General features: G+C 70.7%; 52 protein-coding genes and 3 pseudogenes (2 of these 55 running past the window's edge). 27 read left to right on the forward strand and 28 right to left on the reverse strand.

Annotated features, from left to right (window positions below; translation table 11 throughout):
• A protein-coding gene (locus N4G66_RS17460) for an MFS transporter (protein WP_261705041.1) crosses the window boundary here: on the reverse strand, nt 1-458 show its beginning. It extends 1,933 nt beyond the left edge of the window; 458 of the gene's 2,391 nt are visible here — the first part of the coding sequence; its start codon is at nt 456-458; its stop codon lies beyond the left edge, outside the window.
• 287 nt (nt 459-745) lie between these two features.
• Nucleotides 746-1,189 carry an SRPBCC family protein gene (locus N4G66_RS17465; protein WP_261705042.1) on the reverse strand — a complete coding sequence of 148 codons (444 nt, stop codon included), beginning with the start codon at nt 1,187-1,189 and terminating at the stop codon, nt 746-748.
• 183 nt (nt 1,190-1,372) lie between these two features.
• On the opposite strand from N4G66_RS17465, the gene N4G66_RS17470 reads away from it, so the two are divergent.
• The 4 genes from N4G66_RS17470 (at nt 1,373) to N4G66_RS17485 (ending at nt 5,254) form a co-directional block, all read left to right on the forward strand.
• Entirely contained in the window at nt 1,373-2,431 is a 1,059-nt protein-coding gene (locus tag N4G66_RS17470) for an Rv2578c family radical SAM protein (protein WP_261705043.1), read from the forward strand.
• A 242-nt stretch (nt 2,432-2,673) separates the two neighbouring features.
• Nucleotides 2,674-4,263: an alpha/beta hydrolase gene (locus tag N4G66_RS17475; RefSeq protein ID WP_261705044.1), complete on the forward strand. Its 1,590-nt coding sequence runs from the start codon at nt 2,674-2,676 to the stop codon at nt 4,261-4,263.
• Nucleotides 4,264-4,322: 59 nt separating this feature from the next.
• Nucleotides 4,323-4,721 (forward strand): RidA family protein, encoded by a 399-nt coding sequence (locus tag N4G66_RS17480; protein ID WP_261705045.1) that lies wholly within the window; start codon nt 4,323-4,325, stop codon nt 4,719-4,721.
• A gap of 20 nt (nt 4,722-4,741) precedes the next feature.
• Complete coding sequence (locus tag N4G66_RS17485) at nt 4,742-5,254, forward strand: GNAT family N-acetyltransferase (protein ID WP_261705046.1); 513 nt, start codon at nt 4,742-4,744, stop codon at nt 5,252-5,254.
• Between the two features lie 155 nt (nt 5,255-5,409).
• On the opposite strand, the gene N4G66_RS17490 is transcribed toward N4G66_RS17485, so the two are convergent.
• The gene (locus tag N4G66_RS17490; protein ID WP_261705047.1) at nt 5,410-5,994 is read right to left on the reverse strand and encodes an adenylosuccinate lyase; all 585 of its coding nucleotides are present in this window, start codon (nt 5,992-5,994) and stop codon (nt 5,410-5,412) included.
• Nucleotides 5,995-6,364: 370 nt separating this feature from the next.
• On the opposite strand from N4G66_RS17490, the gene N4G66_RS17495 reads away from it, so the two are divergent.
• From N4G66_RS17495 to pssA, 9 genes are all read left to right on the forward strand, one after another.
• The gene (locus N4G66_RS17495; protein WP_261705048.1) at nt 6,365-8,170 is read left to right on the forward strand and encodes a 3-hydroxyacyl-CoA dehydrogenase family protein; all 1,806 of its coding nucleotides are present in this window, start codon (nt 6,365-6,367) and stop codon (nt 8,168-8,170) included.
• A 136-nt stretch (nt 8,171-8,306) separates the two neighbouring features.
• On the forward strand, nt 8,307-9,119 hold the full coding sequence (locus N4G66_RS17500; protein ID WP_261705049.1) for a TetR family transcriptional regulator: 813 nt from the start codon (nt 8,307-8,309) through the stop codon (nt 9,117-9,119).
• A 476-nt stretch (nt 9,120-9,595) separates the two neighbouring features.
• Nucleotides 9,596-10,933 (forward strand): crotonyl-CoA carboxylase/reductase, encoded by a 1,338-nt coding sequence (ccrA, locus tag N4G66_RS17505; protein ID WP_261705050.1) that lies wholly within the window; start codon nt 9,596-9,598, stop codon nt 10,931-10,933.
• 9 nt (nt 10,934-10,942) lie between these two features.
• Nucleotides 10,943-12,991 carry a protein meaA gene (locus N4G66_RS17510; protein WP_261705051.1) on the forward strand — a complete coding sequence of 683 codons (2,049 nt, stop codon included), beginning with the start codon at nt 10,943-10,945 and terminating at the stop codon, nt 12,989-12,991.
• Entirely contained in the window at nt 12,988-13,953 is a 966-nt protein-coding gene (locus tag N4G66_RS17515) for an HpcH/HpaI aldolase/citrate lyase family protein (protein ID WP_261705052.1), read from the forward strand. Before N4G66_RS17510 ends, N4G66_RS17515 begins: the two co-directional genes overlap by 4 nt.
• A gap of 5 nt (nt 13,954-13,958) precedes the next feature.
• Complete coding sequence (locus tag N4G66_RS17520) at nt 13,959-14,486, forward strand: MaoC family dehydratase (protein WP_261705053.1); 528 nt, start codon at nt 13,959-13,961, stop codon at nt 14,484-14,486.
• Between the two features lie 2 nt (nt 14,487-14,488).
• Entirely contained in the window at nt 14,489-15,694 is a 1,206-nt protein-coding gene (locus N4G66_RS17525) for an acyl-CoA dehydrogenase family protein (protein ID WP_261705054.1), read from the forward strand.
• Nucleotides 15,695-15,864: 170 nt separating this feature from the next.
• Complete coding sequence (locus N4G66_RS17530) at nt 15,865-16,512, forward strand: phosphatidylserine decarboxylase (protein WP_261705055.1); 648 nt, start codon at nt 15,865-15,867, stop codon at nt 16,510-16,512.
• Nucleotides 16,513-16,534: 22 nt separating this feature from the next.
• On the forward strand, nt 16,535-17,353 hold the full coding sequence (pssA, locus tag N4G66_RS17535; RefSeq protein ID WP_261705098.1) for a CDP-diacylglycerol--serine O-phosphatidyltransferase: 819 nt from the start codon (nt 16,535-16,537) through the stop codon (nt 17,351-17,353).
• 113 nt (nt 17,354-17,466) lie between these two features.
• Here the strand turns inward: pssA and N4G66_RS17540 are convergent, their stop codons facing one another.
• The 5 genes from N4G66_RS17540 to N4G66_RS17560 all read right to left on the reverse strand — a co-directional run bounded on the left by N4G66_RS17540 (nt 17,467) and on the right by N4G66_RS17560 (nt 22,451).
• Nucleotides 17,467-18,729, reverse strand: a complete 1,263-nt coding sequence (locus tag N4G66_RS17540) for an ABC transporter substrate-binding protein (RefSeq protein WP_261705056.1) — start codon at nt 18,727-18,729, stop codon at nt 17,467-17,469.
• Complete coding sequence (locus N4G66_RS17545; protein WP_391858829.1) at nt 18,726-19,859, reverse strand: branched-chain amino acid ABC transporter permease; 1,134 nt, start codon at nt 19,857-19,859, stop codon at nt 18,726-18,728. The genes N4G66_RS17540 and N4G66_RS17545 overlap by 4 nt, the downstream gene beginning before the upstream one ends.
• Complete coding sequence (locus N4G66_RS17550; protein ID WP_261705057.1) at nt 19,852-20,742, reverse strand: branched-chain amino acid ABC transporter permease; 891 nt, start codon at nt 20,740-20,742, stop codon at nt 19,852-19,854. The genes N4G66_RS17545 and N4G66_RS17550 overlap by 8 nt, the downstream gene beginning before the upstream one ends.
• Complete coding sequence (locus N4G66_RS17555; protein WP_261705100.1) at nt 20,739-21,524, reverse strand: ABC transporter ATP-binding protein; 786 nt, start codon at nt 21,522-21,524, stop codon at nt 20,739-20,741. The genes N4G66_RS17550 and N4G66_RS17555 overlap by 4 nt, the downstream gene beginning before the upstream one ends.
• Nucleotides 21,525-21,644: 120 nt before the next feature.
• Nucleotides 21,645-22,451: an ABC transporter ATP-binding protein gene (locus tag N4G66_RS17560; RefSeq protein WP_261705101.1), complete on the reverse strand. Its 807-nt coding sequence runs from the start codon at nt 22,449-22,451 to the stop codon at nt 21,645-21,647.
• Between the two features lie 180 nt (nt 22,452-22,631).
• Here N4G66_RS17560 and N4G66_RS17565 point away from each other — a divergent pair, with 180 nt between their 5' ends.
• Nucleotides 22,632-23,885, forward strand: a complete 1,254-nt coding sequence (locus tag N4G66_RS17565; protein WP_261705058.1) for a PucR family transcriptional regulator — start codon at nt 22,632-22,634, stop codon at nt 23,883-23,885.
• A gap of 118 nt (nt 23,886-24,003) precedes the next feature.
• Here N4G66_RS17565 and N4G66_RS17570 read toward each other — a convergent pair whose 3' ends face one another.
• Nucleotides 24,004-25,122, reverse strand: a complete 1,119-nt coding sequence (locus N4G66_RS17570) for a glycerate kinase (protein ID WP_261705102.1) — start codon at nt 25,120-25,122, stop codon at nt 24,004-24,006.
• 277 nt (nt 25,123-25,399) lie between these two features.
• Between N4G66_RS17570 and N4G66_RS17575 the strand changes: the two genes are divergently transcribed.
• Both N4G66_RS17575 and N4G66_RS17580 read left to right on the forward strand, forming a co-directional pair.
• Nucleotides 25,400-26,473: an ADP-ribosylglycohydrolase family protein gene (locus tag N4G66_RS17575; RefSeq protein ID WP_261705059.1), complete on the forward strand. Its 1,074-nt coding sequence runs from the start codon at nt 25,400-25,402 to the stop codon at nt 26,471-26,473.
• 256 nt (nt 26,474-26,729) lie between these two features.
• Nucleotides 26,730-27,221, forward strand: a complete 492-nt coding sequence (locus tag N4G66_RS17580; protein ID WP_261705060.1) for an NUDIX domain-containing protein — start codon at nt 26,730-26,732, stop codon at nt 27,219-27,221.
• Between the two features lie 193 nt (nt 27,222-27,414).
• Here the strand turns inward: N4G66_RS17580 and N4G66_RS17585 are convergent, their stop codons facing one another.
• Nucleotides 27,415-27,690, reverse strand: coding sequence for an SHOCT domain-containing protein (locus N4G66_RS17585; protein ID WP_261705061.1), 276 nt, complete (start codon nt 27,688-27,690; stop codon nt 27,415-27,417).
• A 252-nt stretch (nt 27,691-27,942) separates the two neighbouring features.
• Here N4G66_RS17585 and N4G66_RS17590 point away from each other — a divergent pair, with 252 nt between their 5' ends.
• A complete protein-coding gene (locus N4G66_RS17590) occupies nt 27,943-28,371 on the forward strand; it encodes a DUF7144 family membrane protein (RefSeq protein WP_261705062.1) in 429 nt (142 codons plus the stop codon).
• Between the two features lie 276 nt (nt 28,372-28,647).
• Here N4G66_RS17590 and N4G66_RS17595 read toward each other — a convergent pair whose 3' ends face one another.
• Both N4G66_RS17595 and N4G66_RS17600 read right to left on the reverse strand, forming a co-directional pair.
• Nucleotides 28,648-29,067 carry a DUF6325 family protein gene (locus N4G66_RS17595; RefSeq protein ID WP_261705103.1) on the reverse strand — a complete coding sequence of 140 codons (420 nt, stop codon included), beginning with the start codon at nt 29,065-29,067 and terminating at the stop codon, nt 28,648-28,650.
• Nucleotides 29,068-29,252: 185 nt separating this feature from the next.
• Nucleotides 29,253-29,897 (reverse strand): GAP family protein, encoded by a 645-nt coding sequence (locus N4G66_RS17600; RefSeq protein ID WP_261705063.1) that lies wholly within the window; start codon nt 29,895-29,897, stop codon nt 29,253-29,255.
• A 238-nt stretch (nt 29,898-30,135) separates the two neighbouring features.
• On the opposite strand from N4G66_RS17600, the gene N4G66_RS17605 reads away from it, so the two are divergent.
• The 4 genes from N4G66_RS17605 to N4G66_RS17620 all read left to right on the forward strand — a co-directional run bounded on the left by N4G66_RS17605 (nt 30,136) and on the right by N4G66_RS17620 (nt 36,013).
• Nucleotides 30,136-31,029, forward strand: coding sequence for a YhjD/YihY/BrkB family envelope integrity protein (locus tag N4G66_RS17605; protein WP_261705064.1), 894 nt, complete (start codon nt 30,136-30,138; stop codon nt 31,027-31,029).
• Between the two features lie 100 nt (nt 31,030-31,129).
• On the forward strand, nt 31,130-32,758 hold the full coding sequence (locus N4G66_RS17610) for a GMC oxidoreductase (protein ID WP_261705065.1): 1,629 nt from the start codon (nt 31,130-31,132) through the stop codon (nt 32,756-32,758).
• Nucleotides 32,755-34,173 carry a DUF2252 domain-containing protein gene (locus tag N4G66_RS17615; RefSeq protein WP_261705066.1) on the forward strand — a complete coding sequence of 473 codons (1,419 nt, stop codon included), beginning with the start codon at nt 32,755-32,757 and terminating at the stop codon, nt 34,171-34,173. The genes N4G66_RS17610 and N4G66_RS17615 overlap by 4 nt, the downstream gene beginning before the upstream one ends.
• 22 nt (nt 34,174-34,195) lie before the next feature.
• Nucleotides 34,196-36,013, forward strand: a complete 1,818-nt coding sequence (locus tag N4G66_RS17620; RefSeq protein ID WP_261705067.1) for a glycoside hydrolase family 15 protein — start codon at nt 34,196-34,198, stop codon at nt 36,011-36,013.
• Here N4G66_RS17620 and N4G66_RS17625 read toward each other — a convergent pair.
• The 4 genes and pseudogenes from N4G66_RS17625 to N4G66_RS17640 form a co-directional block, all read right to left on the reverse strand.
• Nucleotides 35,964-37,268, reverse strand: a complete 1,305-nt coding sequence (locus N4G66_RS17625; protein ID WP_261705104.1) for a chloride channel protein — start codon at nt 37,266-37,268, stop codon at nt 35,964-35,966. The two genes, N4G66_RS17620 and N4G66_RS17625, sit on opposite strands and share 50 nt — an antisense overlap.
• Before the next feature lie 487 nt (nt 37,269-37,755).
• Nucleotides 37,756-38,340, reverse strand: a complete 585-nt coding sequence (locus N4G66_RS17630; RefSeq protein WP_261705068.1) for a hypothetical protein — start codon at nt 38,338-38,340, stop codon at nt 37,756-37,758.
• A 109-nt stretch (nt 38,341-38,449) separates the two neighbouring features.
• Nucleotides 38,450-38,665: pseudogene (locus tag N4G66_RS17635) on the reverse strand (RHS repeat-associated core domain-containing protein); the annotation flags it as partial.
• Nucleotides 38,666-38,700: 35 nt separating this feature from the next.
• Nucleotides 38,701-39,534 carry a DUF6193 family natural product biosynthesis protein gene (locus tag N4G66_RS17640; RefSeq protein WP_261705069.1) on the reverse strand — a complete coding sequence of 278 codons (834 nt, stop codon included), beginning with the start codon at nt 39,532-39,534 and terminating at the stop codon, nt 38,701-38,703.
• Between the two features lie 357 nt (nt 39,535-39,891).
• Between N4G66_RS17640 and N4G66_RS17645 the strand changes: the two genes are divergently transcribed.
• Nucleotides 39,892-40,119 (forward strand): hypothetical protein, encoded by a 228-nt coding sequence (locus N4G66_RS17645; protein WP_261705070.1) that lies wholly within the window; start codon nt 39,892-39,894, stop codon nt 40,117-40,119.
• A gap of 116 nt (nt 40,120-40,235) precedes the next feature.
• The gene (locus N4G66_RS17650) at nt 40,236-40,985 is read left to right on the forward strand and encodes an SIR2 family NAD-dependent protein deacylase (protein WP_261705071.1); all 750 of its coding nucleotides are present in this window, start codon (nt 40,236-40,238) and stop codon (nt 40,983-40,985) included.
• 418 nt (nt 40,986-41,403) lie between these two features.
• On the opposite strand, the pseudogene N4G66_RS17655 reads toward N4G66_RS17650, so the two are convergent.
• From N4G66_RS17655 to N4G66_RS17695, 9 genes and pseudogenes are all read right to left on the reverse strand, one after another.
• Nucleotides 41,404-41,598: pseudogene (locus tag N4G66_RS17655) on the reverse strand (FAD-dependent oxidoreductase); the annotation flags it as partial.
• A pseudogene (locus N4G66_RS17660) lies at nt 41,588-41,785 on the reverse strand (ferredoxin); the annotation flags it as partial. The pseudogenes N4G66_RS17655 and N4G66_RS17660, both read right to left, overlap by 11 nt.
• 189 nt (nt 41,786-41,974) lie before the next feature.
• Nucleotides 41,975-42,607: a hypothetical protein gene (locus N4G66_RS17665; RefSeq protein ID WP_261705074.1), complete on the reverse strand. Its 633-nt coding sequence runs from the start codon at nt 42,605-42,607 to the stop codon at nt 41,975-41,977.
• A 104-nt stretch (nt 42,608-42,711) separates the two neighbouring features.
• Nucleotides 42,712-43,527, reverse strand: a complete 816-nt coding sequence (locus N4G66_RS17670; RefSeq protein ID WP_261705075.1) for a hypothetical protein — start codon at nt 43,525-43,527, stop codon at nt 42,712-42,714.
• Nucleotides 43,524-44,786, reverse strand: coding sequence for a glycosyltransferase family 4 protein (locus N4G66_RS17675; RefSeq protein WP_261705076.1), 1,263 nt, complete (start codon nt 44,784-44,786; stop codon nt 43,524-43,526). The genes N4G66_RS17670 and N4G66_RS17675 overlap by 4 nt, the downstream gene beginning before the upstream one ends.
• A 137-nt stretch (nt 44,787-44,923) precedes the next feature.
• Complete coding sequence (locus N4G66_RS17680) at nt 44,924-45,409, reverse strand: methylated-DNA--[protein]-cysteine S-methyltransferase (RefSeq protein ID WP_261705077.1); 486 nt, start codon at nt 45,407-45,409, stop codon at nt 44,924-44,926.
• Nucleotides 45,406-47,049: an AlkA N-terminal domain-containing protein gene (locus N4G66_RS17685; protein WP_391858830.1), complete on the reverse strand. Its 1,644-nt coding sequence runs from the start codon at nt 47,047-47,049 to the stop codon at nt 45,406-45,408. The genes N4G66_RS17680 and N4G66_RS17685 overlap by 4 nt, the downstream gene beginning before the upstream one ends.
• A 385-nt stretch (nt 47,050-47,434) precedes the next feature.
• Nucleotides 47,435-48,364, reverse strand: coding sequence for a M48 family metalloprotease (locus tag N4G66_RS17690; protein ID WP_261705078.1), 930 nt, complete (start codon nt 48,362-48,364; stop codon nt 47,435-47,437).
• Entirely contained in the window at nt 48,361-48,756 is a 396-nt protein-coding gene (locus N4G66_RS17695) for a BlaI/MecI/CopY family transcriptional regulator (RefSeq protein WP_261705079.1), read from the reverse strand. Before N4G66_RS17695 ends, N4G66_RS17690 begins: the two co-directional genes overlap by 4 nt.
• Before the next feature lie 99 nt (nt 48,757-48,855).
• Between N4G66_RS17695 and N4G66_RS17700 the strand changes: the two genes are divergently transcribed.
• The 4 genes from N4G66_RS17700 (at nt 48,856) to N4G66_RS17715 (ending at nt 52,269) form a co-directional block, all read left to right on the forward strand.
• Nucleotides 48,856-49,545: a DedA family protein gene (locus N4G66_RS17700; RefSeq protein WP_261705080.1), complete on the forward strand. Its 690-nt coding sequence runs from the start codon at nt 48,856-48,858 to the stop codon at nt 49,543-49,545.
• Nucleotides 49,542-50,165, forward strand: a complete 624-nt coding sequence (locus tag N4G66_RS17705; protein WP_261705081.1) for a phosphatase PAP2 family protein — start codon at nt 49,542-49,544, stop codon at nt 50,163-50,165. Before N4G66_RS17700 ends, N4G66_RS17705 begins: the two co-directional genes overlap by 4 nt.
• A gap of 9 nt (nt 50,166-50,174) precedes the next feature.
• Nucleotides 50,175-50,837, forward strand: coding sequence for a response regulator transcription factor (locus tag N4G66_RS17710; protein WP_261705082.1), 663 nt, complete (start codon nt 50,175-50,177; stop codon nt 50,835-50,837).
• A gap of 64 nt (nt 50,838-50,901) precedes the next feature.
• A complete protein-coding gene (locus tag N4G66_RS17715; protein WP_261705083.1) occupies nt 50,902-52,269 on the forward strand; it encodes a sensor histidine kinase in 1,368 nt (455 codons plus the stop codon).
• A gap of 346 nt (nt 52,270-52,615) precedes the next feature.
• On the opposite strand, the gene N4G66_RS17720 is transcribed toward N4G66_RS17715, so the two are convergent.
• The 3 genes from N4G66_RS17720 to N4G66_RS17730 all read right to left on the reverse strand — a co-directional run.
• Nucleotides 52,616-53,464, reverse strand: a complete 849-nt coding sequence (locus N4G66_RS17720; RefSeq protein ID WP_261705084.1) for a COG4705 family protein — start codon at nt 53,462-53,464, stop codon at nt 52,616-52,618.
• Between the two features lie 70 nt (nt 53,465-53,534).
• A complete protein-coding gene (locus N4G66_RS17725; protein ID WP_391858831.1) occupies nt 53,535-54,461 on the reverse strand; it encodes a lysylphosphatidylglycerol synthase transmembrane domain-containing protein in 927 nt (308 codons plus the stop codon).
• Between the two features lie 296 nt (nt 54,462-54,757).
• Nucleotides 54,758-56,084: the 3' portion of a hypothetical protein gene (locus N4G66_RS17730; RefSeq protein WP_261705085.1), read on the reverse strand. The gene runs 179 nt beyond the window's last position; only the last 1,327 of its 1,506 coding nucleotides appear in the window; its start codon lies off the right edge, out of view; its stop codon occupies nt 54,758-54,760.

Raw genomic sequence — 56,084 nt, forward strand, 5'->3', positions numbered from 1 at the left:
GGCACGATGTCCGCCATGATCGCCTGCACGCCGATCATGAGGCCGCCGGCGCCGATGCCCTGGACCGCGCGGAAGGCGATCAACTGGTCCATGGTCCGCGCCCGTCCGGCGAGCGCCGAGCCGATGACGAAGACGGCGATGGCGAACTGGAAGACGCCCTTGCGGCCGTAGAGGTCACCGAGCTTGCCGTAGACCGGGAGCCCGACGGTGGAGGTGAGCAGATAGGCGGTGATCGCCCAGGACATCCGGTCGAGGCCGTGCAGCTCTCCGACGATCCTCGGGAGCGCGGTGGCCACGATCATCTGCTCAAGTGCGGCGAGGAGCAGGGCCGGGATCAGACCGCAGAAGATCAACCGCACCTGGCGCGGAGTCGGCCGGGCGGACTCCACGGCCACCGGAGCGGGCCCCCGCGCGAGGGCGACGGCCGGTTCGTCCTGCACCAGAGTGATCCCGCCCACGTACCGCTCCCCTCGTCGCACCGGCCACACAATTCCCGCTAAACGCGACAACTGCGAGCAAGCGTGACGAGTTACGGTGTACCGTCGCGCGAAAGGGAGATCCACCCGAAACGGTGAGGGCACAACACGCCCTCGGGCGCGGCCTCTTGGCGACCGCACCCGCCAAGTCGCCGCCCGGGGGCCGCGCCTCGCTCCCCGGGAGACAAGTACCTCCCGGTCCCCGAAATCACTTCTCGGTCCGCACAGTCACCACCCCGGTCCGCAAAGTCACTTCGCGGTCCGCGGACTCACTTCTCGGTCTGCGTCGCGAGGTTGGCGAGCAGGGCGCCGTAGATGCGACCCAGGCCCTTGGGCGCGAAGGTCCGCTCGAAGAAGCCGCCGACGCCGCCCGCGCCGTTCCAGACACTGGTGACCACGACACGCGACTTCCCCTCACCGGCCGGGGTGACCCGCCAGGTGGTGACCATGGAGGAGTTGCGGTCCTTCTCGACGAGCTCGCCGTCGGTGGGCTCGCTCACCTCGAGCAGGCAGTCACGGACCCGCTTGCTGGTGGCCTGGAGCTTCCAGTGGACGAGGGTGCCCTCGCCGTCGCCGCCCTCGCGCACCTCGTACTCGCTGAAGTGCTCGGGCAGCAGCTTCGGGCGCGTGCCGCTGTAGTCGGCCAGGGCGTCGAACACCGCCTCCGCGTCCGCCGCGATGACCCGCTCCGTCGTGGCCTCGACCTGCGCCATGGCACTTCCTCCAGCACTTGGTTCCTCGGGGATGTGCGGCCAGCCAACCACCCGGCGCCCCGGCCGCCCAAATCGGGGTGCCCGTGGCACGCGGGCGGCCCCGGCGGGACGCCACGGGAAACAGGTCGCACGATCAAGGGAACATGTGTTCTATTCTCTGTCCAGTGCTATCGAGGAGGCGCCATGCGCTGGGAGAACCTGACTGCGGACCCCGCCGGAGGCCCCGCCCGGGACGCCGCCCTGTTCGGCGCGGACGCGGTCACCACGCGAACCTTCGACACTCCGGAGTTCCGCGGGATCACGTTCCACGAGATACGGGCGCGGTCGATCGTGAACCGGGTACCGGGGGCCTCCCGCATGCCCTTCGAGTGGACGGTGAACCCCTATCGAGGCTGCACGCACGCGTGTGTCTACTGTTTCGCCCGCAAGACGCACAGCTATCTGGACCTCGACACCGGACTCGACTTCGACTCGCAGATCGTCGTGAAGGTCAACGCCCCGGAACTGCTGCGCCGTCAGCTCGCCTCGCGGCGCTGGCACGGCGAGCACATCGCGATGGGCACCAACGTCGACTGCTACCAGCGCGCGGAGGGCCGGTACGGGCTCATGCCGGGCATCATCGCGGCCCTGCGCGACCGCGCGAACCCCTTCTCGATCCTGACGAAGGGCACGCTCATCCTGCGCGACCTCGACCTCCTGAGGCAGGCGTCCGAGGTCACCGACGTCGGGATCTCGGTCTCCGTGGGCTTCACCGACACCGAGCTGTGGCGCACCGTGGAGCCGGGCACACCGGCCCCTGAGCGCCGCCTGGACGTCGTGCGCACCCTGACGGACCACGGCATCGACTGCGGCGTCCTGATGGCCCCCGTGATCCCCTTCCTGGGCGACCATCCCGCCCAGCTGCGCGCCACCGTACGGGCCGTCGCGGCCTCGGGGGCGACCTCGGTGACCCCGCTGGTGCTGCATCTGCGACCCGGCGCCCGTGAGTGGTTCATGGCCTGGCTGGAGCACCACCACCCCCACCTCGTACCGCGCTACGAGCGGCTGTACGCGGAGGGTGCCTACGCCCCGAAGTGGTACCAGCGCCGGATCACCCGTCAGGTCCACGAGCTGGCACAGGAGTACGGCATCGGTCCCGCGCGCGCGGGAATGCCGCGCCGGATCACCGCCCCCGAGCCCGCCGTCCCGTCGGCGTCCACGGCACCGACGGCACCCGGACCGACTCAGCTGACGCTGCTCTGAGGCCGCCCTGAGGCTGCTCCGACGAGCCGTCACGACGGTCCATCACGGCGGCCGTCGCACGCTTTGCGAGGCCGCCCGATCCCGGACGGCCGCCGGGAGCGCTTCCGGCGGCATCCGAGCGCATCCCGCCATCCAATCGGGTCGAGTCTTGCCGGAACGCGTTCTTCCGGTACCCCCTTCCGGGACGATACGGCGAAGGCCGTGGCGTGCACGGCTCGAAATCCTCCGTCCTGGGAGGCCTTGTGAAGAAACGCGCAGCTGCTCTGTGCGGGGCGGCCGCCGTGCTGGCCGGGATGATCACTTCGATCCCCGCCGACGCGAGCGCCGGCTCCGCTGCCGCACCGCGCACCACCTCCACCCCGACCGCGAAGCCCAGCTGGAAAAAGTGCGGCACCAGTGACTATCCGACGCTCCAATGCGCGTCCCTGAAGGTGCCGCTGGACCACACGAACCCCTACAGCGAGCGGATCACCCTCGCCCTGTCCCGCGTCCCGCACACCGCGAAGACGTACCAGGGGCCGCTGCTGGTCAACCCGGGCGGTCCCGGCGGCAGCGGGCTGACGCTGGCCGGATTCGTCGCCGCCACGCTGCCCAAGGCCGTGGCGGCGCAGTACGACGTCATCGGTTTCGACCCGCGCGGTGTCGGCGCGAGCAAGCCCGCGCTGGACTGCAAGCCGGGGCACTTCAAGCCCGTCCGTCCCGACACCGTCCCGAGCACCCGGGCGATCGAGAAGGCCAACCTCAGCCGCGCCAAGGCCTTCGCCCAGGCGTGCGGCACGAAGTACGCGAAGCTGCTGCCGTACATGGACACGGTGAGCGCGGTCCGCGACATGGACACGATCCGCGGCGCGCTCGGCGCCAAGAAGATCAACTACTTCGGCTACTCGTACGGCACCTACCTGGGGGCCGTGTACGCCAAGCTCTACCCGCAGCGGGTCCGCCGGCTGGTCCTGGACTCCATCGTCGACCCCACCGGTGTCTGGTACGACGACAACCTCAGTCAGGACTACGCCTTCAACGACCGCCACCTGGCGTTCCTGGCGTGGGTCGCCAAGAACAACGCGGCCTACAAGCTCGGCACCGACCCGGCCAAGGTCGAGGCCAAGTGGTACGCGATGCGCGCGGCACTCGCCAAGAACCCCGCGCAGAAGACGGTGGGCGCCTCCGAACTGGAGGACACCTTCATCCCGGGCGGCTACTACAACGGCTACTGGCCCTACCTCGCCGAGGCGTTCGCGTCCTACGTGAACAGCAAGAACTCGGACGCGCTCGTCGAGGCCTACGACAACTTCGGCGCCGTCGGCGCCTCGGGCGACAACGGCTACAGCATCTACACGTCGGTGCAGTGCCGTGACGCGTCCTGGCCGCGCGACTGGCGCCAGTGGCGCAAGGACAACTGGGCGGTGTACGACAAGGCGCCGTTCATGGCCTGGAACAACGCCTGGTACAACGCGCCGTGCGCGTTCTGGCCCACGGACTCGCTCCGGCCGGTGGACATCTCCAACCACCGTCTGCCGCCGACGCTGCTCTTCCAGGCGACCGACGACGCCGCCACTCCCTACGAGGGGGGTGTCACCGTCCATCACCAGCTGCGCGGCTCCAGCCTGGTGGTCGAGCAGGGCGGCGGGAACCACGGCATCACGCTGAGCGGCAACGCCTGCCTGGACAAGTACCTGGCGGCGTATCTGGCCAACGGCAAGGTGCCGCACGGCAGCGGCGAGGCCGACGCGGTGTGCAGGACACTGCCCGACCCGAAGCCGCTGGCCTCGAAGGCCGCGTCCGCCTCGTCGCGAGGTTCGACGCTGCACGGACTGCTCGGCCACCGGGGCTGAACGTCCCCGCAGCGGCGCCCGTCGGGGGCGTTGTCGGACTCATGGTCCACCATGGACCCATGAGCAGGCCGACGCGCATCCCCGCCCCCGACGGGCTCGCCCCCGCCGCCGCGTACTCCCATGTCGTGACAGGCACGGGCCGCTTCGTCGCGGTGTCGGGCCAGCTCCCCCTGGACGAGGACGGCAAGCTCGTCGGCGAGGGTGACGCCGAGGCGCAGGCCCGCCAGGTGTTCGAGAACCTCCGCCGATGCCTGGCGGCGGCGGACGCCACCTTCGACGACGTCGTCAAACTCACCTTCTTCGTCACGGACATGGCCCACATGCCCGCGATCCGGGCCGCCCGCGCCGCCCACATCCCCGCAGACCGTCTTCCTGCCGCCTCGGCGGTCCAGGTCGCCGCCCTGATCCGTCCCGAGTTCCTGATGGAGATCGAGGCGTACGCGGTGGTCGGCGGGTGAGCGGGCCATGGGTTCGTGAGATGACCCTCGACGACTGTCCGCGGGTGGCCGAGATCCGGGTGCGCGGCTGGCAGAGCGCGTACAGGGGCCTGATACCGCAGTCGTACCTCGACGGGCTCAGCGTCGCCGAGGACGCGGCGCGCCGCCGCCGCAACCTCGAACAGGGCGACGGCAGCATCGTGAACCTGGTCGCGGAGCGCGACGGCGTCATGGTCGGCTGGGCCTGCCACGGACCGCACCGGGACAGCGAAGTCCACTCCGGGGAAGTCGAGTTGTACGCCATCTACGTGCATCCCGATCTGTTGGGCCAGGGTGTCGGGCGCGCCCTGCTGCGGGAGTCCGCCGGCCGCTGTGCGGCGGCCGGGCACGAGCGCATGCTGCTGTGGGTCCTGAAGGAGAACACCACGGCCCGCCGTTTCTACGAACGGGCCGGTTTCCGCCCCGACGGCGCCGAGGAGCCCTTCGAGGCAGCCGGGGTCGAGGTACCCGAGGTGCGCTACGCGCGCGTACTGACCGGCACGAGGCTCGCCTGACGGACGTCGGGGTCGCTTGGCGGACTGCCGGTTCGAGCTGCCACCGGGCTCGACCGGCGGACGCCGGGTCCGAGCTCGCACCGGGCCGCGTGTGCCTGCACCGGCACGGGCACGTCGGCCGACGTGAGCGGGGGCGGACGTGCAGACAGGTGTGCCTAGACCTCTTCCTTCGGCAGCCGGGTCAGGGCCCGCACGGCCGTCTCCGCGAGCGCCGGATGGGCCAGCGCTTCGTTCAGGACCGGTCGCGCGCGGGCGTCACCGAGGACGCCCAGGCCTTCCGCGCACGCGAGGGCGACCCTGCGGTACGGGTCGTGCGGGCGCAGCCGGCGTTCCAAAGCGGTGATCAGCGCGGGTACGGCTTCGGGCGCGCGCAGTTCGACCAGGAGCCGTACGGGCTGGAGGGCGTACGCGACCCGCAGTTCGTTGGTGGCGAGCGCAGCGGCGGCGCGGGCCGTACGCGGGTCGCCGAGCCGGGCCAGGGCCTGCGCGGCGGACGCGCAGCGCTGCGGATCACGGTGGTTGAGCAGCAGGACGAGCGCCTCGAAGGCCCGCCGGTCCCCGGCCGTGCCGAGCCGGAAGGCGACCAACTCCCGGGCCCAGAGCGGCTGTCCGGGCTCGGTCAGCGCGGCGGCCAGCACGTCGGGGTCCTCGGTCGCCGCAAGACGTTCGAACGCCGCCGAGGCCCCGGACCCGGCCTCGGTCCGCAAACGCTCCGTGAGTGATCGCAACTCTTCGTCCATGGGCCGAGCTTAGGCAAGCCCCATGAGGTGCGGGGACGTACATCACAAAGTCGGGGACTGGCGCGCTCGTTACCGGCGGGTTAAGCTCAGACGAGCGAGTTACCCACTCGCATCGAACCTCATGGCGGCCTGGTGACGCAGCCGCCGTGAGAGCAGTCGGTTCGGTACTTCAGGTACCTCAGTGCGACATGGCTCCGGGACAGGGCCGGTCGGCTTTCACCGCCCATGGGCGCCCGTTCGTCGGCGCTTCGGGACGGCACCGGGCGTGTGCGCTCGTCAGCCCGGAAACACCCGCAACCTCCGCACGGTGTGCGCCTGTCGGCGTACCCGCGTGCGCTCCTCAGTCGTCACCTCTTCCAGGAGTCCCGCGATGGCCACTCCCCTGTCCGACACCCCTCTGTCCCCGCTGAAGACCGTCGCCGTCATCGGCCTCGGCACCATGGGCACCGGCATCGCCGAAGTCCTGGCCCGAGCCGGCCGTGACGTCATCGGCATCGACATCAGCGAAGCCGCGGCCGCCCAGGCCGTGGCCACCCTCGAAGCCTCCACCGCCCGCGCCGTGCGCCGCGAGCACCTCAGCGAGCAGGAGCGCACGGACGCCCTCGCCCGCTTCCGCACCTTCACCGACCTCGCGGCCGCCGCCGACGCCGACCTCGTCATCGAGGTGACCCCGGAGTCGTACGAGATCAAGCAGCAGGTCTTCCGGGCGCTCGACACCATCGTGCGTCCCCAGGCGATCCTCGCGACGGGCACCAACGCGCTGTCCGTGACGCGGCTCGCCGCCGACTCGGCCCATCCCGAGCGCGTGCTCGGTCTGCACTTCTTCAACCCGGCGCCCGCGATGAAGCTCGTCGAGGTCGTCTCCTCGGTGCTGACCGCGCCGACCGCCGTCGCCGCGGTCACCGACCTGGCGCTCGAACTCGGCAAGGAGCCCGTCGCGGTGGGCGACCGCCCCGGTTTCGTCGCCGACGGGCTGCTCTTCGGCTACCTCAACCAGGCAGCCGCGATGTACGAGGCGAAGTACGCCTCCCGCGAGGACATCGACGCGGCGATGAAGCTCGGCTGCGGGCTGCCCATGGGCCCGCTCGCACTGCTCGACCTGATCGGCGTGGACACCGCGCGGACCGTCCTGGAGGCGATGTACTCCGAGTCGCACGACCGGCTGCACGCCCCCGCGCCCATCCTCAAGCAGCTCAGCGAGGCGGGCCTGACCGGGCGCAAGTCCGGCCGCGGCTTCTACTCGTACGAGGCCCCGGGCAGCGACGCCGTCGTGCGGGACGCGCTGACGCCGCTGGAGGGCGCCGTCCTGGCGGAGGGCCGTACGGTCCGCTCGGTGGGTGTCGCCGGCTCCGGCACGATGGCCTCCGGTATCGCGGAGGTCTTCGCGAAGGCCGGGTACGAGGTCGTCCTCGCGGCCCGTACCGAGGAGAAGGCGCAGACCGCGAAGGCCCGTATCGGCAAGTCGCTCTCCCGTTCCGTCGACAAGGGCCGGATGACGGCCGAGGCGGCGGCGCGGACCCTGGAGCTGATCACGCCGACCGGCAGCTACGACGACTTCGCCGAGGTCGATCTGGCGCTGGAGGCGGTCGCCGAGGACCTGGAGATCAAGCAGCAGCTGTTCGGCACGTTCGACAAGGTCTGCAAGCCCGGCGCGATCCTCGCCACCACCACCTCCTCGCTGCCCGTCGTCGCCTGCGCCCGCGCCACCTCGCGCCCGCAGGACGTGATCGGCATGCACTTCTTCAACCCGGCCCCGGCGATGAAGCTCGTCGAGGTCGTGCGGACCGTGCTGACCGCGGACGACGTGCACGCCACCGTGCGCGAGGTCTGCGCGAAGATCCGCAAGCACCCGGTGGACTGCGGTGACCGGGCCGGCTTCATCGTGAACGCGCTGCTCTTCCCCTACCTGAACAACGCGATCAAGATGGTGCAGGAGCACTACGCCTCGCTCGACGACATCGACGCGGCGATGAAGCTGGGCGGCGGCTACCCGATGGGGCCCTTCGAACTGCTCGACGTGGTCGGGCTCGATGTCTCGCTGGCCATCGAGAAGGTCCTGCACCGCGAGTTCCGCGACCCGGGACTCGCCCCCGCGCCGCTCCTGGAGCACCTGGTGGCCGCGGGCTGCCTCGGCCGCAAGACGGGCCGCGGCTTCCGCGAATATGCCCGCCGCTGAGCGTCCGGGCGACTGGTTCGCGGACGACGCCGACTGGGGCGGACTGCTGGGCCCCGCCGGATACCCCCCGCCCGTCCAGGGCGGGGGGTTCCCCGGACATGCGCGCTCTCCTGCGCACATGGAGTACGTTCGGGGCATGTCCCAGCCCGCCAGGTCCTCACGTACACCAGCCACGCCCGATGCGCCGGAGAGTGCCGCCGGCAGCCGCGCGGCGGCCCAACGGCTCAAGATGCGCCGGGAGCTGGCGGCCGCGGCCATGGAGCTGTTCGCGGCCAAGGGGTACGAGGCGACCACCGTCGACGAGATCGCGGCCCAGGCCGGGGTGGCCCGCCGCACGTTCTTCCGCCACTTCCGCTCCAAGGAAGAGGCGATCTTCCCCGATCACGACGACACCCTGATCCGGGCCGAGGCGGTGCTCAACGCGGCGCCCGCGCACGAGCATCCGCTCGACACCGTGTGCCGCGGCATCAAGGAAGTCATGAAGATGTACGCGGCCCAGCCGGAGATCTCCGTCTCGCGCTACAAGCTGACGCGCGAGGTGCCGACGCTGCGCGAGGCCGAGATCGCCTCGGTGGCCCGCTACGAGCGGCTCTTCACCCGCTATCTCCTCGGCCACTTCGACGAGCACGCGCACGACGACGACGCCAACGACGATCCGCTGCTCGCCGAGGTCGCCGCGTCGGCCGTGGTCACGGCCCACAACCACGTCCTGCGGCGCTGGCTGCGGGCGGGCGGCCAGGGCGACGTGGAAACGCAGTTGGACCACGCCTTCGCCATCGTCCGCAAGACCTTCGGCACCGGAATCGGCGCGGGACGGGAGACCGCGCCGCGACCGGCGCCGGCCTCGTCCTTCACCGAGGGGGACGTGCTCGTGACCGTGGCCCGTGTCGACGCTCCGCTGGACCAGGTGATGCGCACGATCGAGCAGGCACTCAAGGAACGGTCCTAGCGACCCCCTCCCCCACCACGCCTGCCCTCGCCCCACCCCCTCGGCAACACCGCCCGTTCACACTCTCCGAACGGGTCGACCTACTCGCCGGACGTGCTCGATTCGAGCGCGTCCGGCGTTTTTTGTGCCCCGATCCGGGTGTTTTGCGGCCTGATCTGATCGATCATCGCTCACGTGTTACGTAAAGATTTCACCTGAGCGCAACTTCTGGCACTCCGTGCCTTGTCAGGTGACACGGCGTGCCATACGTTGAAGGAGTCCGGGCGGCCGGCGTGCAGAGACCATTCGTACGCCGGCTGTCCCCGCAAGCCCCATGGCCTGCGCGCCCGGACGCCTGCGTCACAGGCAACCTCCTGCGCCAACCACAGCGCTGCCACAGCACCACCTCCGCCGAACCGACGGCACACCCCTCAGCAGCAGCACCGACGTAACCCTCAGCGTTCCCCCTCAGAACGCGCATCGCCGGAGGCAACACCGTGAAGGAAATCCTGGACGCGATTCAGTCGCGGACCGCCACGTCCGCCGACTTCGCCGCACTTCCGCTCCCCGAGTCCTACCGCGCGATCACCGTGCACAAGGACGAGACGGAGATGTTCGCCGGGCTCAGCAGCCGCGACAAGGACCCCCGCAAGTCGATCCACCTGGACGACGTGCCGGTGCCGGAGCTCGGACCGGGCGAGGCACTGGTCGCCGTGATGGCGTCCTCCGTGAACTACAACTCGGTCTGGACGTCGATCTTCGAGCCGGTGTCGACCTTCAACTTCCTGGAGCGCTACGGGCGGCTCAGTGATCTCAGCAAGCGCCACGACCTGCCGTACCACATCATCGGCTCGGACCTCGCGGGCGTCGTCCTGCGCACCGGCCCGGGAGTCAACTCCTGGAAGCCCGGCGACGAGGTCGTCGCGCACTGCCTGTCCGTCGAGCTGGAGTCCTCCGACGGCCACAACGACACGATGCTCGACCCCGAGCAGCGCATCTGGGGCTTCGAGACCAACTTCGGCGGCCTCGCCGAGATCGCGCTCGTCAAGTCCAACCAGCTGATGCCCAAGCCGGACCACCTGAGCTGGGAGGAGGCCGCCGCCCCCGGGCTGGTGAACTCCACCGCCTACCGGCAGCTCGTCTCCCGCAACGGCGCCGGCATGAAGCAGGGCGACAACGTCCTGATCTGGGGCGCGAGCGGTGGACTCGGCTCGTACGCCACGCAGTTCGCGCTCGCCGGCGGTGCCAACCCGATCTGCGTCGTCTCCAGCGAGCAGAAGGCGGACATCTGCCGCTCGATGGGCGCCGAGGCGATCATCGACCGCAACGCCGAGGGCTACAAGTTCTGGAAGGACGAGCACACCCAGGACCCGAAGGAGTGGAAGCGCTTCGGCAAGCGCATCCGCGAGTTCACCGGCGGCGAGGACATCGACATCGTCTTCGAGCACCCGGGCCGCGAGACCTTCGGCGCCTCGGTCTACGTCACCCGCAAGGGCGGCACCATCACCACCTGCGCCTCGACCTCGGGCTACATGCACGAGTACGACAACCGCTACCTGTGGATGTCGCTGAAGCGGATCATCGGCTCGCACTTCGCGAACTACCGCGAGGCCTGGGAGGCCAACCGCCTCGTCGCCAAGGGCAAGATCCACCCGACGCTCTCCAAGGTCTACTCCCTGGAGGAGACCGGGCAGGCCGCCTACGACGTGCACCGCAACCTCCACCAGGGCAAGGTCGGCGTGCTCGCGCTGGCGCCCCAGGAGGGCCTGGGCGTGCGCGACGAGGAGAAGCGCGCCCAGCACATCGACGCCATCAACCGCTTCCGGAACGTCTGAGGTCCAGCCATGACAGAGCGTCAGACCGCGCAGGCGGAGAGGGTGAAGGACCGGCCGTGGCTCATGCGTACCTACGCCGGCCACTCCACCGCCGAGGCGTCCAACGAGTTGTACCGGCGCAACCTCGCCAAGGGGCAGACGGGGCTCTCCGTGGCCTTCGACCTGCCGACGCAGACCGGCTACGACCCCGACCACATCCTCGCCCGCGGCGAGGTCGGCCGGGTCGGCGTGCCGGTCTCGCACCTAGGTGACATGCGCCGGCTGTTCCAGGACATCCCCCTGGAGCAGATGAACACCTCGATGACCATCAACGCCACCGCCATGTGGATGCTGGCGCTCTATCAGGTCGTCGCCGAGGAGCAGGGTGCCGACATCACCCAGCTCCAGGGGACGACTCAGAACGACATCGTGAAGGAGTACCTCTCGCGGGGGACGCACGTCTTCCCGCCGGTGCCCTCCCTCCGTCTCACGACGGACATGATCACGTACACGGTCAACCACATCCCCAAGTGGAACCCGATCAACATCTGCAGCTACCACCTGCAGGAGGCGGGCGCCACACCGGTCCAGGAGATCGCGTACGCGATGTCCACCGCGATCGCCGTCCTGGACGCGGTGTTCGCGTCCGGGCAGATCGCCGAGGACCGCAAGGGCGATGTCGTGGCCCGCATCTCCTTCTTCGTGAACGCGGGCGTCCGCTTCATCGAGGAGATGTGCAAGATGCGGGCGTTCGGGCGGATCTGGGACAAGATCACGCGCGAGCGGTACGGCATCGAGAACCCCAAGCAGCGGCGCTTCAGGTACGGCGTCCAGGTCAACTCCCTCGGTCTGACCGAGGCGCAGCCGGAGAACAACGTCCAGCGGATCGTCCTCGAGATGCTGGCCGTGACCCTCTCCAAGGACGCACGCGCGCGTGCCGTGCAACTGCCCGCCTGGAACGAGGCGTTGGGCCTGCCCCGCCCGTGGGACCAGCAGTGGTCGCTGCGCATCCAGCAGGTGCTGGCGCACGAGAGCGACCTGCTGGAGTACGAGGACATCTTCGAGGGCTCGCACGTCATCGAGGCCAAGGTGACCGAACTCGTCGAGGAGTCGCTGGCCGAGATCGACCGGATCGAGGCGATGGGCGGCGCGATGGCCGCCGTCGAGTCCGGCTACCTCAAGTCGCAGCTCGTCTCCTCGCACGCCGAGCGCCGGGGCCGTATCGAGGGCGGCACCGACAAGATCGTCGGCGTCAACATCTTCCAGTCGACCGAGCCGAACCCGCTCACGGCCGACCTGGACGCGGCGATCATGACGGTCGACCCGGCGGTCGAGGCCCGGGTGATCTCCGCGCTGGGGACCTGGCGTGACACGCGCTACCAGCCGCCCTTCAACCACCCGCGCCCGTGCAAGGCGCTGGAGCGGCTGAAGGAGGCCGCGAAGGGCACCGCCAACCTCATGGAGGCCACCCTGGAGTGCGCCCGCGCCGGTGTCACGACCGGCGAGTGGGCCGGGGCCCTGCGCGAGGTGTTCGGCGAGTTCCGCGCCCCGACCGGCGTCTCGTCCGCGCCCGTCGCGGTCACCGCCGAGGAGGGCACCGGGCTCGCCCTGGTGCGCCGCAAGGTGGAGCTGACCGCCAAGGACCTGAACGTCGGCAACCTCCGGTTCCTGGTGGGCAAGCCGGGCCTGGACGGACACTCCAACGGCGCCGAGCAGATCGCCGTGCGGGCCCGCGACGCCGGGTTCGAGGTGGTCTACCAGGGCATCCGGCTCACCCCGGAGCAGATCGTGGACGCGGCTGTGGCCGAGGACGTGCACGCTGTCGGCCTGTCCATCCTGTCCGGCTCGCACGCCCAGCTGGTGCCGGACGTCCTGGAGAAGATGCGCGCGGCCGGCGCGGGCGACATTCCGGTGATCGCGGGCGGGATCATCCCGAACGCCGACGCCGAACAGCTGCGGGCCGCGGGAGTGGCCGCGGTCTTCACACCGAAGGACTTCGACATCACCGGAATCATCGGCCGTATCGTCGACGAGATCCGGAAAGCGAACAAGCTCGACCCCCTGGAGGTCCCCGCATGACCACGCCCGTGAACCGTCTGCGTCCCAGGCGCTCCTGTCTCGCCGTGCCGGGCAGCAACCCCCGCTTCCTGGAGAAGGCCCAGGGGCTCCCCGCGGACCAGGTCTTCCTCGACCTGGAGGACGCGTGCGCGCCGCTGGCCAAGCCCGACGCCCGGCACACCATCGTCAAGTTCCTCAACGAGGGTGACTGGACCGGCAAGACGCGGGTCGTGCGCGTCAACGACTGGACCACCGAGTGGACGTACCGCGATGTCGTCACGGTCGTCGAGGGCGCGGGCCAGAACCTCGACTGCATCATGCTGCCGAAGGTGCAGACGGCCGAGCAGGTCGTAGCCCTTGACCTGCTGCTGACGCAGATCGAGAAGACGATGGGCTTCGAGGTCGGCAAGATCGGCATCGAGGCGCAGATCGAGAACGCCCAGGGCCTGAACAACGTCAACGAGATCGCCACGGCCTCGCAGCGCGTGGAGACGATCATCTTCGGCCCGGCCGACTTCATGGCGTCGATCAACATGAAGTCGCTGGTCGTGGGTGAGCAGCCGCCCGGCTACCCGGCGGACGCCTACCACTACATCCTGATGAAGATCCTGATGGCCGCGCGCGCCAACAACCTCCAGGCGATCGACGGTCCCTACCTCCAGATCCGCAACATCGACGGCTACCGCGCGGTCGCCCAGCGCGCCGCCGCGCTCGGCTTCGACGGCAAGTGGGTGCTGCACCCGGGTCAGGTGGAGGCCTCCAACGAGATCTTCTCCCCCTCGCAGGAGGACTTCGACCACGCCGAGCTGATCCTGGACGCGTACGACTACTACACGTCCGAGGCAGGCGGCAAGAAGGGCTCCGCGATGCTCGGCGACGAGATGATCGACGAGGCCAGCCGCAAGATGGCGCTCGTCATCTCGGGCAAGGGCCGGGCCGCCGGCATGCAGCGCACCACCTCGTTCGAAGCCCCGGAGGCCTGAGCACCATGCAGTTCGGACGCACCTACGAAGAGTTCGAGGTCGGGGCGGTCTACAAGCACTGGCCCGGGAAGACGGTCACGGAGTACGACGACCACCTCTTCTGTCTGCTGACCATGAACCACCACCCCCTCCACATGGACAGCAACTATGCGGAGAAGACGACCGATTTCGGCAAGAACGTCGTCGTCGGGAACTACATCTACTCGCTGCTCCTCGGGATGTCCGTGCCGGACGTCTCGGGCAAGGCGATCGCCAACCTGGAGGTCGAGTCGCTGAAGCACGTGGCGCCGACCTTCCACGGCGACACGATCTACGGCGAGACCACGGTCCTCGACAAGACGCCCTCCCGGTCCAAGTCGGACCGCGGGATCGTCTACGTCGAGACCAAGGGCTACAAGCAGGACGGCACGCTGGTCTGCGTGTTCCGCCGCAAGGTCATGGTCCCCACCGAGACGTACATCAAGGAGCGCGGCGGCGAGCAGCCCGGCCGGCCCGAACTCACCGCACCCGCGGAAAAGAAGACGGAGAAGTAGTCATGGCGCGACTCGCCCAGACCGCCGGTCTGACCGACGTCCAGCAGGAGATCCTCTCCACCGTCCGCGATTTCGTGGACAAGGAGATCATCCCGGTAGCGACCGAGCTGGAGCACCGCGACGAGTACCCGCAAGAAATCGTCGACGGCCTCAAGGAGCTGGGCCTCTTCGGGCTGATGATCCCCGAGGAGTACGGCGGCCTGGGCGAGTCCCTCCTGACGTACGCGCTGTGCGTCGAGGAGATCGCCCGTGGCTGGATGTCGGTCTCCGGCATCATCAACACCCACTTCATCGTGGCGTACATGATCAAGCAGCACGGCACGCAGGAGCAGAAGGACCACTTCCTGCCCCGCATGGCGCTCGGTGAGACGCGCGGCGCCTTCTCGATGTCGGAGCCGGCGCTCGGTTCGGATGTGTCGGCGATCACATCGAAGGCGGTGAAGGACGGCGAGGAGTACGTCCTGAACGGCCAGAAGATGTGGCTGACGAACGGTGGAACGTCGAATCTGGTGGCCGTTCTCGTCCGGAGTGACGAAGGACACCCCGAGGGCACGGCGCCCCACAAGTCGATGACGACCTTCCTGGTGGAGAAGGAGCCCGGCTTCGGAGAGGTCCGCCCCGGCCTCACCATTCCCGGGAAGATCGACAAGATGGGTTACAAGGGGGTCGACACCACCGAACTCATCATGGACGGACTGCGCATTCCGGCCGATCGCGTACTCGGCGGGACCACCGGCCGAGGGTTTTACCAAATGATGGACGGAGTCGAGGTCGGCCGCGTCAATGTCGCGGCCCGTGGCTGCGGCGTCGCGCAGCGTGCATTTGAGCTCGGCGTCTCATATGCCCAGCAACGTCACACTTTCGGCAAAGCCATCGCCCAGCACCAGGCGATCCAGTTCAAGCTGGCCGAAATGGCTACCAAGGTCGAGGCCGCCCATGCAATGATGGTGAACGCGGCTCGCAAAAAGGACTCCGGGGAACGAAACGACCTCGAAGCAGGGATGGCGAAGTACCTCGCCTCCGAGTACTGCAAAGAGGTGGTGGAAGATGCTTTCCGGATCCACGGCGGCTACGGCTTCTCCAAGGAGTACGAGATCGAACGCCTCTACCGTGAGGCGCCGATGCTGCTGATCGGTGAAGGTACCGCCGAAATCCAGAAAATGATCATCGGGCGCCGACTGCTCGAAGAGTATCGACTCCAGGGCTAAGTGTCCGGGTTCGGGGTGTTTTCTTCGCGAAGAAGATCACACCCCGTCAGCACTCTTCCGCCGTCGACTCCGCATCTTGGCTTGCCCAGTTGCGGTCTGCGACCGGTACGATCGCGTGAAAGCCGCCGTCCCCCGTTCGAGCGCGGCATCATCCGCTACGAAGGTCATCCATGCCCCACAGCCAAACCTCTGCACCTCGCGGCCGGGTCCGCCTCGCGCGCGGAGCATCGCCGTGGCTTCTCCCGACCGTTGCCACCGCAGCACTCAGCCTGGCCCGTTCGCGCCGTTCCGGCGCGGCCAAGGCCGTGGCCGTACCCGTCACCGCGCTCGCGGCCGGGATGCTGTGGTTCTTCCGCGACCCCGAGCGTGAGATCGCGCAGGGCCGTGTCATCTCGCCCGCCGACGGTGTGGTGCAGAGCATCATGCCGTGGAAGGACGGACGCACCCGAGTCGCGATCTTCATGAGCCCGCTCAACGTCCACGTCAACCGCGCGCCACTCTCCGGCACGGTGACGTCGGTCGAGCACATCCCCGGTGGGTTCGTTCCCGCTTTCAACAAGGAGAGCGAGAACAACGAGCGCGTCGTCTGGCACTTCGACACCGAGCTCGGTGACATCGAGATGATCCAGATCGCCGGCGCGGTCGCCCGTCGCATCGTGCCCTACATCCCTCAGGGCACGAAGGTCGAGCAGGGTGACCGGATCGGACTGATCCGCTTCGGCTCGCGCGTGGACATCTACCTCCCCGAGGGTGTCGAGGTCGACGTGGAGGTCGGTCAGAAGACCGTGGCTGGGGTGACTCGAATTGACCGTGATTGATCCCGAGACACAGGCCGGCTGGGTGCCGGAGGCCGATGAGGTGGACGACGACGAGGAGATGCCCCTCTCGCTCCGCCTCTCGATAGCCGACACGCTCACTCTCGGCAACGCCACGTGCGGCTTCATGGCGGTGTACTTCACCACCACCGGGATCCTGATCCCGCACCTCACGGGCAGCGACGAGTCGGGCATGGCCCGTCACTCCGCCGCGACGGCCGTGATCCTCATGCTGTGCGCCGCGGTCTTCGACCTGTTCGACGGCCTGGTGGCCCGCAAGCTGCGCTCCTCCCCCATGGGCGCCGAGCTGGACAACCTGTCCGACCTGATCAGCTTCGGTCTCGCGCCGGCGTACTTCGTGCTCGTGTACGGCATGGTCGCGGACGACGCGTACCAGAAGGTGGCCGCGGTCGGAGCGATCGTGGTGCTCCTGGCCGTGGTGCTGAGGCTCGCGAGATTCTCCTGCGTCACGGTGAAGGACGGCACGTTCCAGGGCATGCCGAGCCCCTTCGGCGCCCTGACGGTGGTCTCCATCATCCTGCTCGAGCTGCCCTTCGTCGCCACGCTCATGGCGATCATGGGCACCGCCTGGCTGATGGTGAGCCGGGTCGAGTACCCCAAGCCGCGTGGTCGCCTCGCGGTCGCGATGCTCTCCTGGATCGTGCTCTCGATGGGTCTCCTGGCGGCCTGGGCGTTCGACGCCCCGGGCGGTCAGCTGCTCCTCCAGACCGGCTGTGCGCTGCAGCTGGTCATGGGCGCGGTGATCCCGCTGTTCGCCACGGCCCGCCGGGTGAACAACTTCCGGGGCAACCGCCGTGAGGCACGAGCCGCACAGCTCCCGTAACACCCCGTACGTCACGAAGGGCCCCGAACCACACGGTTCGGGGCCCTTGTGCGTGAGCGGAGCCATCGGCGCCGCCGAACGCTCCCTTCGCGACCTTCGCGGGAGCGAGGGGGTCAGGCGCCGGGCGTGTAACCCTGGGCGACGGACGAGACCTCGGCCTCACGGACGACCTTCATCCCGCCCACGGCGTTCTTGTCGGGCTGCAGGATGACGCTCTCCTTCGACGACGCCGACTTCGGGTCGGTGAAGTTCTGGGGGATGCCGAACCCCGGGTCGAACGCGTCGATGGTCAGCAGGGCCTTGTCGACACCCTCGCGGGTGAGGTCCTTGGCCACGCAGGCCTTCTTCAGCGCCTCGCCGAACGCCGACGCGGCCGTCCAGCCGGCCACCACGCCGTTGTCCAGGGAGTCCTTCGGGTAGGCGGCCTTGTAGTCCGCGACCAGCTTCTTCGCCTTCGGGGTGTCCGCCCCGATCGGCAGCGAGGGATTGGCCACGTAGTAGTTCGCCTCCAGGGCCGGGGCCGCCGCGGTGGCGAGGAGCTGCGGGGCGAACGCCGAGTTGTTGCCGATGACCGGCACATTGAACTTGACGGCCGCCGCGACCCCGACGAGCGAGGCCGCCTGCCGCGGTCCCGCGCTGATCACGATGGCCTTCACCCCGGCCTTCTTCAGCGCGACGACCTGGCCGGTCATGTCGTTGTCCGTCGGCTTGATCTTCTGCTCGACGACCTTGAGCCCCGACTGCTTCGCCATGTACCGGGAGCCCGTCAGGGCGTTCTCGCCGTAGTCCCCCTCGAAGTACACATGGCCGATGCTGTCGCCCTTCTTGAGGCCCTTCTCCTTCATCAGGAAGTCGATCGCGTTGATCGTCTCGATGTCGTACGTCGAGCCGATGGGCCGGATGTACGGGCTGCCCAGCAGGGTGGCGGACCAGGCCTGCGGCAGGACCAGGCCCTTGTCCTGTCCGTCGATGCGCTGCTTGACGGCCGCGACGAACGGCGAGCCGATGAACTGGGTGAAGCCCAGCACCTTCGGCGCCAGCTCCGTGTAGCCGGAGACGGCCTTCTGCGGGTCGTACCCGTGGTCGCGGACCGTCAGCGCCAGCTTGTAGCCGCAGACGCCGCCGGCGGCGTTGGTCTGCTTCACATAGAGCTGCTGGGCCTGGGTGACGGACTTGCCGAGCGTCGCGTAGACACCGCTCATGTCGGTGAGCACGCCGAGGCTGATCGTCTTCCCGGAGATCCCCTCGCCGGTCTTCACGCCGCCGGCCGACTGCTTGTCGCCGCCGTCGTCCTTGGCCTTGGAGCTGCATCCGGCCAGCACGAGCAGGGCGGCCAGCGCCCCGGCGGCCAGCCGCGCGGTGTGTGTCGTTCTCATCGTTCCTCCCCTGGAGTGGCCCCGGGACGGGGCTTGACGCGAAGCCGGGCGGCCACCCTGACCAGACCGCCCGGAAGAAAGAGCACCACCGCCACGACGGCGGCGCCGTACAGGTACCGGGCCGCCTCGCCGGGCGCGATCCCGCCCATTCCCGGGTCGGAGACCAGGGGCAGGGTGTCGCTGTAGCGGGTCAGCAGCTGCGGCAGCAGCGAGACGAACACGGCCCCGACGACCGCCCCGGCGACCGAGCCGAGCCCGCCGATGACGATCATGGCGAGGTAGTCGAGCGAGAGCGTGATCCCGAAGTAGTCGGGCACGGTGCGCTGGAAGACCAGGGCGAGCAGCACCCCGGCCAGGCCCGCGTACATCGAGGACAGGACGAAGACGGCGGCGCGGTACCGGGCGACGGGCACGCCGATCACCCCGGCCGCGATCCGGTGGTCGCGGATCGCGTTCATCGCCCGGCCGGGCCGTCCGCGCAGCACCCCTCGGGCGAACAGCCCGCAGCCGAGGAGCAGCAGCAGACCCACGTACCAGAGCTTCTCGGCCGAGCCGAACGGCACGGCGGCGACGAGGAGCTCGCGGTCGTCGAAGGTGAGACCGAAGAGGCTGAGCGGCGGTACGTCGCGGCCGTTGAAGCCGCCCGTCAGATCCCGGGCGTTGAACAGGACGTGCTGTCCGATGAAGATCAGGGCCAGCGTGGCGATGCCGAGGTAGGCGCCGCGCAGCCGTCCCGCGATCGGGCTGAACAGGCCCCCGGCGATCCCGGAGACGGCCACGGCGAGCACGGCCGCGAGCCACGTCGGCAGTCCCAGGCCGGTGAGGCCGTCGCCTCCGTCTGCCGCGAACACGCAGTAGCCGTACGCGCCGACCGCGAGGAAGAAGGCGTGTCCCATGGAGAGCTGACCGGTCGCGCCGGTGAGGAGGTTGAGGCCGATCGCGCCGATCGCGGCGGCCATCGCGAACAGACCGGCCTCGAGCCAGAAGCGGTCGACGTAGAAGGGCAGCGCGAGCAGCAGTACGGCGCCGGCGGCCCCGATCGCGGTCCGGGCGCCGGGCAGCCGGATCGTGCGCCGGCGGGCGGGCCGGGGGGCGCTGCCCGTCTCGTCACGGGTGAGGACCTCAGACACGGGCGAGCTCCTTCGTGCCGAACAGCCCGGCGGGCCGGATGAGCAGGATCGCGACCATGACCGCGTACGGCGCGAGATCGCCGATACCGCGCCCGAGGAAGGTGAGGTCGCTCTGGTAGCCGGTGGCCATGGATTCGGTGACACCGACGAGGAGACCGCCGACCAGCGCGCCGGTCGTCGAGTCGAGGCCTCCGAGGATCGCCGCGGGGAACGCCTTGAGCGCGGCCAGCGAGGTGGCCCGTTCGAGACCGGGGGTCGGGAAGACGGTCAGGAACAGCGCGGCGACGGCCGCGAGGCCGCCCGCCACCGCCCAGGCCCCCAGCGACACCCTGCCCAGCCGGACCCCCATCAGGGCAGCCGTCTCCGGGCTCTCCGCGGCGGCGCGCATCGCCACGCCCCAGGACGTGTAGCGGAAGGCGAGCAGAAAGGCGGTGATGAGCACGGACGCCGTGACGAACGCCGCGATCCGGGTGTGGGCGATGGACACCGGTCCGACGGTGAGGACGGCGTTGCCCCAGGGGTCGCCCATCACCAGGACGTCCGTGCCGATACGGCGGGTCAGTTCGGTGGTGAGAAGGATGTCGACGCCGATGGTGACGATGGCGAGGACGCTCTGGTCGGTACCCCGGTAGCGGCGCATCACCAGGAACTCCACGGCCGCCCCCACCAGTGCGGCGCCCGCGACACCGGCGAGCAGCGCGGGCCAGAAGCCGATGTCGTCGTGGAGGGTCGCGGTGACATAACCACCGGCGAGCAGCAGCGAGGCGTGTGCGAAGTTGACGACCTCGGTGGCCCGGAAGATGACGACGAAGCCAAGGGCGATGAGGGCGTAGACGGAGCCCAACGACAGGCCGTTGAGCAGGAGTTCGGCGAAGGTGCTCATGAAGCGGTCTCCTCTGGGTCGGCGCGCTCGCCCAGATAGGCGCGTACCACCGCCGGATCGTTCTGTACGTCCGCGGGGGCGCCGTCGGCGATACGGCGCCCGAAGTCCAGTACGGTCACCGCGTCGGCGAGCCGCATCACCACCCCCATGTCGTGTTCCACCAGCACGATCGAGATGCCGAGGCTGTCGCGAACTCCCGCGACGACCGCGGCGGTTCGGCGGCGTTCGGCGGCGGTCATGCCCGCGACGGGTTCGTCCAGGAGCAGGATCCGGGGTTCCATGCACAGGGCCCGGGCGAGCTCGGCGAGCTTCTGCTGTCCGTACGGGAGCGAACCGGCGGGCCGGTCGAGCTGCCGCTCCAGGCCCACGAACGCGGCGATCTCGCGGACGCGTTCGCGGTGCCGCCGGTCCTCGCGGGCCGCCGAGGGCAGCCGCAGCCCGGCGGCGAGGAATCCGGCGCGGGTCAGCCGGTGCCGGCCGAGCAGCAGGCAGTCCTCGACGGTGGCGTGCGGGGGCAGGGCTAGGTTCTGGAAGATGCGGGCCACGCCCAGCCCGGCGATCCGGTGCGGCGGCAGTCCGGTGAGTTCGTGCTTCCCGAGGCGGACGCTTCCGGCGGCGGGCCGGCAGACGCCGGACAGCACGTTGAAGCAGGTGGACTTTCCTGCCCCGTTGGGTCCGATGAGGGCGTGCACGGTGCCGGGCCGAACGGTGAAGCTCACCGCGTCGAGCGCGGTCAGCCCCGCGAAACGGACCGTCACGTCCCTGACGTCGAGCGAGGGAATGCCGGAGGGCACGGCTGCTTGAGCGGTGGCCTGTGCGGCCGCTTCTTGAGCCGTGGCGTGTGCGGCCGCTTGTCGGCCGGTGGCTTCTGTGGTCACTCTGTCGTGTTCCTCCACGGCGGGTCACCCCTTCCAACGGGACAGGGACGGGAGGGCGCCGCGCGCGGAAGCCCCGTCGGCCGCCGCGTCCTCGTCGACCACGCCGAGATAGCGGCGGCGCACCTCGTCGGAGGCGGCGAGTTCGTCCGCGGGACCGGACAGGGTCACCTCGCCGACCTCCAGGACATAGGCGCTGGACGCGAGTCGCAGGGCGAGGGCGGCATTCTGTTCGACGAGCAGGACGGAGGTGCCCTGTTCGTTGATCTCCCGCACGGTGTCGGCGATCCGAGCGGCCATCAGCGGGGCGAGCCCGAGCGAGGGTTCGTCGAGCAGCAGCACCTTGGGGGCGCCCATGAGCGCCCGGCCGACCGCGAGCATCTGCTGCTCCCCGCCGGACAGCAGCCCCGCCCGTTGCTGGGCGCGGTCGGCGAGGACGGGGAACAGCTCGTGCACGCGTCGCAGGGCGCGTGCCCGGTCCGCGCGGCCGCCGGTACCGCCGAGTGCTCCGGCGCGCAGATTGTCCGCGACCGTCATCCGGCTGAACACCCGCCTTCCTTCCGGGACTTGGGACACCCCGGCGGCCACCACCCGGTCCGGCGGCAGCCGGTCCAACGGTCGCCCGCCCAGCGTGACCGTGCCGCCGGTGACCGCTCCCCCGTGGAAGGAGAGGGTCCGGCACACCGCCCGCAGCAGCGTCGACTTGCCCGCGCCGTTGGCGCCGAGGACCGTCACCACGGCTGCCTCGGGCACCTCCAACGACACATGACGCAGTGCGCGTACGGGGCCGTATCCGACCGACAGTTCCCGCACGAGCAGAGCGGAACCGCCCATGGCATCTCCCTTGTCCTCGCTCGGTGTGGCGCTCACCTCAGCACCGGCGGGCACCCCCGTCCACGGGCTGCGGCCGATACGCGGCGGGAGCCCACCGGTGGCGCCCGCCCGTTGTGCATGCGCACAACACCGCGTGTCAGGGGCCTGTGCGACCCCGTGTCCGGGTGGGATCCTCCGGCCATGGGAGGGCGCAGACCGCGGACCGGTCATGACTGGAAGCTGCTCGCGGAGTCGTGTGTGACTCTGCTGGAACGGCTGCCCGAGCTCGTCGACGAGCACGTCAGGCAGCTCACCGAGTACTCCCCCGTCTACGGACAGGTGCTGCCGTACGACCAGCAGTGGCGGGAGGCGGAGACCGCGATGCGCATCGGCATCAAGGCGATCTCCGCGCCGCGGGACTCACCGCGGCGCGATCTGGAGCACGCCGAGGAGGCGGGCCGGCGGCGGGCCCAGCAGGGGCTGCCGCTCGAACTCCTGGTGCACGCCTACCGTGCCGCCGGCTATCTGGTGTGGGACGCTCTGATGGAGAGCGCGGCGAGCCGGGAGCCCGAGCGGCTCGCGGTGCTCATGCGGTGCGCCACGATGGTGTGGTCGGCCGTGGACGCGCAGGCCACGACCGCGTCGGAGTCCTACCTCGCCACGGAACGGGAACTGCGGCGGCGCACCGACGAACAGTTGCAGGCGCTGCTCGACGCGCTGCTGGAGGGTCAGGAGGCCCCGGGGCTCGCGGCGCGGGCGGCGGCCGGGCTCGATCTGCCCGAGCACGGACCGTACGCCGTCGTCGTGCTGCGGACGGAGCGCCACGACGGACGGGACGTCTGTGTCCGGCCGATGGTGGGGGCGGGCCTGCGGTTCATCTGGCGGATGCGGGCCGACTGCGAGATCGCGGTGGTGGCGCTGGACGCCGAACAGGGCCTGGACGAGGTGGCCCGGCTGCTGGACGGGCGGCGCTCCGGTCCGGGCGGGATCAGCCCCGTGGTCTCGGGTCTGGGCGAGCTGGGGCGGGCCCGGCGGTGGGCCGAACTGGCGCTGCGCACCTGTCCGCCGGACGCGACCGGTGTCGTACGCCTCGATCAGCGGATGCCGACGGCGCTCGTCGTGAGCCAGCCGGAGCTGGCGGGCCGGCTGGTGTCGGACGTGTTCGGGACGTTACTGGAGCTCGAACCGGGCGACCGGGCCGTACTGATCGAAACGCTGGACATGTGGCTGGCCTGCGAGGGCTCCGCGGGACGCGCGGCCGGACGCCTGTACTGCCACCGGAACACCGTCTTCAACCGCCTGCGCCGGCTGGAACAGCTGACGTCACGTTCACTGGCCCGCCCCCGGGACCTGATCGAGATGACCTTGGCCCTGGACGCCTACCGGCTGGCGGGCGCGAGGGCGCTCACGGGGACGGGACCAGGTACGGGGACGGGGTCGGGGACGGGACGGTGAGACGACGGCGGCCGATGCCGGGAGGCCCGACGTCAGGCGGCCCGACGTCAGGCAACAGGCGACAGGCGAGGGCGGCGGACCGCCCGGGAGCCGAAGGGGTGGACGAACGACTCGGGCCTCAGACCAGGAAGTCCCGGCCGATGTTCTCCGCCACCCGTTCCAGGATCGGGCCGGCGTCGGAGATGCACTTCGCGATGTCGGGCTCGACCTCGGTGAGGGGATACGCCCGGCGGATGCCGGCCCTGCCGAGCGCCTCGGGCCTGAGCGCGAGGCGGCCGCAGACCGCGACGACCTCCTTGCCCCCGGCCCGGGCGGCCGCCGCGACCCCCGCGGGCGCCTTGCCGTGCAGGGTCTGTTCGTCGAGGGACCCCTCACCGGTGATCACCAGCGTGGCGCGTTCCAGGGCGGGCGCGAAGCCGAGCACGTCGAGCATCACCTCGATGCCGGGCCGGAAGCGGGCACCAAGGACCAGAGCCCCATATCCGACCCCTCCCGCGGCGCCCGCGCCGGGCGCCGCGGCGTACCCGGCGGCCTTCGGCCCGATCTCCTTCTCCAGGACGTCGGCGAAGTGGGCGAGGGCGATGTCCAGCACCGCCACGTCGTCGGGACCCGCGCCCTTCTGGGGGCCGTAGACGGCGGGTGCGCCCTTGGGACCCGTCAACGGGTTGTCCACGTCACTGGCGAGGACGAAGTCGACCGCGGCGAGCCGGTCGTCCAGACCGGACAGATCGGCGCTCACCACGTCACTCAGCGCGGCGCCGCCCGGAGCCACCGGCTCGCCGTCCGCGTCGAGGAAGCGCGCGCCGAGCGCGGACAGCATGCCCGCGCCGCCGTCCGTCGTCGCGCTGCCGCCCACGCCGAAGACGACGGTGCGCGCACCGGCGTCCAGCGCGGCGCGCAGCAGTTCCCCGGAGCCGTACGTCGAGGACGAGAGCGGTGCGAAGACACCCTTGGGCAGCCGCTGCAACCCGCTCGCCTCGGCCATCTCCACGACCGCGGTGTCCCCGCGCAGCGCGAACGCGGCGGTCACCTCGTCGCCCAGCGGTCCGGCGACGCGCACCTCGCGGCGCTCGAATCCGGCCGCGACCGCTGCGTCGACGGTGCCGTCGCCGCCGTCGGCCACGGGCAGCGACTCGACCACCACCTGGGGCGCGACCCGGCGCAGTCCGGCCGTCACGCGCTCCGCGACCTGTACGGCCGTCAGCGATCCCTTGAACTTGTCCGCGGCGATGAGCACGCCCGGGGTCCGATTCACTGCAGCGTCCGCCACCTTGCATTCCCCTTGCTTCCGGGCCTTGCACACGTCAAGGCAGTCGCGCCGCTGCGACCTTAACCGGAGGGAGCCCCCGCCGTCATGCCCCTGCCCAGCCTGCGGACCGGCCCGGGACCGGCCCCGGGATCCGCCGCCGCGGAGGCGCCCGGCGCGGGCATCGGCGGCGCCGGCGGCTCCCGGAGCACCCGGTTCCGCGCCGCCCCGGCGAGCGCGCCCGCCCGGAATTGGGTAGACCGGAGCCATGACCCCTGTGGGCACCGACATCGGCGACCGCGTCCTCGGGGGCTGGCTGGGCCGGATCGCGGGCAACATGCTCGGCAAGCCGGTCGAGCAGGGCGACCACTGGACGCGGGACCGGATCGACCGCTATCTGCGGCAGGCCGACGCGCTGCCTCTGACCGACTATCTCCCCGGGCCCGCCGACGACGGTGCCGGGGGCGAGTTCGAGCTGCGGCCCGAGTGGCGCAGCTGTGTGCGCGGCCGCATCCACGGCAGTTGCCGTGACGACGACGTGGACTACGCGATCCTCGGACTCGACCTCCTGGAGACGCACGGCTTCGCGTTCAGCACCGAGCAGGTCGGTGACCTGTGGCTGCTGCGCCTTCCGTATCTCCAGACGTTCACGGCGGAGCGGGCCGCGTACCGCAACCTCGCCCAGGGGCTGAGACCTCCGGTGACGGCGACGTACGAGAATCCGTACCAGGAGTGGATCGGCGCGCTGATCCGCGCCGATGTCTACGGCTGGACGTCCCCGGGGCGGCCACAGCGCGCGGCCTCCCTGGCCCGCCGTGACGCCGTCCTGTCGCACACCGGCAATGGCGTCTACGGCGCGATGTGGGCGGCGGCGCTGATCTCCGCGGCCTTCACCGCCCCGTCCGTCCGGGACGCTCTGGAGACGGCGCTCACCGTGATCCCCGCGAGCAGCCGCCTGGCCCGCACGGTACGCCGGGTGGTCACGCTCCACGAGACCCGGATGACCTGGGAGGACACGCTCACCACGGTGTCCGAGGAGACCGCCGGAATGGGCTGGATCCACACGGTCCCGAACGCGGCGGTGCTGACCGCCGGGCTGCTGTACGGCGACGGCGACTTCACCCGCACCATCACGCTGACCGTCCGCGGCGGTCTGGACACCGACTCGAACGGCGCGACCGCGGGCTCCGTCGCGGGCGTCCTGTGCGGGGCGGAGGCGATCCCCCCGCAGTGGAAGGAGCCGCTGGAGAACACCGTCCGCAGCGCGGTGTTCGGCTTCGACGGCGTACGAATCACCGAGCTCGCGTCACGCACGGTCGCGCTGGCGAAAGCCGGGGCCTGAGCCGAGGGTCGGGGGCGGGGGGCAGAGTCCGGGGCGAGGGGCAGGGTCGGGGGCGGTGCCCGGGGTCGGCGCCGAGGCCGGGGACGGTGCCAGAGCCGAGGTCGGGGACGGGAGCGAGGTCCGCGCCGAGGGCGGAGCCTGATCCGGAGCCCGGGGACGGTGCCGGAGCCCGGGGACGGTGCCGGAGCCCGGGGACGTCGAGGTCCGGGGACGTCGAGGCCCAGGGACGTCGAGGCCCGCTCGTTACCCTTCCTGAGTGACCACTTCGGACTTCGCCGCATACCTCGCCGGCCTGCCCCGTGTCCTCGTCGGGGCCGCCGCCCTCTTCCGCGACGCCGAGGGGCGGGTGCTCCTCGTCGAGCCGAACTACCGCGAGGGGTGGACGCTGCCGGGCGGAACGGTGGAGTCCGACGACGGGGAGAGCCCACGGCAGGGTGCGCGCCGCGAGACGGCCGAGGAGATCGGCCTCGACGTGGAGCTCGGACGACTGCTGGCCGTCGACTGGGTCCGGTGGCCGGCGCGCCCGCCGCTGGTGGCGTATCTGTACGACGGCGGTGTACTCGGCGAGCAGGACCTCAAGGCGATCCGGCTGCAGGAGGAGGAACTGCTGTCCTGGCGGTTGGTGCCGCGCGAGGAACTGGCCGCGCATCTGCCGGGCGCCTCGGGCCGTCGTGTCCTCGCCGCACTCGAGGTCCTGGCGGAGAACTCGGGAACGGCGGAACTGGAGAACGGCCACCGGGTGGGCTGACCCCGGGGTCCGCTCACCCGGGTCCAGCCCAGCATCGGGCTCTCGTCACACCTCGGCGGCCGAGGGCTGATCCCCCGGCCGCCGGGCCTGTGTTCTCGTCGTGGCTTCTCGTCGTGGCTTCTCGTCGTGGCTTCTCGTCGTGGCTTCTCGTCGTGGTCTCGTAGCGGTTTCCTCGTCGAGGACCGTGCGCGGGTCAGCCGAGGATCCTGCGCTTCTGTTCCTCGAACTCGGCTTCGTTGAGCACGCCCTGGGCCTTCAGGTCCCCGAGTTGCTTCAGTTGATCGATCTTGCTGGTCATGTCGTCGGCCGGCGGGGCGGGCGCCGGCGCGGCGGCGGGCGGGGGCTCCTGCTGCGGGGCTTCCTGCTGGGCCCATCGCCCCTGCTGGCGACGTGACACACGGTTCGAGACGGCGGTGGCCGTACCGGCCACCACGGCGGTGCGGGCGACCCCGCGGAGGAGACCTGGCACGGTGGTTTCCTTTCCGGCACGAGGCATACGGAATGAGCCCGAAAGGGATTCGATCCCTTGTGTGCGCCGAATTCACTCTCAGCGCACCGGACAGATCCATTGGAGCACCGAACGGATTCTCCCGCACATCGATCTCGGCCCCGCCCGGCGTGATTTCCGACGATCTGCCGGACCGTCATTCCCGTGGCAAGCTGAAATGTGGCCACCGGCCGTCACCGGTCTGTGGCGAGGTCTACGCAGGAGGAGCTCGCAATGGCTACGACGAGTACGCACCGGCAGGGAACCGCCGGCAGTTCGGGAGCGTGGGTGTCCGGTTGGACCGCCTTCGCCGCGGTCATGATGATCTTCGGCGGTGCGATGTCCATATTCCAGGGCATCGCCGCCATCGCCAAGGACGACGTCTTCGTCACGACCAGCAACTACGTCTACAGCTTCAACCTCACGAGCTGGGGCTGGATCCACCTCACCCTCGGTGTCCTCGTCGTCCTCGCAGGCATCGCCGTGTTCCGCGGCATGCTGTGGGCCCGCATCGTCGGCATCACCCTGGCGGGCCTGGCCATGGTCGCCAACTTCATGTGGCTGCCGTACTCCCCCGTGTGGTCCAGCGTGCTGATCGCCATCGACGCCTTCGTCATCTGGGCGCTGTGCGTCGGACCCAGCCGGGACGCGCGTACCCAGTAACCGACCGCTCTCCCAGGACTCTCCGGCCGGCAGCGGCCCCGCACCGAGGTGCGGGGCCGCTGCCGGTTCGGCACTTGCCCGCCGTGCGCACGGCCCGACCCGACAGACCGGGGCCGCACGCACGGCGGGCACAGGGCCTGACGGGCGGCACGGGCACAGCCCGACCGACGGCACGCGCACGGCCGCGCCCCCGGACCTTCCGCCGATCGGCGGGTCCGGGGGCGCGGCCGTGGCCGGACGGCTCCGCCTTCGGCGGCTGTCCGGCATCCGTGTCGTCTATCCGGCGTCCGCCTCTTCGAGCGCGGCCAGCACGGCCGGCACCGGAATGCGCCCGGAGGCGACCATCTGGGCACCGCTGCGGCGCAGGGCGGTGGCGAAGGGGGCCGCCCACACGTTCTCGTAGACCAGGATTCCGGCGGAGTTGCCGGGCTCCAGGGCCCTCCCCGCCTCCTCGATGTCGTCCTCGCCCAGCAGGCCGGAGGACACACCCTCGAAGACGGCGAGGTCGAGCGCTCCGTCTCCGTCGAAGTCGGCGATCTCCATGCCGACCACGGAGCCGTCCTTGTCCTTCCTCACGAACAAAAGGTCGAGAATCCGAATGACGCCGCGGTCCACCAGATCGACCAGGATCGGGAATCCCTCACCGGTCATTCGGTTACCGGGAAACTCCACGACCACATAGTCGATCGGTCCCATCTCGACGAATTCATCTTCGCTCACGGTTTCACCCCTGCATGGTCATGGTGGTCCCCCTGCCCCTCGTCAATGCCATTGCAGCACCGGACGGAAGCCGCCGCACTTCGGTGCGACGCCTCCCTCCAGCCGCTGACGAGCCTCCTCGCACCCCTGACGAAAGGAGCCGTTCGGGCCGGCCAGGTGGTTCACGCGGTCAGCTGGTAGATGCTCTTGCCCACCAGCCACAGCCCCAGGAACAGCACCAGCGACACCAACGCCTGGTCCTGGTGCCCCTCCAGCCACGCACGCAGCTTCCCGAGCCGGACATGAGCCGATCGCGGGGCGAACGTCGCGTAGATCTCCATCGTCAGGATGCTGGACGTGGCCAGCAGGACATAGCCCATCAGCGCCGCGTACGACGCGGCGTGCGAGAGGTCGGCTTCCACGACGGTGGCCGCTCCGGCCGCGACCATCCCCCACGGCTGGAGCAGCAGCGCCAGTCCCGCCGCGGACCAAGGGGAGATCCGCTCGATCCGCGACATGAAGCCGGAGGACTTGTTCCGCTTGCCGATGTTGCGGCGGGTGCGCTCCGCGTAGCAGACCATTCCGACACCGATCGCCAGTTTGGCGGCCAGGGCGGCCGTGGACGGCGAGGACTTGGGGGGCGGTGGCTGACCGCCGGTCATGAGCAGGACCGCGGCGATGATGCCGACGAACGTGGCCAGCCAGGTGAGGATGAAGGCGAGGCCCTTCCAGATTCCGTTGCGCGACGACAGCACCAGCACGAATCCGGTGACCGGCAGGGGGTCCAGGGCGATCACCAGACCGATGAGGACCAGGTCAAGGACCATCGCCGCCCCCGCGTGGTCTCGCGCGGCTCACCGCCGCGGCATCGCGCATGCCTTCATCGTCGCCGCCCCCGCCCTCCTCCACAAATCCACGGTTCCGCCCGGCACACCACGTCTCGCCGCCACCCCCGTACGGCCCAGCGGTGCTCGCGTCGCGAGCACCGCGACCCCGCCGGACTGCACGCTGGCGGCGCGGTCACCCCCCGACGGGGGGCGGCCAAGGCCCGACACGGGGAGCGGAATGCGCGCAGGTGAAGGACCCGGCTCGAACACCGGCGGCGGCCGGAGCCGCCTGCGCGAGCGGGCGGCGGCACTGCGGGCCCGGCTGCTGGGAATGCGCGCCGGCGCCGCGACACGGTTTCCGGTGATCACCCGCCTCTCCTCCCATCTCATCGCGGTGAACCTGCTGGATTCCGCGCCCCGGCTCGCCGCCCAGGCCTTCCTGACCGCCGTTCCGCTGCTCTTCGTGGTCGCCTCCTTCGCCCCTCAGTCGGTACGCAAGGAGATCGTCGACTCCGTGCACGACATCCTCGGCATCACCGGCAGCGCCGACCAGCAGCTGAAGAAGGTGTACGGGGCCGACTCCGCGGGCCTGCGGCAGAGCACCGGGGCGGTCAGCCTGCTGATGGTGCTGCTGTCCGCCACCGCGTGCAGCCGGGCGATGCAGCGACTCTGCCAGCGTGCCTGGCTGCTGCCGGCCGCGAGCGCGCGGATCGCCGTCTGGCGCTGGTTCGTGTGGATCGTGACCCTGCTGGTCGTCATCGCCCTGCAGGGACCGCTGCGGACCGGCTTCGGCGTGGGGTCCTGGCTCGGCCTCCCGCTGCTCCTGGTCACCGAGGTCGGCGTCTGGTGGTGGACCCAGCACCTGCTGCTCGCGGGGCGCATCCCCTGGCTGCCACTGCTGCCCGGCGCGATCGTGACCGGAGTCGCCCTGACCGTGCTGTCGGTGATCGCCAAGGTGTACGTACCCAACGCGCTCAACCACAGCCTGGAACGCTACGGGTCGCTGGGCGCGGTCTTCACCGTGCTGTCCTGGCTGATCGGACTGTGCGTCGTCATCTCCGTGGGCATCACCGCCGGTGCCGTCATCGCGCGGGAACCCGCCATGGTCCGCCGTCCGGGTTCGCCCGATTAGCTCAACTCGCCGGACATATCGCCCAGAGCTACCTTGGTGATCGGGCCGGATCCCCCCTCCGCTGGCAGGCCCGGACCACGATCCAAGGACGGTGGCCGGCATGACCGACTCACGTCACTACGACGTCATCGTTATCGGAACCGGCGCGGGCGGCGGGACCATCGCCCATCGGCTGGCTCCCACCGGCAAACGGATTCTCCTCCTCGAACGCGGTGGCTACCTCCCGCGCGAACGCGACAACTGGGACTCCACCGCGGTCTTCGTCAAGGGCAAGTACCGGGCCCCGGAGTTCTGGTACGACCGGCACGGCGACCAGTTCCCACCCGAGGTCAACTACTACGTGGGCGGCAACACCAAGTTCTACGGCGCAGCGCTCTTCCGGCTGCGCCCCGAGGACTTCGGCGAGCTGCGCCACCACGGCGGGCTCTCCCCCGCCTGGCCTCTCGGCTACCAGGACCTGGAGCCGTACTACACCCAGGCCGAACACCTCTACCTCGTGCACGGCCGCCACGGAGAGGACCCGACCGAAGGGCCCAGCAGCGCCCAGTACGCCTATCCGCCGGTCCGGCACGAGCCGCGCATCCAGCGACTCAGTGACGACCTGGAGAAGCGGGGGCTGCACCCCTTCCACCTCCCGATCGGGGTGAATCTCACCCAGGACGAGCGGGGCCGGGCCGTGCACACCAGCGCCTGCATCCGCTGCGACCGCGTCGACGGCTTTCCCTGCCTGGTCGGCGCGAAGTCCGACGCGCAGGTGGTCTGCGTCGACCCCGCCCTGGAACACCCCAACGTGGAGATGGTCACCCACGCGAACGTACGACGGCTCGACACCGACGCCACGGGCCGCAATGTCACCTCCGTCGTCGCGATGGTGGGTGACGGAAACGGGGGCGGGGGCGAAAACGGGGGCGGGGGCGATTCGCCCGGCGGTTCGACCGTCGAGTTCAGTGCGGACATCGTGATCGTCGCCTGCGGTGCCGTCAACTCGGCCGCGCTGCTGCTTCGTTCGGCGAACGACCGGCATCCGCGCGGTCTGGCCAACAGCTCGGACGTGGTGGGCCGTCACTACATGCGGCACAACAACCTCGCCCTGATGGCCATATCCGAGGAACCGAACGACACCAAGTTCCAGAAGACGCTCGCGCTGCACGACTGGTACCTGGGATCCGACGACTGGGACTACCCCCTCGGCGGCATCCAGATGCTCGGCAAGTCCGACTCCGAACAGATCCACGGAGAGGCGCCCCGCTGGGCGGGAGCCGTCGCTCCCGACATGCCCTTCGAGGTGCTCGCCCACCACGCCGTCGACTTCTGGCTGTGCGGAGAGGACCTGCCCGCCGCGGACAACCGCGTCACCCTGGACGGGAACGGCGACATCCACCTCGCCCTCGACGAGAAGAACAACATCGCCGGACTCCAGCGTCTGCGGCACGAACTGCAGGGCATGCTCGGCCACTTGGGCATGCGTGAGCACCATCTCCTGCCGCACAGCATCTATCTGCACAAGGGCATGCCGATCGGCGCGACGGCACACCAGGCGGGGACGGTCCGCTTCGGCCACGACCCCGCCGATTCGGCTCTCGACGTCAACTGCAAGGCCCACGACCTGGACAACCTCTACGTCGTCGACACGAGCTTCTTCCCGAGCATCGGCGCGGTGAATCCTTCACTGACCGCCATCGCCAACGCACTCCGTGTCGGCGACCACATCGCGGAGCGTCTGCAGTGACCCCCAAGCATCCGGCCGACAGCCACCCGCCGCACCACACCCCGGCGGAACGAGCCGCGCTCGGCAAGGCCGCCCGGTCCGCCGTACCCCGTTCCAGCCACGCCGACTTCGTCCCCTCGCCGAAGCGGACCGACCCGGTGGACGTCGTGGAGGGCCAGTCGGCGACCCGGGTGCCCGAGCTCGTACCGATCCGCTACGGCAGGATGACCGAGTCGCCCTTCCGCTTCTACCGCGGGGCCGCCGCCATCATGGCCGGGGACCTCGCCGACACCCCCCGGTCCGGCATCAGGGCCCAACTGTGCGGCGACGCCCACCTGTTGAACTTCCGGCTGCTGGCCTCGCCCGAGCGCCGCATGATGTTCGACATCAATGACTTCGACGAGACGCTGCCCGGCCCCTGGGAGTGGGACGTGAAGCGGCTGTCCACCAGCTTCGTCATCGCGGGCCGGGCGAACGGCTTCAGCACCAAGGAGCGCGCCGACATCGTCCGGGCGGCGGTGCGGTCGTACCGCGAGTGGATGAGGCGCTTCGCCGGGCTGGGCAATCTCCCCGTGTGGTACACGCATTTCGACGAGGAGTGGGTACGGACCCATATCGCCGGAGAGTTGAGCGCGCGGGCGCGTGAACGCTGGTCCAGGACGACGGCCAAGGCGCGCACCCGGGACAGCCTCCAGGCCTTCGCCAAGCTCACCCACCTGGTGGACGGCAAGGCCCGCATCGCCCCCGATCCGCCGCTGATCACGCCGCTGCAGGAGCTGCTTCCCGATGTCGAACGCGGCGCGCTGGAGAAGCAGATCCGCCGCCTGATCGAACGCTACGGCCGGAGCCTGAACTCGGACCGGCGGTTCCTGCTGGAGCAGTACCAAATCGCCGACGTGGCGCGCAAGGTGGTCGGTGTCGGAAGTGTGGGTACCCGCTGCTGGATCATCCTGCTGCTCGGCCGGGACGACTCGGACCCGCTGCTCCTGCAGGCCAAGGAGGCCGACGAGTCGGTGCTGGCGCCGTTCGCCGGCGCCAGCGAGTACCGGACGCAGGGCGAGCGCGTGGTCGCCGGCCAGCGGCTCATGCAGGCCACCAGTGACATCTTCCTGGGCTGGGAGCGGGCCGACGGCATCGACGGCCGCCGACGGGACTTCTACGTACGGCAGTTGCGGGACTGGAAAGGCATAGCCGAACCCGAGGCCATGGTGCCGTCCGGCATGCGGGCCTTCGGCGAGCTGTGCGGTGCCACGCTGGCCCGCGCACATGCGAGGTCGGGCGACCGGATCGCCATCGCCTCCTATCTGGGCGGCGGTGACGTCTTCGACCGGGCGCTGGTCCCGTTCGCCGAGAGCTACGCCGACCAGAACGAGAAGGACCACCGGGCGCTCGTCGACGCCGTCCGTTCGGGGCGCGTCAAGGCCGAAGCGGCCTGACGAGCCCGACAAGGAGGCCAGCATGGATCGCTATCCGCCCATCGCCGACCATGGTCTGATCGGGGACCTGCAGACCGCGGCCCTGGTGTCGTCCCAGGGCGTGGTCAACTGGTTCCCGGCACCACGCTTCGACTCCCCCAGTGTCTTCGCCTCGCTGCTGGACCACGACGGCGGCGGCTACTTCCGCCTCGCGCCGGACCACCCCGAGGGGACCTGGCGGCAGCTCTACTACCCGGACACGGCCCTCGTGGTGACCCGTTTCATGTCCCCGGACGGCGTGGGCGAGATCATCGACTACATGCCGGTCCTGCCGGGCCCGACCCCGACCGACCGGCACAGTCTGGTGCGCGTCGTCCGCTCGGTGCGCGGCACCGTGCACTTCGCTCTGGAGTGCCGGCCGCGGTTCGACTACGCGCGGGCCACCCACGAACTCGACCTGACCCCCGGCACGGCGACGTTCCGGTCCCCGGGCGCGACCGCCTACCTCCAGGGCAACATCCCGTTCGAGCGCGACGGGCAGGACGTCCGGGGCGGCATCACCCTCGACAACGGCGAGCAGGCGGCCGTGGTGTTCACGATGTGCGGGCCCGACGGCGAGGCGCCGCCACCCCCCACGATCGACGGGGTCACCGAGGACCTGTGGAACAACGTCGACTTCTGGCAGAAGTGGGTGCGCACCTCGAACTACCGGGGCCGCTGGACGGAGATGGTGCACCGCTCCGCCATCACCCTCAAGCTCCTCACCTACGCCCCGACGGGCGCGCCGGTCGCCGCCGCCACCATGGGGCTGCCCGAGCAGGTCGGCGGTGAGCGCAACTGGGACTACCGGTACACGTGGGTGCGGGACGGCTCGCTGTCGGTGCGGGCGCTGCTCGACCTCGGCTTCGAGGAGGAGGCGCACCAGTTCACCCGCTGGATCGGCGACCGCCTGGAGGCGCGCGAAGGACCGGACGACGAAGTCCTCCAGATCATGTACCGGGTCGACGGCGACCCGCATCTGACGGAGGAGATCCTGGAGCACTTCGAGGGCTACCGCGGCTCGTCCCCAGTACGCGTCGGCAACGCGGCCTCCGACCAGTTGCAGCTCGACATCTACGGCGAGGCCCTCTACGCCCTGGCCGAGGGCCGCTCGGTCGGTGAGCGGGCCGGATACCACGGCTGGAAGGGGCTGGCCGGCATCCTCGACTGGCTCGCGGACAACTGGGACCGGCCCGACGAGGGCATCTGGGAGACCCGCGGCGGGCGCAAGGACTTCACCTACAGCCGGGTGATGTGCTGGGCCGCGTTCGACCGGGGCCTGAAGCTGGCCGCCGAGTTCAGCAGACCGGCCGACACCGTCCGCTGGACCGCGGCCCGGGACGCGATCTTCGAACAGGTGATGGCGCGCGGCTGGAGCGACAAGCAGCAGGCGATCGTCCAGCACTACGACGGCGACGTCCTGGACGCTTCGCTGCTGCTGGCGCCCCGCGTCGGCTTCGTCTCCCCGCGGAGCCCCGGCTGGCTGAGCACACTGGACGCCATGGACCGCATCCTCGTCTCCGACAGCCTCGTCTACCGTTACGACCCCGCGGCCTCGCCCGACGGACTGCGCGGCTCCGAGGGGACGTTCAGCCTCTGCACGTTCCTGTACGTCGACGCGCTCGCCCGGGCGGGACGGCTCCCGCAAGCCCGCTACACCTTCGAGAAGATGCAGACGTACGCCAACCATGTCGGCCTGTTCGCCGAGGAGATCGGCCCGAGCGGGGAGCAACTGGGCAACTTCCCGCAGGCGTTCACCCATCTCTCGCTCATCATGGCCGCGACGACGCTGGACGAGGCGCTCGACCGGCTGCGTCCCTGAACGGGGGGATGTCCGGGCCCTGCGGCAGCAGTTCGACGGTCACGAAGGACACCACGGCGGCGAGCACGATCACCGGTACCGTTCCCGAGTTGCCCACCAGGAGCACGACCAGCACGACACAGCTGACGGGCAACCGGAGCGCGGCGGCGGACGCGGCGGCCATGCCCGCCGCCATGGCCGGCACGACGCCGAACCCCGGGAGCGGCGCCAGCAGGGCGCCCATGGCGCCGCCGAGGAACAGCGCGGGGAACACCGGACCACCGCGCAGGCTGCCCAGGCACAGTGCGTACGCGATGGCCTTGAACACCAGCACGGCCACCAGACTGCCGACCGACCACGCGTGCGGGTGGGCGGCGAGTTGTCCCAGGGTGGTCTGGCCGGACAGGGCCACGTCGGCCGGCGAGCGCCCGGTGACGGCCGTGTATAGCGCCGCACAGCCGCCCGCGCCGAGCGCGCAGAGCACCGTGGTCCGCAGCGTGTGCGCGGACACGGCGCGGGCCGCGTACCGGCCGCCCACGATCACCCAGTGGATACCGACCCCGATGGCACATGCCATGAGCACCGACCAGAGCACGTCCCCGGCGTCGAGGGTCGCGGGTGCGGGAAGTCCGATCTGGAGGCTCCCGGTCTGCAGTCCGGTCCAGTCGCCGAAACCGGTGAACACGATGGCGCCGACTCCGCTGGCGAGCAGTGCGGGGAGCATCACCGCGAACAGCTGCGGCCCGCCCACCCCGGCCACTTCCATCAGCAGCACGGCGGCGACCAGAGGGCTGCCGAAGATCGCCGAAATGGCCGCCGCGGCGCCGGCGGCACCGAGCAGCGCCGTGCTCGCCTTGGTCGCGGGAGCCCGTACGAGATCCCGGAAAAGCAGCGCCAGGCCGCCGCCCAGCGCGATCAGGGGCGATTCGGGCCCGAGTACCGCTCCCAGCGGAAGGCTGGCCAGAGCGGCGAGGGCGACACCCGGCAGCGCGGACTTCGACACCCCGCCCGCGTGCAGACCCGAAGCCGGGATGTGTCCGCCCCGCCCCGGGAGCCACAGCACGATCAGGGCCACCAGCAGACCCGACAGGAGCGTCGGCGGCAGTGGCCACCACCACGGCGGAACCGTCCACCCGAGATCGTGCGGCCACTGCACCCACATCAGATGTTCCAGCTCGTGGAGGAGCACCAGGAACCAGAACGCGGCCAGCGAGACCGGCACACCGATGACAGCGCAGAACACGAGCGCCCGCCGGTACGCCGGCCGCATCAGCATGGTCCTGAGCTGCTCGGCCTCCGTGGGCTGGTTGCCCGGAGCGGACTCCGCCTCGGCGGACTCGTCGCCCGGAGCGGGCTCGGCCTCCTCGGACTTCGACTCGGTGATGGGTCTTCTCCTACGTCCGCTCGGAGGGGTTCTGCGTGGGTTTCTGCCGTCGGAGCGCGAGCGTACCCACGAGACCCGCCACACCCGCGCCGCCCTCGCACCGAGCCCCTAAAACCCTCCGGGTGGACGCGCCACCGCCGCCTTCGTCAGCGCGACGCGGGCATCCCGGCCGAACAGCGCGATATCCGTTCGCCAGAAACGGACAGGCGTCTGGACAGGGCTGGTCCGGCTCTCCCTCGAAGCGGACGACGAGGAAGTGTCCGCCCGGAATCTGAGCAGGAAGTCGGATCTCCCTGCCTAAGACGATGTCCTCCCGCAACCGCGCCGACACCCGGACACGGCCCGGTGAACCGTACCGGGCACCAGCGCCAGGTCCCTCTCACGCCGGTGCGGCGCTGCCACCCGGAGGCCGGCGGAGCAGGTGCAGACAGACGACCGAGGCAACGACGGTCCGCCGTTCGGAGGCGTCCAGACGGGGATCCGTTTCGACTGCGTACCGCTGCAATCCGAGCCACGCGTCGACGTCGCTCACCGTGACCCGGCCGAGTATCTCTGGCGCCGGGCTCCGTCTCGGATCGGTCTCCGTAAGAAGCCATTCGGCGGACAGGTGACCCCACCGTGTGAGGAGGAGTTGGCGTCCCTGTTCCGTCTGAAGGGTCAGCCGTAGCGTCTTCACGACTCCACGGGCAACGGCGGTGCCGACCTCCAAGTCCGCGCTGTCGGTGAAGTGGAACCGCACCGGTCCGAACTGGCCGAACCGGGAACGCCTCTTGATACGGACGATGCACTCGCCGGACGTTTTCGCGAGGAGGGAGTGCGTGTCGTCGGGGTGCGTGACCTGGGCGAGCAGGGTCCCCTCCACGGTGGACACGGCCAGGGCGGGACCCACGTATCTGCGCCATCGTGAACGCTCCGGTTGCTCCACCACGACGGCTTCCAGTTCGAACAGACCGGGTTCCATCATCGGTTTTCCTTCCCCCGCCACGGCTTCCCCCTCGACCGAGTACGTCCACTGTGACTGAGAACCTGCCCGGCTCCCATCCCTCGGACGGAAATCGACGCCACGCGATGGCGCCCGGGACATCAGGGCTGAGGTAGCGGGCCGTCTCCGGGTCGTACGCCCGGAAGTAGTTGTGGCGGAGGCCCGTTTCGGGGTCGTAGTACTGGCCGGGGAAGCGGAGCGGCGTGTGAGCCTTCGCGTCGGTGTTCCAGGTTGTGGTTCCCCAGAGCGCCGCGCGGGCGCGCCAGGCTATGGGACTCCGCAAACTGCTCGTTTTCGTGCCCGGCCTGTGACGCATCGGGGCAGTTGAGGAGCCGTGTGCCGTCAGCAGCTTTCGCGGTCTCGCAGTTCGTGCTCCGTCCCGGCTACCGCTGGCCCCCAGGTCTCCGGCATGCGGGCGACAACCAGTGCCACGGCTTCCTGAGCCGTGTACGCAGGCACCATGGCGAACTTCTCGCCGCGGTGCTGCACCGCATACCGGTCGCCGCCGAGGGGATGGATTTTGGAGACATCATACGAGAAGGGCCACCCTGTACACCTGCTGAACTGCAGGCTGCCGTGGCTTGTGAAGGGGAAAAGCGCACGCAGTCTCGGCTCGGCGTACGCCGCGCGGATCAAGTCGAGGTCCACAGACAGGCCCGGTTCCAGATATCCGCGCCACTTCTCCGCCACGGCATGCTCAGGCCCGCGCTCGTGAGCTGCAGCGAGGGTTCCGACCTCCAGGAAAGGTGCCGCGGCGTGCAGCTCAGCCAGCGGAACGCCCTCGTACCAGGCTGCAGCTGCTTTCGCGAGCGCTTTGAGGTCCTCAGTGGAGCCGCAGGTGAGATTCACACCCTCACCCCATGCGGCGACGAGGAACACCCGCTCCTCGGATCCGAGGTTCACGTTGAAGTGGTCCAACCGAGGGTTGCGGCTTGCGACCCCTGCGTGGATGAGTGACGGACGGTCAAGCGAGGACCGAACCTCACCAAGGTCCAAGCCGTTCTCGGCAGCGCACTGGGCGAGGGCAGCGGCGAGGCTTCCAGCGGCTGCAACGTCGGGGTACAGCGCGGAATCGGGCTGGAGCGGCTGCCGGGACTGTCCATGGTGAGTCATCCCCACATGATCAGGCCTATTGAGTGAGCCACCAAGGGAAAGCCGGAGCAGACCTGGGATCATGGAAGATCCTCATCACTCGAAGTCCTTCCCCCAGCTGATCGAGGTCTTCCGCCACCCCAGCGGCCAGAAAGGCCGCGCCGGGGGTGTGCCCGGAGCCGACGTAGCACCAGTTCGCGACCGTCGTCATATCGGGAGCGTCGGGAAAACGGGCGTGCATGGCACGTTGGGCCCGCAACGCTGTGTACGTCGTGGAGCAGGAACGGGACTTGGACGTGATCAGTCACGCCGTGGACGGCCCCGCAGCCGAGAGGGCGCCCATGATCGCACTCGGACCGGTCGCGACGGGGTCGGCAGCGCTCCCTGGCGCCGTGCACCCGTGCCTGAACGCCCACCCGCCCGACATGCCATGCTCAGAACATGAGCGCATTCAGGAGTGATCTGGACCTGGAGGTCTACGACGCAACCGGTAACGGGGTGCAGGTCGACGTCGCAACCAACGCCCTGAACGGCACAGTTCGGCTGGCAGTGCTGTTCACTCAAGAGATTGTCTTGTCGGCCAATGACGCCGAGCGAGTTGCCCAATCGCTGCTGCGCGCCGCAGCACACGCTCGCCGCTTCGAGCCGAAGGCCAACCCAGAACCCTAGATCGGCCAAAAATGAATCGCCCGACGTAGGCCGCATCATCGCAGCAGAACCATGCGCGTTGCCCGCGCCCAGATATCCAGTCGCTCCGAGCAGGCGAGCGCCGTACCTTCAGGCTCATGAACAGGCCACTCGTCGCCATCCTCAGCGGGGCAGGGATCTCCACCGATTCCGGTATCCCCGACTATCGCGGCCCCAACGGCCTGTGGAGGAAGGATCCCGAGGCCGAGAAGCTCGTGACCTACGAGTACTACATGGGCGATCCCGAGATCAGGCGCCGGGCCTGGCAGATGCGGCGTAAGAACCGGACACTCCAGGCCGAGCCCAACGCCGCACACCGGGCGGTGGCCGGGCTGGAGCGCTCCGGCGTTCCGGTGCGCGTGATCACGCAGAACGTCGACGGGCTGCACCAGCTCGCCGGAATGCCCGCCCGCAAGGTCCTCGAACTCCATGGCACCGCAAGGAGTTTCGTGTGTACCGGATGTCATGCGCGCGGCCCCATGGAGGACGTCCTCGCCCGCGTCGACGCTGGCGAGGACGACCCACGCTGTCTAACGTGCGGCGCGATCCTCAAGCCCGCGACCGTGATGTTCGGCGAACGCCTCGACCCCGTCGTCCTCGGCCAAGCCGCCGCCATCACCAAGGCCTGCCAGATCTTCATCGCCGTCGGTACCACCCTCCAGGTCCACCCGGCGGCCGGCCTCGCCGGCGTCGCCGCCGACCACGGAGCCCGCCTCGTCATCGTCAACGCCGAACCGACCCCGTACGACGAGATCGCCGACCAGGTCATCCGCGAACCCATTGGCACGGCCTTGCCCAAGCTCATGCATAAGCTCCGAACCGAAGACACCCACCAGACGATGGAGTAGGAGGCCCGTCCAAGGCGCCGGCTCCAAGGCATCGACCCGATGGGCACAGTTCGGCTGCGAGGCAGGTGGCAGGTGGCAGGTGGGGAAGTCAGTCCAGACCGACCAGCGGACCTAGGGCCAATGCCGTGACTCTGTTGGTGATCTTGGCGGGGTGGTGACGGCGGTCGCTGGTGGTGGTTGGCTGGTCGGTAGCGGGGCGGCCTCGGTTTAGGGGCGGTGGACGGTGTCGATGCGTCCGGCAAGTTTCCAGCGGATTCCCCCGATGACGGTCCGGACGGCGTGGGCGGCGTGTCCGAGGGGGACGCCGGTGATGCTGATGCGGGACCGGCTGGATGTGGTGTTCGCCGACGAGGACTTCACTCACCTGTATCCGGCCGATGGCCGACCGGGTTTCTCACCAGGGCGGTTGGCGCTGGTGTCGGTGCTGCAGCACCTGCTTGGACAGCGGGGGCCGGTCGTACGATTCGCAGGGCTCGTCGCCGATCATGGTCAGCGAACCCGCGAAGCCCTTTTCCCGCAAGGTCTCGGCGGCCCGCAGGCCGGCCAGCGAGGCGCCGACGACGACGATGCGGCCATCGCGCTTGAGCCGGTCCAGGGATCCGTCACCGAGCATGCGACACCCCCTCGGCCGGTACGTCCACGGCGTCGGGTTCCACACCGTCGGGTTCCACCGCATCGACGAGGACGGCCTGGACCGGGCAGGCCGCGGCGGCCCGGTCCAGCTTCTCGCGCGGCGCCTCGTCGGGCTCCGGGTCGTACAGCAGCGCCTCTTCGCCGTGCATGGTGAAGATCTCGGGAGCGAGGAACGCGCACTACGCGTACCCCTGACAGCGGTTCAGATCGACGGCAATCCTTACCACGGGATCGGTCCTCTCCAAGGGCCCGGTCAACCCTCCTGCGGCCGCTCTCGGCGGCCGGGCGGGAAGCAGCGACGAGGAGCGGACCGTTCGAGTGAGCGGTGCGGCCCGCTCAGGCCTGGTCAGGCCCGGTCAGGCCGGGGCGGTGGGTGGTGCCGCGGCGGGACGTCGGCCCCACAGGATGTTCAGGCTGAGGAGCAGTGCCCAGGCCGGGAAGACCATCTCGGACCAGGGCACGCCCGTTCCCGCCACGAGCAGCATCAGACCCGCGAGATAGCCGACGACGACCAGCGGGCGCGGGAACACGCCGAGCCTGCGGCCGATGGTCGACGTCGTGATGATGAACACCGCCGCCATCCGCATGGCGTACGTGGTCAGCAGGGCGTAGGCGAAGTGGCTGCCGAAGGAGGGGCTCTGCCGGCTTTCGCCGAGCACGGTCCCGGCCGCCGCGGCGGCGCCGAACAGCGTGGCGACGAAGACCACGCCGCTGCCCAGGAACACGGTGGCGACGAACCGGTCCTCGGCCGGGCCGGCCTGCTCGCGGAGGGCGCCCATGAACCACAGGAACGCGATCCCGGCGAACGGCACCAGTTCCAGGGCCGTCCGGATTCCGCTGCGCTGTCCGGCGTCGAGGTTCGCGCCGTCCTCGCCGCCGGGCAGAGCGATGCGTACCAGCACGATCGCCGCGGCCATCAGGATCGCGAACACCACCCCGGCCATCCCGGCGGCCCGGGGTGTCGCGAGGCGCTTGTGCTTCCGCTCCATGGTCTCCCGCCTTCTGCCTGCTCTCCCTTCGTCCAGACACCAGTGACCGCGGGGCTCACGCCACCGGGGTCACCCGGGAGGAAGCCCGCGGTGCGCCATACAGGTCATGGCTGCCCTTTCACTTCTATGGAGAGGTCGTTGTCGACGGTGTAGTAGGGGCGCAGGGCGACACCGCCGAAGTCGGCCGTCGGGTAGACGACCACGTCCTTGCGGTCCGCCAGGTCGTCGAGAAGGCGGCCGACGCGGATGAGGGGTGCTTGAGCCGCAGGCCGGACGGAGATGTCCCAGACGCCGGACCCCGGTGGTGTCCCGGCGGCCAGCTCCGCGTAGTCGACGGTGAAGGAGAGGCTCCGGCCGTCGTCTCCGGCACAGGGCTCCACGGTGCGAACGGTGGCGCCGGCACCTCGCAGGCGCAGGCTCACGACGGCTCCTTCCTGGAGCGAGGCGCCGTGCAGGCATGCCCTGACCGTCATCGAACGACCGGTGACATCGATGCCGTCGGCCTCCGCGTGGGCGGTGCGCAGCCAGGCGCGCACCGCGAGATGGCCGTCCTTGGTGACGTAGGGGGTCCGGACGGCCAGTGGTGCCGGCCACCGGCGAAGGTGTCCGCCGACGAGGGCCCGCAGATCGCGCAGACCGGCGCGCAGACGCTGCCGCTCGGATCCCGGTTCCCGGAGCAGGTACACGTCCCAGCGGCCTTCCGTGAGAACGGCTCGAGCGTCCAGGACGGCGCTGCGGCGTTCACCGGCCGGCTCCAGGTCGAGGACGTGGACCGTCTTTTCGGGCTGTCCCTTCTTCGGGCGCAGTCGCAGCAGCAACTGCTGTCCTTCGGGTGCCCCTGGCGGCAGGTCGAAGGTGATCCGGCCGTCCGTACCGATCGTGCAGCCGGCGTGTGGCTGCTTCTCCCTGTCCGTGTTCACCCCCGCCTCCGCAGGACGCGCAGCACGCCGCCGGCCGCGCTGTGCGCGGTGTCGCGTATCGCGAAGCCCTGGCCGGCCAGGACACGGCTCACCCGTGGGCGTTCCCGCAGGACCGGCCGGTCCGCCCTTCTCGCCGACACGGCCTCGGCGAGTAAACGTTCCGCCTGGGTGACGACGGGGCCGGGAGCGAATCGCCGCGCATTCTTCCGGGCCGCACGGCCCGCACGCAGGCGCCACTCGTCGTCGCGGACCGCTTCCCGCAGTGCCGCGCCCAGCGCGTCACGGTCTCCGACCGGCACCAGCCGGCCGTCGACACCGTCCTCGATGATTTCGCCCGGTCCGTGGGGGCAGTCGGTGCTCACCACCGGCAGACCGCAGCTCATCGCCTCGACGATGGTCATGCCGAACGCCTCGGAGTCGGAGGCCGCCACCGCGATCGAGCCCTTGACCCACTCCGCCTCCATGAGGGTCACCGCGCCCATCAGGAGGACTCTGTCGTACAGGCCGAGGTCGGTGACGAGCCGCCGCAGCCGGTCGTGCTCCTCGCCCTTGCCGTATATGCGTAGTTGCCAGTCGGGGCAATCGGCGGCGATCAGGGCGAAGGCCTCGATGAGCAGGTCGTACCGTTTGACGGGGACCAGGCGGCCGGCCGCGACGATCACTTTCGCGGTGCCGTCGGAAGGTGGCAGCACGGGATCCGGCACGCTGTTCGGAAGTGCCTCCACCCGGACTCCGGGCATGTGCATCTTGCGCCGGTAGGCGGCGGCGTCCGCCTCGGTCACCGTGGTGAGCGTGTCGAGCCGGCGATAGGCCCGCCGCAGGGCGGAACGCAGCCGGGGCGGATGCCTGTCCAGGGTGAGGTGCTCCTGGCCGATGCGCGCGACGTGCCGCGGAGCCTGGAGCGCGAGATGCACGTTGAGCCCCGGCCTGGTCCCGATCACCACATCGGCGTCGGTCGCTGCGAGCCACTCTCCGATCCGCCGGTCGGTCAGCTCGCTGTACTCCCGGTACCGGTACTCGGCGCGGGGGAAGACCCGCGCCGGTCTCAGATGCGACGGATGCTCCTTCTCCTGCCTCAGATCCACCAGCGACCGCAACGAGACTCGGGGATCCAGGGACAGCATCGGGTGCTCACGGTTGCGCAGCACGGAGACGATCTCCACCTCGTGCCGCGCGGCAAGCGCGCGGGCCAGATTGAAGGTGGTGGTGATCGTGCCCCCGATCGCGTAGGCACTGTGGATCAGAAAAGAGATCTTCATAGCGGTTCAGACAACGCCGACTTCGTAAAGGTTGCTGCCCGTCACCAGCCCATATCGCGCGTCGGCCGCCGCGTACCGCCGCCCGGACCGCTCCACCGGCCGGGGTGTCCGGTGGCCCGGCGGATGGGTGGGAGCGGTCAGAAGAGCGCCGATCCGCTCTCGAGATCGAGGAGTCGCCTCTTGCGGTCCAGGCCGCCGCCATAGCCGGTGAGGCTCCCGCCCGCGCCGATCACGCGGTGGCAGGGCACGATGATCCCGATCGGATTCTTGCCGTTGGCGAGGCCGACCGCGCGGGAGGCGCCCGTGTTGCCCAGGGCTTCGGCGAGTTCGCCGTACGAGCGGGTCTCGCCGTAGGGGATCTGCCGCAGCTGGTCCCACACACTTCGCTGGAAGGGTGTCCCGATCATGCGCAGTTCGACGGTGAACTCCTTCAACTCGCCCTCGAAGTAGGCGTTCAGCTGCTCAATCACCTCGTCGAAAAGGGTGTCGTCGCGCTCTCCGAAGCTCTCCTCCGGCGGGCGGTGGCGCTGACCGACCACGTAGAGGCCGCACAGGACGCCGTCGCCGTCGGCGACGAGGGTGAGGGGGTCGTAGGGGCTGTCGATGACCGTGTGCCGTTTCACTGGGCGTCCTTGATGCGTGAAGTGCGTGTGGTGTCCGGAGTGCGCGGAGCGCGAGCGGCTGGGGTGCGCGGGGTACGCGTGTGTGGCGTCGTCGTACGGGAGGCGGGCTTCGTGGCCTCCGACGGGTGCGGGGAACCGTCCTGCGCCGGCAGGAAGTTGATCGGGTGGCTGCCGGCCGCCCACAGGTACTGGACCGCGTAGGCCCGCCAGGGACGCCAGGCCGCGGCGCGGGCCGTCAGGGCGACGGGTGTGGACGGGAGCCCCAACTCCCGGGCCGCGCGCCGGATTCCGAGGTCGGTGGGAAGAAAGGCGTCCGGGTCCCCGAGTGCGCGCATCGCGATCACGTCGGCGGTCCAGGGACCGAAGCCGGGGAGCGCGAGGAGCGTGGCCCTGGCCTGCCCCCAGTCGCTCTCCACTCCCAAGTGAAGCGTCCCCTCGGCGAGTTGGCCGACCAGTGTGGTGAAGGTGGCGCGTCGGGTGCGGGGCATCGCGAGCGACTCGGGGTCGAGTGCGGCGAGCGCCCGCGGCGAGGGGAAGAGATGGGTGAGGCCGCCTTCCGGGTCATCCACCGGGACGCCGTGCGCGGTGACGAGGCGGGCGGCGTGGGTACGCGCGGCGGCCGTGGAGACCTGCTGCCCCAGTACCGCACGTACGGCGAACTCGGCCTCGTCGACCGTGCGCGGTACCCGGCGGCCGGGGGCCTTGTCGACCAGCGGTGCCAGCAGCGGATCCGTACGCAGCTGGTCGTCGACCGCCACCGGATCGGCGTCCAGGTCGAGCAGGCGGCGGCAACGGCTGATCGCGACGGACAGGTCACGCAGGTCGCTGAGGGTCAGGCGGCACGCGATGTGGTCCGGCATCGGTTTCAGGCCGGCGATCCCGTGCCCGTACGGCAGTCGCAAGGTCCGCCGGTACGCACCGTCGCGCCACTCCTCCACCCCGGGTACGGCGGTCGCCACGAGGTGTCCGAAGAGGTTGTCGGGGTTGAGCGGGGCACGGAAGGGGAGCCTGAGGTTCAGTACGCCCGGCAGGCCCGGGGTTCCCGCCGCGGCTCCGGCCCGGTTCCTGGGCAGGCGGGCGCGCAGCTCGCTCGGGGACAGCGCGAAGACCTCGCGGACGGTGTCGTTGAAGGTGCGGATGGAGGAGAAGCCGGCGGCGAACGCGATCTCGGCCATAGGGAGCGGAGTCGTCTCGATGAGCAGCCGGGCCGTCTGGGCACGCTGGGCCCGGGCGAGCGCCAGAGGTCCCGCGCCCAGCTCGGCCAGGAGCTGCCGCTCGATCTGGCGGGTGCTGTAACCGAGCCGGGTGGCCAGGCCCGGTACGCCGTCGCGGTCGACGACACCGTCGCCGATCAGCCGCATCGCGCGGGCCACCAGGTCGGCGCGGTGGTTCCATTCCGGTGAACCGGGGCTGGTGTCCGGGCGGCACCGCTTGCAGGCCCGGAATCCGGCCTGCTGGCAGGCGGCCGCGCTCGGGTAGAAGATCATGTTCTGCGGCTTCGGCGGCACGACCGGGCAGCTGGGCCGACAGTAGATCCTCGTCGTCGTCACCGCTGTGAAGAACCATCCGTCGAAGCGCGCGTCCTTCGACTGGACGGCACGCACGCAGCGCTCGGTGTCCGTGTGCATCCCGTTCTCCATGCCTCAAGCATCGGGCACCCCGAAGGACGGGGCTGGCGAGAATCCGACATCTGCCTCGCCCGGCCGCGACCGGCGGCATCCACCTCGCCCGGCCTGCGCCCGGCCCGTGCCCCGCCCGCTCGCACACCCCTACGGATCCAGATCCCCGGCTCGACGCCGGCCGGAGGAATACCGGGCAAGGACGTGAAGCTGCCGGCCCGAAGGGCACGGATCGTCCGGTCGAACGCCCGGCAGGTGGTGAGCCGAGAGGCCGCCGACACGACGACCCGCATGCTCCGGAGCCTCGTCGACGGCGGCACCGCCGCCGAGGCCTGCCCGGCCGGGACACCGACCCGCGCCGACCAGGCCGACCGGGGCGACCCGGTCGACACACATGGCGAAGCCCTCAGCGAGCCTCCTCGCCCTGCGCGACCTCCACCTCGTGGTGGAAGGCGACGACACCCGCCCCCGACGCACCGGCCGAGACGGCGGCGCAGGCGGCGAGGAGGAGGGCGATCCAGGCGGCCGCGCGGGGACGGTGCTGGGGGGCGGAGAGAAGGGCCGCGACCCGCTGGGGGACGGGTCCCGTGGTGGCCGCGGGGGCGAAGTCGGGGCGGTCGGAGCGGGCGTCGCCGGTGGCCAGCGCGGCGCGGGCGATGGCTCGGGCGATCAGCCGACGGTCGCCCACGGCGACGGCGGCGGCCTCGTCCGCGGCGCGCTCGGCCGCGAGCGCGACGGTCGCGCGGACCGTCCGCAGGCCCGGGTGGCAGTGGGCCGCGAGTTCGGCCACGACGAGGAAGCGGTGATGGCCGCCGGCGTTGTGGGCGCGCTCGTGGGCGAAGAGGGCCTCGCGCTCGTCGGCTCCGAGGCTGCGCAGCATCGCGGTGGTGACGACGATGCGATGCGGTCGGCCCGGGAGCGCGTAGGCGTCGGGGTGCGGCGATTCGATGACACACAGGTCGCCCGCGGCGGGGCGGCGGTCGGCCTGGCTGCGGGCGGAGCGGAAGGCGCGCAGCTGGCGCAGCGCCGACCGGACGACGGTCCAGGTGCCGAGGGTGAGCGCGCCGGTCGCCGCGGCGGCGGCGGGCAGGACGACGAGGTCCGAGGCCGTGCGCAGCGGGTGGACGAGGTCGCCGAGGCCCGCGAGCAGGGGCAGTTTGAGCAGCCCCGTCAGAACCAGCGCGCCGAGCGAGGCCACGGAGGCGGCGGCCAGCACGACGAGCGCGAGGGTCACCGACCACAGTGCGGCCACCGGGGTGAGCCGGCCGAGGCAGCGGCGGGCCAGCGGGCCCAGCACGAAGGGGACCAGCAGAGGGATCAGCAGCAGCAGGATCATCCCTCACCCTGTTCCGGATGTGCGTCGAGACCGTGTTCCAACAGATCCCGCAGGAGCCGCTCGTCGTCGGGGCTGAGCTGGGCCACGAACCGGGCCAGCGCGGTCTCCCGGTCGTCGTCACGGTCGAGCTCGGTGTGCATGCGACGTGCGGTCAGGCCGTGCGGGTCCTGGACGGGGAAGTACGCGTAGCCCCGGCCCAGCCGCTCGCGGCCCACGATCCCCTTCTCGTGCAGCCGGGAGAGAATCGTCGTCACGGTCGTACGGGCCAGGCCTGAGTCCAGTTCGCGTTGCACGCGTCCGGGCGTGAGCGGCACGCCGGCGGCCCAGAGAGCGGCCATCACGCCGGCCTCCAGCTCACCCGCCGGTCGGCGCTCGTCCTTGTCACTGCTCATGGGAACGATCCTCACCCCGCCATCGTCTACAGTTCAGTAGACCGTCTACAGAATTGTAGTCGCTGGGGTACGAGTATCGACCGTGCCCACCCGTCCAGTATGAGAGGGCCCGCGACGATGGCCGCATCTTTGTTCACAGCGTCAGACCTCGCCGTGAATATTCTCAGCGCCCAGTCCCTGCTCGCCGCCTTCGGCGTACTGGGGGTGGGCGTGGTGATGTTCGCGGAGACCGGCCTGCTGATCGGCTTCTTCCTGCCCGGGGACTCACTGCTGTTCACTGCGGGCCTGCTCTGCACCGGATCGGGGCACGACGGCCTGAAGCTGTCCCTCCCCCCGCTGCTGATCGCCGCGGCCGTGGGCGCGCTGGTCGGCGCGCAGACCGGCTACCTGATCGGGCGGAAGGCGGGCGGCGCCCTCCTGTCCCGCGATTCCGCACCACGGCTCCAAGCGGGCGCGCACCGCGCCGAGGAGCTGCTGGAGAAGTACGGCTACGCCAAGGCGATCGTGCTCGCCCGCTTCGTCCCCGTGGTGCGTACGGTGCTGAACCCGATGGCGGGCGCCCTGCGCGTGCCGGTGCGGACCTTCACGTTGTGGCAGGTGGTCGGCGGCCTCGTCTGGAGCATCGGCCTCACCCTCGGCGGGTACGCGCTGGGTTCCTCCATCCCGAACGTCGACCGCTATCTGCTCCCGATCATCGCGGTCATCGTCCTCGTGTCCCTGGCCCCGCTCGCCGCCGAGCTGTACCGCTCCCGCCGACAGGGCGCGGCGAACAAGGAGGTCCAGGGATGATCCTGGCTTTCGACGGCTCCTCGATCGACGGCTCCGCCTACCGGTACGTCGCCGACCTCGCCCAGGACTCCCCCTCGTGGCTCGACAGCCTGGTGTCGGTGTGGTCGACGTACGGACTCGGCCTGTTCGCCGTGCTGATGGTGCTCGGCTGGTGGCGGGCGCGGCGCGAGAGCCCGCGAGCCGCACTCGCCGCGCTCGCCGTACCGGTCGTCGTGGTCGTGGCGTTCGCGGTGGATCTCGGTGTGAAGCTGCTGGTGCGCGAGGACCGGCCCTGTCAGAGCCTGCGGGTGGCGACGCTGGAGGCGTGCCCGGCACCCGGTGACTGGTCGTTCCCCAGCAATCACGCGGCGATCGCGGCCGCGGCGGCCGTCACACTGTTCTTCGTCTCGCGCGGCCTCGGCAGCGTCGCCATCGTGGCCGCGGGCGCGATGGCCGCCTCGCGGGTCTGGGTGGGGGCGCACTATCCGCACGACGTCGCGGTCGGTGTGCTCGTCGGCACGCTGGTCGCGATGGCGATGACGGCGGGTCTGCGCAGGCTGCCCGACCTGTCGGGGCACCCGCTGACCGCGTCGCGGCTCGGAGTCCTGCTCATCGCGCCCCGGCTCGCCAAGAGCGGGTGAGCGGGGAGTATGCGCCGGCGGATCCTGGTCGTCGAGGACGACCACGCGTTGCGTGACGTCCTGCGGCGCGGGCTGCGGGACGAGGGCTTCGACACCGTGCCGGCACCGGACGGCGCAACCGCTCTGCGGCTGGCGGGGGACGGCATCGACGCGGTCGTTCTCGACGTCGGCCTGCCCGACGCCGACGGGCGGGACGTGTGCCAGGCGATCCGGGCCAACGGCTTCCTCTCCCCCGTGATCTTCCTGACGGCCCACCACCACCTCACCGACCGGCTGGCGGGCTTCTCGGCGGGCGGCGACGACTACCTGCCCAAGCCGTTCCATCTGACGGAGCTGGCGGCCCGGCTGCGGGCGGCCCTCAAGCGCGCCGGGCCGGGCCCGGCCGGCACGGCCGGTGACCTGGTGCTGGACCCGGTCGCGCACAGCCTGACCGTGCGGGGCCATCGCGTCGGCCTGACTCCGACGGAGTTCCGGCTGCTGGCGGCGCTGATGGCGGCGTCCGGGGACATCGTCGGCCGACGGGAGCTGATCAGGGCCGGCTGGCCGGAGGGAGCCCAGGTCAGTGACAACACGCTCGACCAGTATCTGACCCGGCTGCGCCGCAAGCTCCGGGACGGCGGCAGCGAGCTGACGGTCACGACCGCGCGGGGTATCGGGCACCGCCTGTCATGAGTCCGGGTCCTTCACACGCCCGGCCGACCGCCGCGGCGAATTCCACGACCGGAGGCGGGCGCCCATGAGAACGTTCGCATCCCGGTGGCGGCCGGGCACCCTGCGGGGCCGGCTCTCCCTGGTCGCGCTGACCACCGCCACCCTGCTGATGGTGATCCTCACGGTGGCGTTCAACACCGTCGTGCGACAGCACCTCCAGCACCAGGCGGACGACGAGCTGCGCACCCGGGGCACCGCCGTCGCCGCGACGGTCGACACCAGCGGCGCCCGGGTGCGGGTACTGGAGACGCCGGGCGAGGAACTGCTCGACGCGAACGTATGGATCTACGCGGGCGACCGGCTCCTGGAGAAGCCGCCCTCGGCCACCGCCGCCGGCCCGCTCACCCGCGCGGCCGGCGCACTCGCCGCACGGGGCGGGACGCACTGCGGCACCGCCCGTGCCCACGGCCCGGTCCGGCTGTGCGCGCGGCCGGTGCCGGGCGACAGCACCGGCGCGACGGTCGTCACCGCCCTCGACCTGTCCCCGTACCGCAGTTCGGCCGACACCCTGCTGTTCGCGTCGCTCGCCCTCGACGCCGCCATGCTCGCCTGTACGTACGCGCTGACACGCCTCGCGGTGGGGCGCGCACTGCGTCCCGTGCGCACCATGACCGACCAGGCCACCCGGTGGAGCGCCGTGGCCTCCGAGGAACGCTTCGGGAGTATCGATCGGCCCGACGAACTCGCCCGGCTGGGCGGGTCCCTGGACGCGCTCCTCGACCGTATCCGGGCCCTGCTGCGCCACGAGCGGCAGCTCACCCAGGAGCTGTCGCACGAGCTGCGCAATCCGCTCGCCCGGATCATCGCCGAGCTCGACTGGTGGCAGTCCCGGCCGCGCTCCGCCGAGGAGACGCGGATCGCGCAGGAGGCCGTGGCGGACGCCGCCCGGTCCATGCGCACGATCTGCGACACGCTGCTCGACGACGCCCGTGACAACGCGTCCGCCGCGCCGGGCACCAGCGAGGTCGTCCCCGTACTGCGCCGGCTCGCGGACCGTGCCGTCACGACGCGGCCGGAGGTGGAGATCGTCGTCACCGGCCCGGCGACGGGTCCGGTGGCCGGGGTGGTGGACGCCCTGCTGGAGCGCATCGTCAGTCCCCTGCTCGACAACGCGCTGCGGCACGCGTCCGCCCGGGTCGAGATCCGGGTCGGCGAGCAGCCCGCCGGCGGCGTTCTCGTGGAGGTCACGGACGACGGCCCCGGCGTACCCACGTCGTTCGCGCCCCAGCTCTTCCAGCCGGGGCGGCGCGCCGATCCCGCGGACGGGCACGGCGGAGCGGGCCTCGGTCTGCCGCTCGCTCGGCGCCTGGCCCGTTCGGCAGGCGGCGAGGTGCACCACGAGGAGGCGCGCGCCACGGGCGCGACGTTCGTGGTCGGCCTTCCGTCGGGGTGAGGACTCCGCGGGCCGGGCCGGCTCCGGAAGGAACACTTCGGGAGTCGTCCGGCCGCCGGCAGGACCGACCCGCCTCCGACCGGTCGCACGGGAGGCGGGTCGCCTCGTGGCGGCTCACCGGGGAGGTCTGCCTGAATGCGACGGGCTCACCGGGGAGGTGGATCCTCCTGCGACGGGTTCGCGCCCGGAGCGGGCCGCGGGCCCGCCTTGCGTCCCGGAGGCCGGCCCGGTCGCCGGGCTCACCGGGCGCGGCCCCGGTTTCCGAATGCGGGACGCCGGACGCCGGCCGGCGTCCGGCGTCCGGCGTCCGGCGTCCGGCCCGCTTCCGGCGTCGCCTCGTAGCTGGTCAGCCCGCCTGAAGCGTGGGCCGGTCGGCGGTCGTGACGTCGCGGCGGGTGATCGAGAGGTAGACGACCATGCCGAGGATGACCGTCAGGAACAGCACGCTGGTGACGACGGTGCCGAAGCCCAGGCCGCCGTCGCCGGTCGGCTGCGAGAGGTAGTCGCCGATCGACGCGCCCAGCGGACGGGTCAGGATGTACGCGATCCAGAAGCTGAGCACGGCGTTCAGGCCGAGCGCGAAGTGCGCGACGGCGACCGAGGCGATCGCGAGACCGAACAGCACGGCGGAGACCCAGTACCCGAGGGCCATGCGCTCGGCGACCAGGTCACCGGCCGCGGTGCCGAGCGCGAAGGTGAACAGCACCGCCAGCCAGTAGTAGGCCTCGCGGGAGAGCGTGTCGACGCTGTGGATGGACAGCGTCCCCTCGCGGCGGTACCAGACGAAGAAGGTCACGGCGAGGGCGACCGCGAACACGGCGGTGCTGGTCTCCAGCGGCACGCCCAGGTTGTCGGTGAGGTTGTCGCTGATCAGCGTGCCCACGACACTGATCAGCGCCACGGCGAGCCAGTACACGCCCGCCCGGTAGGCCTTCGTGCGGAACTGGACCACCAGGACCACGGCCAGCAGCGCGCTCATCAGCAGCGACACACCGGTCAGGCCCAGGCCCAGCTTCTCGTTCAGGAGGTCCGCGGCGGTCTCGCCGACCGTCGTGCACAGCACCTTGATGATCCAGAAGTACGCGGTGACTTCGGGCACCTTGTTCCAGCGCAGACGCGGCCCGGCGGCGTGCGGGGCACCGGTGCGGCCGTACGCCTCAGGAGTCCCGGAGGTCTCTGTTGTCTCGTAGCTCATGAGGCCCGACGGTGCCAGCGCGAGCCTGAACGCATCCTGACTGCCGTACGCCCCCGCGCGCGCCCATCGTTCACAGCACTCGGCGGCGGATCAGCACCCCCAGCGCCACCAGCCCCGGGAGCAGCGGAAGCCACACGGTGAGCAGCCGGTAGCCGAGAACCGTCGACGCCGCAGCGCCGCCCGGCGCCCCGGCGAGCGTGAGGGCCAGCACGAGGGCGGCGTCCAGAGAGCCGAGGCCGCCCGGGGTGGGCAGCAGGACCGCGGCGCTGCTCGCCGCGAGGTAGGCGAGCGCCACGCGGGCCGGGGGCAACGGCAGGCCGATGGCCTGCGCGACGGCGATGACCACGGTGGCGTGCAGCGCGGCGAAGGCGAGCGAACCGCCCCACAGCGCGGCGGCCCGCGCGGGGAGTTCGTGTACGGCGCGGACGTCCAGCAGTACGGCACGCAGCGCGCGGCGCAGCGGTCCCGCCAGGAGAACCGCGGCGACGGCGACCACCACGACGGCCGTCGTCGAGGCGGTCACGGTCCAGGCGCTCGCCGGTACTCGGGGAAGACGGAGCGCGCCGGGACAGGCCAGGGCGAGTACGCCGATCAGACAGCCGCGCACGACGGTTCCCGCGCACGCCTTGACCGCGAGCGCGGTCGCGGAACGGGCGACGGGCAGTCCGCACCGGGTCAGGAAGCGCAGATTGACGGCGCCCGCGCCGAGTCCCGAGGGCAGTACGTGGTTGGCCGAGGCGGCCGCGAACTGCACCGCCACCAGTCGCCCGGCGGGCAGCGGCTCCGCCACCGCGCCCTGTTGGGCGAGGGCCGAGCACGCCCAGGTCGCCAGGGTGGCGGCGGTCGCCACCAGCAGCCAGCCCCGGTCGGCGTGGGTGAGCCGACAGGCTCCCGCCTCGATCACCGGCCAGTGCCGGTGGGCGAGAAACGCGGCGCAGACCAGCACGAGCAGCGAAAGCCCGGCGTGCAGGCCCACTCGCCCGTCGCCCACGGACAGTCGTCGGCCGACGGTCGTCCACCTGCCCTCGGACACCGCGGGGGACGAGGGCCCGCCCGGGCCGGACACCCGGTCGGGCGGCGGCAGCCCATGGCCGTCGGCCGTCGGACCGGCGGCCGGGCCGGTGCCAGGGCCGGCGCCGAGCACCGGTGCGCGGCCGGCCGGCCCGCTCCCGGCCGATCCTCGCGTCGGAGCGCCCACCGGTTCACTGCCGGGCGGCCTGCCGAGGCCGGCCTCCCGACCGCTGCGGGCGGCCTGCCCGGGCTGCACCGGCGAGGGCGTCTCCGACGGAAGGGTCACGGCGTACGGCTCCCCGCTCCCGGAGAGAGGTAGATGGTCAGGTCGCCGACGCGGTGGCGGGCCCAGGTGTGGGCGTACCCGGGCGGCTTGCTCCCCAAAGCGGTGACGACGGCGACCGGCATGTGCGCGGCGGAACGCGTGATGCTCTCCGAGGTGGCGTTGCCGTTGTGCCCGCCGATCGCCCAGGAGGAACAGCCGGCGTAGAAGGCGATGGGGACGGTCTGATGGCCGGTGAGCGCGCAGGGCGGCCGCACACCGAGCCGGTGCAGTTCCGCCGCCGTCACCGCCCAGCCGTGGTGGCTGTCGGTGGTGCGCCGCACCGTGGCCTGCAGGACCGCGAACTGCACGGCCAGATGCCCGGCGAGACCGACGGCCACCAGGGTCACGGTCACCGGCCGCCATCGCCGGCCCGGGAGGGTGACCAGGTGGACGAGGGCGTCGGCGACGGGGATCGCGACGAGAGCGTAGAGGGGCAGCAGGAAACGCGGGGCGGCGTATCCGATCATGAAGAGGTACGGGATTCCGGCGGTCGTGGCGCAGACCAGGAGCAGCAGGGTGGGTGCCGTGCGACGGGCCCTGACGGCGATCACCAGGCCGAGGACGGCGATCAGCGGCAGGACGAACCACCACGCCGTCACGACGGGGTTCGGCATCCCTACGGTGCAGGGCCGGCACAGCACGCGTCCGCCGAGGCTGCGCATCTGGTCGCCGACGGCGATGTTCCAGCCGAGGCCGCCCTGGATGCGCGAACCGGCGGAGAGCCGTTGCCCCAGGCCGCCGTAGCTGACGTAGGCCTCGATGATCCACTCGGCGGCTCCGGCGAGCAGGCCCGCTACGAGGGCGAGCAGCGGCCGGGCCCGTCTCCACCGGGGGACGGCCACGGCGAGGACGAGGAGCGGCAGGGTCACCCAGACCGCGTCGGGGGGCCGCATCCACGCCATCAGCGCGGCACTCAGCCCGATCCCCCACAGCGCCGCCCGGTCGCGGCCGCCTGCCCGGGCCCGCAGAAAGCACCCGACACAGGCGAGGGCACCTATCGCGACCCAGTAGTTGGGCATGGCCTGCGGGCCGTAGAAGAGGGTCACCCACAGCGTCGCGAACAGGGCGCCCGCCACGGCGAGTACCCGTACCGGAAACAGTCCGCGCCAGACGCGCAGGGCAAAGAACAGGCCGAGTCCGGAGAGCAGGGCGAGGTAGACCCGCAGCAGGGTGGTGGAGGACGACCAGGTGGCGATCGGCGCCACGAGCAGGGGGACGCCGCGGGCTCGTGGCGCGCTGAAGAAGGCCGCGGGGGCATGCGGCGAGACTTGGCTGACGTACACC

The organism is Streptomyces rhizosphaerihabitans (genome assembly GCF_025399795.1).
In the GTDB taxonomy this organism is placed as follows: domain Bacteria; phylum Actinomycetota; class Actinomycetes; order Streptomycetales; family Streptomycetaceae; genus Streptomyces; species Streptomyces rhizosphaerihabitans.

Excerpts from the sequence above, each read along its gene's own strand:
- N4G66_RS17465 (WP_261705042.1), bottom strand. The coding sequence starts at position 1,189 with ATGGCGCAGGTCGAGGCCACGACGGAGCGGGTCATCGCGGCGGACGCG.
- N4G66_RS17470 (WP_261705043.1), top strand. The coding sequence starts at position 1,373 with ATGCGCTGGGAGAACCTGACTGCGGACCCCGCCGGAGGCCCCGCCCGG.
- N4G66_RS17480 (WP_261705045.1), top strand. The coding sequence starts at position 4,323 with ATGAGCAGGCCGACGCGCATCCCCGCCCCCGACGGGCTCGCCCCCGCC.
- N4G66_RS17485 (WP_261705046.1), top strand. The coding sequence starts at position 4,742 with ATGACCCTCGACGACTGTCCGCGGGTGGCCGAGATCCGGGTGCGCGGC.
- N4G66_RS17490 (WP_261705047.1), bottom strand. The coding sequence starts at position 5,994 with ATGGACGAAGAGTTGCGATCACTCACGGAGCGTTTGCGGACCGAGGCC.
- N4G66_RS17495 (WP_261705048.1), top strand. The coding sequence starts at position 6,365 with ATGGCCACTCCCCTGTCCGACACCCCTCTGTCCCCGCTGAAGACCGTC.
- N4G66_RS17500 (WP_261705049.1), top strand. The coding sequence starts at position 8,307 with ATGTCCCAGCCCGCCAGGTCCTCACGTACACCAGCCACGCCCGATGCG.
- N4G66_RS17510 (WP_261705051.1), top strand. The coding sequence starts at position 10,943 with ATGACAGAGCGTCAGACCGCGCAGGCGGAGAGGGTGAAGGACCGGCCG.
- N4G66_RS17515 (WP_261705052.1), top strand. The coding sequence starts at position 12,988 with ATGACCACGCCCGTGAACCGTCTGCGTCCCAGGCGCTCCTGTCTCGCC.
- N4G66_RS17520 (WP_261705053.1), top strand. The coding sequence starts at position 13,959 with ATGCAGTTCGGACGCACCTACGAAGAGTTCGAGGTCGGGGCGGTCTAC.
- N4G66_RS17525 (WP_261705054.1), top strand. The coding sequence starts at position 14,489 with ATGGCGCGACTCGCCCAGACCGCCGGTCTGACCGACGTCCAGCAGGAG.
- N4G66_RS17530 (WP_261705055.1), top strand. The coding sequence starts at position 15,865 with ATGCCCCACAGCCAAACCTCTGCACCTCGCGGCCGGGTCCGCCTCGCG.
- N4G66_RS17540 (WP_261705056.1), bottom strand. The coding sequence starts at position 18,729 with ATGAGAACGACACACACCGCGCGGCTGGCCGCCGGGGCGCTGGCCGCC.
- N4G66_RS17550 (WP_261705057.1), bottom strand. The coding sequence starts at position 20,742 with ATGAGCACCTTCGCCGAACTCCTGCTCAACGGCCTGTCGTTGGGCTCC.
- N4G66_RS17560 (WP_261705101.1), bottom strand. The coding sequence starts at position 22,451 with ATGGGCGGTTCCGCTCTGCTCGTGCGGGAACTGTCGGTCGGATACGGC.
- N4G66_RS17565 (WP_261705058.1), top strand. The coding sequence starts at position 22,632 with ATGGGAGGGCGCAGACCGCGGACCGGTCATGACTGGAAGCTGCTCGCG.
- N4G66_RS17575 (WP_261705059.1), top strand. The coding sequence starts at position 25,400 with ATGACCCCTGTGGGCACCGACATCGGCGACCGCGTCCTCGGGGGCTGG.
- N4G66_RS17590 (WP_261705062.1), top strand. The coding sequence starts at position 27,943 with ATGGCTACGACGAGTACGCACCGGCAGGGAACCGCCGGCAGTTCGGGA.
- N4G66_RS17595 (WP_261705103.1), bottom strand. The coding sequence starts at position 29,067 with ATGGGACCGATCGACTATGTGGTCGTGGAGTTTCCCGGTAACCGAATG.
- N4G66_RS17600 (WP_261705063.1), bottom strand. The coding sequence starts at position 29,897 with ATGGTCCTTGACCTGGTCCTCATCGGTCTGGTGATCGCCCTGGACCCC.
- N4G66_RS17605 (WP_261705064.1), top strand. The coding sequence starts at position 30,136 with ATGCGCGCAGGTGAAGGACCCGGCTCGAACACCGGCGGCGGCCGGAGC.
- N4G66_RS17610 (WP_261705065.1), top strand. The coding sequence starts at position 31,130 with ATGACCGACTCACGTCACTACGACGTCATCGTTATCGGAACCGGCGCG.
- N4G66_RS17620 (WP_261705067.1), top strand. The coding sequence starts at position 34,196 with ATGGATCGCTATCCGCCCATCGCCGACCATGGTCTGATCGGGGACCTG.
- N4G66_RS17625 (WP_261705104.1), bottom strand. The coding sequence starts at position 37,268 with ATGCTGATGCGGCCGGCGTACCGGCGGGCGCTCGTGTTCTGCGCTGTC.
- N4G66_RS17630 (WP_261705068.1), bottom strand. The coding sequence starts at position 38,340 with ATGATGGAACCCGGTCTGTTCGAACTGGAAGCCGTCGTGGTGGAGCAA.
- N4G66_RS17640 (WP_261705069.1), bottom strand. The coding sequence starts at position 39,534 with ATGATCCCAGGTCTGCTCCGGCTTTCCCTTGGTGGCTCACTCAATAGG.
- N4G66_RS17645 (WP_261705070.1), top strand. The coding sequence starts at position 39,892 with ATGAGCGCATTCAGGAGTGATCTGGACCTGGAGGTCTACGACGCAACC.
- N4G66_RS17650 (WP_261705071.1), top strand. The coding sequence starts at position 40,236 with ATGAACAGGCCACTCGTCGCCATCCTCAGCGGGGCAGGGATCTCCACC.
- N4G66_RS17665 (WP_261705074.1), bottom strand. The coding sequence starts at position 42,607 with ATGGAGCGGAAGCACAAGCGCCTCGCGACACCCCGGGCCGCCGGGATG.
- N4G66_RS17675 (WP_261705076.1), bottom strand. The coding sequence starts at position 44,786 with ATGAAGATCTCTTTTCTGATCCACAGTGCCTACGCGATCGGGGGCACG.
- N4G66_RS17685 (WP_391858830.1), bottom strand. The coding sequence starts at position 47,049 with ATGGAGAACGGGATGCACACGGACACCGAGCGCTGCGTGCGTGCCGTC.
- N4G66_RS17690 (WP_261705078.1), bottom strand. The coding sequence starts at position 48,364 with ATGATCCTGCTGCTGCTGATCCCTCTGCTGGTCCCCTTCGTGCTGGGC.
- N4G66_RS17695 (WP_261705079.1), bottom strand. The coding sequence starts at position 48,756 with ATGAGCAGTGACAAGGACGAGCGCCGACCGGCGGGTGAGCTGGAGGCC.
- N4G66_RS17700 (WP_261705080.1), top strand. The coding sequence starts at position 48,856 with ATGAGAGGGCCCGCGACGATGGCCGCATCTTTGTTCACAGCGTCAGAC.
- N4G66_RS17705 (WP_261705081.1), top strand. The coding sequence starts at position 49,542 with ATGATCCTGGCTTTCGACGGCTCCTCGATCGACGGCTCCGCCTACCGG.
- N4G66_RS17710 (WP_261705082.1), top strand. The coding sequence starts at position 50,175 with ATGCGCCGGCGGATCCTGGTCGTCGAGGACGACCACGCGTTGCGTGAC.
- N4G66_RS17715 (WP_261705083.1), top strand. The coding sequence starts at position 50,902 with ATGAGAACGTTCGCATCCCGGTGGCGGCCGGGCACCCTGCGGGGCCGG.
- N4G66_RS17720 (WP_261705084.1), bottom strand. The coding sequence starts at position 53,464 with ATGAGCTACGAGACAACAGAGACCTCCGGGACTCCTGAGGCGTACGGC.